This window comes from Acidipropionibacterium thoenii DSM 20276, from assembly GCF_000423445.1.
Classification (GTDB): Bacteria; Actinomycetota; Actinomycetes; order Propionibacteriales; family Propionibacteriaceae; genus Acidipropionibacterium; species Acidipropionibacterium thoenii.
In genome coordinates this window covers 1-57671 of the sequence record NZ_AUHZ01000009.1, presented here as the reverse complement: position 1 = coordinate 57671, position 57671 = coordinate 1, and the positions used below count along the sequence as shown (strand labels likewise).

Here is a 57671-nt window from a genome sequence, read left to right as displayed (position 1 = left end):
TCGACGAACCGGATCATCGAGCACCCCGGGGTGTGGCCGGGGGCGTGCATGAACTCGAGGTCGAATCCGGCCACGTCGTGATGGGAGTCGGGTTCGACGTCGACCACCTCGTCGGGCTCCTCCAGATGCGTGCTGCCGTAGAACTGCTCGAGCAGCGGCGCGGCCTCGGCCATCAGCCCGGCCATCGGATCCGAGAGCAGGTGACGATCGGCAACCGGGCACAGCACCGGCACCTGATACTCACCGCTCACCTCGCGGGCCGAGCCGATGTGGTCGACGTGGCCGTGGGTGGCAGCCACTGCGACCGGCCTCAGATCATGCTCGGTGAGGCCTTGCGAGAGCATCTCCATGGCCCCCATTCCGGGGTCGACGATGACACAGTCGGACCCGGGGCCGGCCGCCAGCAGGTAGCAATTGGCCTGCCACGGGCCGGTTGCGAAGGAGGCGATGAACACAACAGCCACCATATCGGGCAAGATGGCCCTTATGAGTCAGGTAGCAGGTCCGCAGTCATTCGGTCGGGTCGACGAGGACGGGACCGTCTATGTCCGTACCCCTGAGGGGGAACGGGCTGTTGGACAGGTCCCCGATGCCACGGGCGAGGAGGCCCTGGAGTTCTTCGTCAGACGGTTCCAGTCCCTGGAGACGGAGGTGGATCTGCTGGAGTCCCGGCTGAAGTCGGGGCGGCTGTCCCCCCACAATGCCCAGCAGGCCGCCGGGAAGTTGCACTCCTCGATCCTGCAGGCCAATGCGGTCGGCGATCTGGCCGCCCTGGCGGCGCGGTTGGACGCGCTGACTCCCGACATCGAGGCCAAGGCCGCCTCTCAGCGCGAGGAGAAGGCCGATGCCCAGGCCAAGGCCCGCCAGGCCAAGGAGGGCATGGTCTCCGAGGCGGAGAAGATCTCCGCCGGCACCGACTGGCGCGGCGGCGTCACCAAGTTCCGCAACCTGCTCGATGAGTGGAAGAAGCTTCCGCGGATCGACAAGACCACCGACGACGAGCTGTGGCACCGATTCTCCACCGCCCGCACCACCTACACCCGACGCCGCAAGGCCCAGTTCGCCGAGCAGAACGCCAAGCGGGAGGAGGCCCGCAAGGTCAAGGAGGCGATCATCGCCGAGGCCGCCCCGCTGGCCACCTCCACCGAATGGGGCCCCACCGCCCGCGACTTCCGCGATCTGATGGCCCGTTGGAAGGCGGCCGGCCCGGCCCCCCGGGAGGTCGACGACAAACTGTGGAAGCAGTTCCGCAAGATCCAGGACACCTTCTTCGACGCCCGCACCGCGGCCATGAGCGAGCTGGACGAGGAGTTCAAGGGCAACCTGGATGCCAAGGTGAAGCTGCTGGACGAGGCCGAGAAGCAGATCCTGCCGATCAGCGATGTCAGCGCCGCCAAGGAGCAGTTCCGGACCTTCCTCGATCAGTTCAACGAACTCGGCAAGGTGCCGCGCGACGCGATCCGCCGGATCGACTCCCGCCTGCGCTCCCTGGAGGAGAAGGTCCACTCCGCCGAGCAGGCGGAGTGGAAGCGCACCGATCCGCAGGCGCGGGAGCGTGCCGAGGAGACCGTCGCGATGCTCCAGGGTCAGATCGACAAGCTCACCGCCGATGCCCAGAAGGCCGAGGCGGCCGGTAAGACCACCGACGCCGCGAAGGCACGCGAGTCGATCGGCACCTACCAGACCTGGCTCGATCAGGCCCGCAAGACCCTCGACGACTTCAGCGCCTGAGAGCTCGCCGATTCATTTCCCGGCGATCAAGGCCTTCAGCGCCGCCACGTCATCGGCCATCTCGATGACGTGGCGTGGCCGGTCCTCCAACCCGATGAACCTCTCCGGGCGCTCCGGAAGGCGTCCGGTGGCCTCCTGAATGGTGGCTGAGAACTTCACCGGTAGCGCGGTCTCCAGCACGATCATCGGCACCCCGGGCTGCACGTGACGCCTGGCGACGGTCACCGCGTCGGCGGTGTGCGGATCGATCAGGACCCCGTCGCGGCGATCCACATCTGCGATCGCGGCCAGCCGATCGGCATGGCTCGAGGAACCGGAGACGAACCCGAACCGCTGCCTGATGGAGGCGAACTCCGGGGTTCCTGACAGGTCGAACTCGCCGTCATTGGCGAGCCTGTCGCCGAACAGTTCCCGGACCCTCGCGGAGTCCCGGCCGACCAGATCGAAGACGAACCTCTCGAAGTTCGAGGCCTTCGAGATGTCCATGCTGGGCGAGGAGGTCGCCAGCGTCTCAGCTGCCGACCGGATCCGGTAGACCCCGGTGCTGAAGAACTCGTCGAGGACATTGTTCTCATTGGTGGCCAGCACCAGGGTGTCGATCGGCAGCCCCATCATCCGTGCCACATGGCCCGCCATGATGTCGCCGAAGTTGCCGGTGGGCACCGCGAAGGACACCGGCCCGCCGTCACGGGAGACCCGGAGCCAGGAGGCGACGTAGTAGACCACCTGGGCGACCAGTCGGGCCCAGTTGATCGAGTTGACCGCGCCGATCTCGTGGCGGTGCTTGAAGTACAGGTCGGCCGAGACCTCCTTGACCAGATCCTGGCAGTCGTCGAAGACGCCGTCGACGGCGATGTTGACGATCGACGGGTCGTCCAGGCTGAACATCTGGGCCTGCTGGAAGGGAGTCATCCGACCGGCCGGCGTCAGCATGAAGACCCGGATGCCGGTGCGTCCACGCATCGCGTACTCGGCGGCCGATCCGGTGTCCCCGCTGGTGGCGCCGAGGATGGTGAGGCCGCGTTCGCGGCGGGCCAGTTCGAACTCGAAGAGCCGCCCCAGCAGCTGCATGGCGATGTCCTTGAAGGCCGCCGTCGGGCCACCTGACAGGTGGGCGAGCCACAGCCCGCCATCCAGTTCGTCGACCGGGACGACCTGAGGGCTGGAGAACACCTCCGGGCTGTAGGCCGACTCGCAGATCCGCGTCAGGTCGGCGGGGTCGATGTCGTCGATGTAGAGCGACAGCACCGCCTGGGCCAGCGCCGGGTAGCCCTCGTCGTCCAGTATCTCGCGCCAGCTCTGCAGGATCGTCGCGTCGACCTGCGGGTAGCTGTCGGGGAGGTAGAGCCCACCGTCCGGGGCGAGCCCCTCCAGCAGGATGTCCCAGAATCCGGGGTGGGGGTCGTCGGGCAGTCCGCGGGTGGAGAGATAACGCACGGATTCCAGCCTAGTGGCAGTCAGGACTTGACCCGGTAGACGTCGTACACCCCTGAGATGCGCCTGATCGACTCCACCAGGTGGCGCAGATGGGTCGGGTCGGGGGACTCGAAGGTCAGCCGCAGCCGGGCCAGATGGTTCTTCGAGGCGCTGACATTGGCCGACAGGATCGAGACCCCCTGCTCGGCGAGGATCCGGGAGGTGTCGAAGAGCAGTCCGGAGCGGTCCAGCCCCTCCACCTGGACGGTGACCAGGTATCCCTCCTCGGGCTCTCCGGCCCACGAGACCGGCACGATCCGTTCGGGGTACTCCAGCAGATGCTTGGCATTGCTGCAATCGGTGCGGTGCACCGAGACGCCATCGGTGCGGGTCACGAATCCCATGATCTGGTCCCCCGGCAGCGGGGTGCAGCAGCGCGCCAGCTTCACCAGCATGTCGGGCTGGCCGTCCACCTCGACCCCGGACTCGCTGTGCTTGCGCGGCCTGCGGGCCGTCACCTCGACAGCGGTGTCCTCCTGCCCCTCGGCGCGGGTCTCCTCGGTGCCCCCGCCCAGGGCGATGAGCCGTTCCACAACCGCCTGCGGCCCCACGTTGTGCTCCCCCACCGCGGCGTACAGCGAGTTGATGTCTGCGAACTTCAGATCGTCGGCGACCGCCGTGAGATACTCCACGGTCAGCAACGACTGGAGATTCAGCCCGCCGTGGCGGATCTGCCGGGCGATGGCGTCCTTGCCGGCCTCGATGGACTCCTCGCGGCGTTCCCGGGTGAAGTGGGCCTTGATCTTGGATCGGGCCCTGGGGCTGGTGACGAAGGTCAGCCAGTCGCGACTCGGCCCGGCATCCGGCGCATGGGAGGTGAGCACGTCGACCATGTCGCCATTGGTCAGCTGGGTGTCCAGGGGCACCAGTTTGCCGTTGATCCGGGCGCCGATGCAGTGGTGCCCGACCTCGGTGTGCACCGCGTAGGCGAAGTCGACCGGCGTCGCCCCCTGTGGCAGCGACATCACATCGCCCTTGGGAGTGAAGACGTAGACCTCGGTGGAGTTGATCTCGAAGCGCAGCGAGTCGAGGAACTCGCCGGGATCCGACTCCTCCCTGGACCACTGGTTGAGGCTGCGCACCCACGACAGCTCGGTGCCGTCGGCCTGCACCCCCTTGGCCACCGAGTTGGGGTTCTCCTTGTACTTCCAGTGCGCCGCGACGCCGTACTCGGCACGCCGGTGCATCTCGTGGGTGCGGATCTGCAGCTCCACCGGGCGCCCGCCGGGGCCCAGCACGGTGGTGTGCAGGGACTGGTACATGTTGTACTTCGGCATCGCGATGTAGTCCTTGAACCGGCCGGGCAGCGGGTTCCAGCGCACGTGCATCACCCCCAGGGCGGCATAGCAGTCGCGCGAGGTGTCGACCAGGATCCGCAGCCCCACCAGGTCGTAGATGTCGGAGAAGTCGCGGCCCCGCACCACCATCTTCTGGTAGATCGAGTAGTAGTGCTTCGGACGCCCGTAGACGGTGGCCTTGATACCGGCCTCGGCCAGATCCTGGCGGACGATCTCGATGACCTCGGTGAGCTGCTTCTCCCGTTGCGGGGCCTGCTCGGCGACCAGGTGAACGATCTCGTCGTAGACCTTGGGCTGGGTGGTGGAGAAGGCCAGGTCCTCCAGCTCCCACTTGACCGCGTTCATGCCCAGTCGATGGGCCAGCGGCGCGAAGATCTCCAGGGTCTCCTGGGCGATCCGGTTCTGCTTGTCGGGGCGCAGGAAGCCGATGGTGCGCATATTGTGCAGCCGGTCGGCGAGCTTGATCACCAGCACCCGGATGTCGCGGCTCATCGCGATGACCATCTTGCGGATCGTCTCGGCCTTGGCCGAGGAGCCGTACTGCACCTTGTCCAGCTTGGTGACGCCATCGACCAGCAGGGCGACCTCCTGGCCGAAGTCGGCGGTGAGCTGCTCCATCGTGTAGGAGGTGTCCTCCACGGTGTCGTGCAGCAACCCGGCGCACAGCGTCTGGTCGTCCATCCCCAGCTCGGCCAGGATCATCGCGACCGCCAGCGGATGGGTGATGTAGGGATCCCCCGACTTCCGGGTCTGGCCCCGGTGGTAGTGGTCGGCGGTCTCATAGGCCCGTTCCAGCAGTCCGACATCGGCATTGGCGTGGGAGGCCAGCACGGTCGACATCAGCGGGTCGAGGACGGCCTGCACCGGCGGCTTGGGGGCCCGCCAACGCACGATCCTCTCGCGCATCCCCATCCGCGGCTGGGGGGTCGGCTGGACCTGGGCCTGCGGCTTTCCGGGCGCCCCGCTGCGAGCCCCGTAGGGCCCGTAGACGCTCTCCTCAGCCACGATCGACCTCCCTGACCATCCTGCCTGACCTGCTCTCGGGTCCGGGCTGGCCGCCAGTCTAGTGCCACCCTCCTCAGCTGTGCGGCGGCTGAGGGGCGCCGCGCCGCCGGGTCAGCGCTCGGCGAACCACGATCACCGAGTCGCCGGTCTCCAACTTGTCGAGCATCGGGTCGTAGAAGTTCCGCAGCGTGCCATTGCGCACCACCGCCAGCACCCGCTCGTTGACGATATCGGCCGGCCGGGCGCCGACCTCGTTGGCACTGACCATCCGCTGGATGACCTCCATGCCGTGGGCGCTGGAGATGAGGTCGTCGACGACCTCGCCGACATGCGGGTTCACGGTGGTCAACCCGAGCAGCCGGCCGACCGCATCGGCCGAGGTGACCACCGCATTGGCCCCGGACTCGCGCAGCAGCGAGAGATTCTCCTCCTCGCGGCCGGCCACCACGATGTGGCAGCGGGCGTTGAGCTGGCGGACGGTCAGGGTGGTGAGGATGGCGGTGTCATCGCGAGGCAGCGTGATGATGACCTCACGGGCCTTGGCCACCTCGGCCCGACGCAACAGGTCTCGACGGGTGGCGTCTCCCTCGAAGGCCGCCAGGCCGTGCCGGTTGGCCTCGGCGATCGCGGTGGACTTGGCATCGATGACGACGATCCGGTCCAACGGCACGTCGTGAGCCATCAATGTGGCGATCGCGGAGCGACCCTTGGTGCCGTATCCGATGACGACGGTGTGATTGCGCATATGCCTTCTCCAGCTCGCGTCCCGCAGTCCCCGGCGGCCCTCATTGGCGAGCACCTCCAGGGTGGCGCCCACCAACAGCACCAGGAAGCCGATCCTCAACGGTGTGATGACCACGGCACTGATCAGCCGTGCCGAGGGGGTCAGCGGAGTGATGTCCCCGTAGCCGGTGGTGGTCACGGTGACCGTCGAGTAGTACAGCGCGTCGACGAAACCGATCGGGGTGTGGGTGACGTTGTCGATGTAGGAACCACGATCGAAGTAGACGATCGCGGTGCTCACCACCATCAGCATGAACGCCAGCATCGCCCTCCGGCCCAGCAGGACCAGTGGGCTGTGGGCCTTGAAGGGCAGGTTCACCATCGCGGTACGACGGATCACGCGTCCGGTGCTGTCCGCCATCTGCTCCTCGGCCATCGGGTCCCCGTTCAGCCCTGTCAGGACTGGACTGACGCCTTCAGGACTGCGTCAACCTGGTCGACCCCGTGCTCGGCCAGCATCTGCCGGCCACCCAGTCCCTCGAGCTCCATCAGCACAGCGACGCCGGCCAGCTCGACGTCGAGGTCCTGCAGCAGACCTGCGGTGGCGGCCAGAGTGCCGCCGGTGGCCAGGATGTCATCGACGATCATCACCCGGGAACCGGCCGGGATGGCATCGCGGTGGATCGTGAGGGTCTCCGAGCCGTACTCCAGGTCGAAACTCTTGGCGAACACCTCGCAGGGCAGCTTGCCGGGTTTGCGGACGGGCACGAAGCCGATCCCCAGAGCCAGCGCCACCGGGGCGGCGAAGACGAATCCGCGCGCCTCGATGCCGACCACCACGTCCAGATCCCGTGATGCCGAGGCCACCAGGGCCTCGATGGCAGCGGCGAACCCGTTCGGGTTGCCGAGCAGCGGGGTGATGTCCTTGAACTCGACTCCCGGCTTGGGGAAGTCCGGCACCGAACGGATCAGGGAGGCGATCAGGTCGGTTCTGCTGAGACTCATTTCTGCCTCGCTGATCGGGAGTTGCGAACCGGCTGGCTCCGGATGGTGGCCGGAAGATCGGTGAGTTCTGTGGATCCGGTCGCGACCGTCTCGGCGCTGACCCGCAGTCCCTCCTCGGCGGCCCTCTCGCGACGTCGCAGCACGGCCTCGGTGTGCTTGCGCACCTCGGGCTCGCGCTCGCGCATCTGGGCCAGCAGCGGGGTGGCGATGAAGATCGAGGAGTAGGCGCCGATGATCATGCCGACGAACAGCGCCAGGCCGAGATCCTCGAGGGGTCCCGAGCCGAGCAGGAAGGCTCCGCCGAACAGCAGCGCCGCCACCGGGAGGACGCCGATGATGGTGGTGTTGATGGATCTCACCAGGACCTGGTTGACAGCGCGGTTGGCGCCCTCGGAGTAGGTGACGTCGGTGCCCGCCAGGCCCGCGGTGTTCTCACGGACCTTGTCGAAGACCACCACCGTGTCGTACAGCGAGTAGCCCAGGATGGTGAGCACCCCGATCAGGGTCGAGGGGGTGACCGTGAAGCCCACCAGGGCGTACACCCCGACGGTGATGACGATGTCATGCAGCATGGCGACGATCGCCGAGACCGACATCCTCCAGTCACGGAAGTAGACCCAGATGAGGATCATCACCAGAGCCAGGAAGACCGCCAAGGCCTGGAGTCCCTTCTGGGTGATCTGGCGTCCCCACTGGCTCCCGACATTGGTGTAGGTGACGGCGTCGGCCTGGGCCCCGGTGACCCTGGCTATCGCCTGGCGCACCGTGGTGGTCTCCGAGGGGCTCAGCGGGCGGGTCTGCACCCGGACATGGCCGGTACCGACCGTGACCACCTCGGTGCCGTCCAGATCACCGGGCCCCGATGAGACAACGGCCTGGCGCACCGTGTCGATGGTGCTGGAGTTCACTGCCACCGGAGCATTGAAGGCGACACCGCCGCGGAAGTCGATGCCCAGGTTCAGCCCGCGGACCAACAAGCCGCCGACCGAGATGAGGATCATCACTGCCGACAGGATGTACCAGACCTTGCGGCGTCCCACGAAAGAGTAGGAGATCGCGCCGGTGTACAGCGCATGGGCGAAGCCCGTCCTCGCGGGCGTCCTCGGCGTCTCTGGCAGTTCAGCCATCTCAGGCCTCCTCTCGTACGTGGTGGGCCCGGCGTCCCAGCAGCTGGGCCTCGGTGACTCCCATGTGCTGGGGCTCCAGCCCCGAGCCGGTGCGCCCGGTACCCCAGAACCTGGTGCCGCCGAGCAGCAGCACGATCGGATGGGTGAAGAAGAAGCAGATCAACAGGTCGATCACGGTGGTCAGGCCCAGGGTGAAGGCGAAGCCTCGCACCTGGTCGACCGACAGGATGAACAGGATGACGGCCGAGAGCAACTGCACGCCATCGGCCATCGCGATGGTGCCGCGCGCCTTGCGCCAACCGGTCTGAAGGGAGGTGCGCAGGGTGCGGCCCTCCCGGATCTCATCGCGGATCCGTTCGAAGTAGATGATGAAGGAGTCGGCGGTGATGCCGATCGCCACGATGGCACCGGCGATGCCGGCCAGCGAGAGGGTGAATCCCATCGCCTCCCCCAGCAGCACCATGGCGGCGTAGCTGAAGGCACCGGCGATCACCAGCGAGCTGATCACCACCAGCCCCAGACCCCGGTAGTAGAGGATGCAGTAGCCGGCCACCAGGACCAGGCCGATCAGGCCGGCTATCAGGCCGACCCTCAACTGCTCACCTCCCAGAGTGGGGGAGACGGTGTCCACGCTGGAGGCCGTGAAGGACAGCGGAAGGGCACCGTACTTGAGGATATTGGCCAGTTCCTCGGCCGAGGACTGGGTGAAGTTGCCCGAGATCTCCGCCTGGCCGGTGGTGATCGGGCAGGACGAGCCCTTGGTGCCGTCCAGCTGCGGATTGGAGATCACCTTGCCGTCCAGGACCACCGCGAACTGGTTCTGCGGGCTCTGCTGGGAGCACAGGAAGGTGGTGGCGGTACCGAAGCTGGTGGCCCCGATCGAGTTGAAGGTCAGGTTGACGACATAGGCCACGTTGCCCTGCGGGATACCGGAGGTGGCCTTGGTGACCAGGGTTCCGGGCAGCGCCACCGGGGAGAGCAGGAACTTCATGGTGCCCTCACGATTGCAGGTCACCAACGCGTTCTGATCCTGGGCCTTGACGCTCTGGCCGCACTTGTAATCGGTGAAGGCCTGCTGGTCGGCGGTGCTGGGCTGCCACTGCTGGGCGGCCTTGACCTGCGCCGCCTGGGCCTTGGCGTCCTTGTCGGAGTAGCTGGTGGGGGTGGCACTGGGACTGGCCGAGGCGGCCCCCGCCGAGGCCGAGGCACCGGGACTGGCCGAGGCTGCCCCCGCCGAGGCCGAGGCACTGGGTGTCGGGGTCGGGGTGGCAGGAGCGCTCGGCAGACCGGTCGGAGTATAGGGCCCGGCGGCCGCCTGGACGGCCGCCTCGGCGTAGACGAAGCGGAATCCCAGCTGAGCGGTCTGACCGACCATCTGCAGCAGCCGGTCGGAGTTCACATTGGGGGCCGAGACGACGATATTGCGATCCCCGGAGGTCTTGACCGAGGACTCCCCCACGCCCATCGAGTTGACTCGCTGCTGGATGATGTTGCGAGCCTGTTCCAGGTTGGCCGCCGAGGGTGCCTTGCCGTCGGTGGTCTGGGCCGTCAGGGTGATGGTGGTTCCCCCCTTGAGGTCCAGGCCCAACCGTGGGGACCATGAGTGGGTGAATGCCATCAGCCCGTACATCGCGGCGATGACCACCAGGAAGATGATGAGGGTTCTGCCTGGGTGGGGCTTGTGCTGGGTACTAGCCACGTATCGGAGTCCTTGGTCGGTGATCAGGAGACGCCGGCGGTCGCCGACGCCTCCTGTGGTGGGGTGTCAGGGTGCAGACCGGAGCGTTCCGGCCCGGAGACTACTCCGACGTCTTGGTGTGAGTGGCCGGCACATCGGCCTGCGGGTTGACAGCCTCGGGGGCGACTCCCAGCTCGTCCGCCGGGGAGGCAGACTGGTCGGCAGCGGGCTCGACGGTGCCTGCGACAACCGGGGCAGCGGCCTCATCGGCGAAGGAGAACTCCTCCTCGGAGGGCTCGACGACCTTGCTGATGGCCTGCTTGACGACCACGATCTCCGCTCCGGGAGCCAGCTCGACGATGGCCTGCTTGTCACCGATATGGGTGATGGTGCCGTAGATCCCGCTGGTGAGCATCACCCGGGAGCCCTCGCCCATCGAGTTCTCCATCTGCTGGCGGGCCTCCTTCTGCTTCTTCATGTTGCGGCGAGTGGTGAAGGACATCAACCCCAGGAACAGGATGAGGACGATGACCATCGGCATCAGGCCGCCGAGGCTGGCAAGAAGTGGCATGAAAGATCCCTAACTTGTCTTGGGTGAAGACTGTCGTGGAAGAGGACTGACCCGCACACATGCTACCCGCCCGGGCCCCGATCGTCCTCCGTCGGCAGGCTCAGGCCCGAGGACACCGCCGAATGCACAGGCCGCTGCCAGCCCGGAGCCTGCTCAGAACAGGCCCGCCTCGCTGGCGGAGGCAGTCGTGCTGGAACCGGCCGCACCGAGGGTGTCGGCAGGCGGGGTGAGGCCCAGATGGGCCCAGGCTCTCCCGGTGGCGACCCGGCCCCGCGGAGTGCGCATCAGGAAGCCCAGCCTCACCAGGAAGGGTTCGGCGACCTCCTCGACGGTCTGGGGCTCCTCGCCCACGCTGATCGCCAGGGTCGACAGACCCACCGGTCCGCCACCGAACTTGGCGCAGACGGCGTCCAGCACTGCCCGGTCCAGCCGGTCCAGGCCCAGCGGGTCGACCTCGTAGAGATCCAGTGCGGCGGCGGCCACATCGGGTTGCACCGGACCGGCGCCGATATTGACCTCGGCATAGTCGCGAACCCTGCGCAGCAGCCGGTTGGCGATCCGTGGGGTGCCTCGCGAGCGCCCGGCGATGGTGGCAGCGGTGCGATCGGCCAGGCTCACCCCCAGCACTCCGGCCGAGCGGGTGATGATGGCCTCCAGATCGGCCGGGTCGTAGAACTCCAACTGGGCGGTGAAGCCGAATCGGTCGCGCAGCGGGCCGGGCAGCAGACCGGCACGGGTGGTGGCACCGACCAGGGTGAAGGGTGGGATCTCGATCGGGATGGCGGTGGCCCCGGGACCCTTGCCGACCACCACGTCGACCCGGAAGTCCTCCATCGCCAGGTAGAGCATCTCCTCGGCCGGCTTGGACATCCGGTGGATCTCGTCGAGGAAGAACACCTCGCCGGGCACCAGGGAGGACAGGATCGCCGCCAGGTCCCCGGCGTGCTGGATGGCGGGCCCCGAGGAGATCCTGATCGGCGAGCCCATCTCCGCGGCGATGATCATCGCCAGGGTGGTCTTGCCCAGCCCCGGTGGGCCCGACAGCAGCACATGGTCGGGGGTGGTCTGGCGGGCCCTGGCGGCCTCCAGCACCAGGCCGAGCTGGTCGGACACCCTCGGCTGGCCGCGGAACTCCGCCAGTGCGCCGGGGCGTAGCGCCGCCTCCTCGGCCTTCTCAGGCGGTTCGGCCCAGGGATCGACCGGCGAGTTCTCCATTACCCCTCTTCTCGTCAGGTGTCCTGCAGGTCAGCCTAGTCATCGGCACCGACAGGACCGCCCGGTGTCCAGTACCAGCAGCTTCAGGCCAGACTCCGCAGCGCCGCCTTCATCAGGGTCCCGATCGTCACATCGGGATCCTCCTGGCGCATCGGGGCGACCGACTCGGCAGCCCGCTCCGCGTCGCGGGCCGACCAGCCGAGTCCGGTGAGCCCGTCGACCAATTGCTCGCGCCAGGGTTCGGCGCCGCCGATCGCCGCCGGGGCGGCCGCACCGGGCAGCGAGCCGGAGGAGAACAGCAGGGCGCGGTCCTTGAGTTCCAGGATCAGTTTCGCGGCCCCCTTCTTCCCGATTCCAGGCACCCGGCACAGGGTCGCGGCATCCTCTGCGCCGAGGGCTGCGGCCAGCTGGTCGGCGTCCAGCACCGACAGCATCGCCATCGCGAGTTTCGGGCCGACCCCCGAGGCACTCTGGACCAGCTCGAAGGCGTCACGGTCGGCCGCGGTGGTGAATCCGTGCAGGGTGAGGGAGTCCTCCCGGACCACCAAGGAGGTCGACAGCGACATCGGCTGATCGATCCTGGCCGAGGCGGCGGTGGCCGGCGGGCAGTTGACCTTCAGACCGAACCCGGAGATGTCGAGCACCACCCAGGTGGGCCCGGCGGCCGAGACCGTGCCGTGCAGATGCGAGATCACCGTGCCAGATCCTTCCATGAACGGGGACGCCGCCCACCCAGGGCGGCGCGTTGGGCTGCCGCGGCATCGGCCAGTCGCTGGTCTGCGGCACCTCGCCAGATCTGGCAGATCGCCAGGGCCACCGCGTCGGCGGCGTCGGCAGGTCTGGGCGGCGCGGCCAGGTGCAGCACCCGCGCGACCATCAGCCCGACCTGGGCCTTGTCGGCCCGCCCGGAACCGGAGATCGCGGCCTTGACCTCACTGGGGGTGTGCAGTGCCACCGGCAGCCCGTGCCTGGCCCCCACCACCATCGCCAGTCCGCATGCCTGCGCGGTGCCGGTGACCGTCGAGCGGTTGTGCTGGGCGAAGACCCGCTCGATCGCGACCTGGTCGGGGCGGTAGGTCTGACACCACTCCTCCAGCTCGTTGTGGATCCGCAGCAACCGCCTGGAGGTGTCCTGATCGGCCGGGGTTCGGATCACCCCGACGGCCACCAGGGTCAGCGGGCGGCCGTAGCCGCCCTCGACCATCGCCACCCCGCAACGGGTCAGCCCCGGGTCGACCCCCATCACCCTCAGCAGTCGTCGGTCTGATGAGGTGACCTGACTGGGCCGCTGCACCGGCTGTCCGGTCAGTCCTCGTCCTCGAGCGCAGCCGCCACCTCGGGGGAGACGTCGGCATTCGAGAAGACGTTCTGGACGTCGTCCAGATCGTCGAGAGCATCCAGGATCTTGAACAGTTTGCGGGCGTCGTCGACATCGACAGGCTGCTCGAAGTCGGCTCGGAAGGAGACCTCGGCGGAGTCGTAGTCGATTCCGGCGGCCTGGACGGCCTTGCGGACGTCGACCACCACATTGGGATCGGAGATGATCTCGAAGGAGTCGCCCTCATCGACGATGTCCTCCGGCTCGGCCTCCAGGGTGGCCTCCAGCAGATCGTCCTCGGAGACCTGCTTGGTGATCGTCCTGCGACCGTCCTCGACCTCGTAGTTCTTGGGGACCTCGACGACACCCTTGCGCTGGAACAGCCGCTGCACCGACCCGCCGTCGGCCATCGTCCCGCCGTTACGGGTGACGGCCACCCGGACATCGGAGACGGCGCGGTTGCGGTTGTCGGTGAGGCACTCGATGAGGATGGCGATGCCGGCCGGGCCGTAGGCCTCGTACATGATGGTCTCGTAGGTGACGGCGTCGGAGCCCTCCCCGGAGCCACGCTTGACGGCCCGGTTGATGTTGTCATTGGGGACCGAGTTCCTCTTGGCCTTCTGGATGGCATCGAAGAGGGTCGGGTTGCCCGAGGGATCCCCGCCGCCGACCCGGGCCGAGACCTCGATGCTCTTGATGAGCTTGGCGAACAGCTTGCCGCGCTTGGCGTCGATGGCCGCCTTCTTGTGCTTGGTGGTGGCCCACTTGGAGTGACCGCTCATGGACTCTCCTCCCGATCTGAGAACTTGACTGCTGTGTGGATCAGTCTTGGTTGGTCAGTCTTGCTGCCGTAGCACGACAGTCCAGAACTGGGCGCAGGGCGTGCCCGCGCGAACGACCCTTGAGTTTACACCGGTGCGACGCCGGTCCCCCGCTGTGGAAATGGGGCCGGCCCGGGCTCCGGAGCGCTCAGACCTGGGCGGGCTGGTCGTGACAGACCCGCAGGGCATCGGGAAGTGAGAAGTTGCCCAGGTACAGAGCGGTGCCGACGATGGCCCCCTCCACCCCGATCGGCACCAGGCCGCGCAGTTGGCGCAGATCCTCCAGGGTGGAGACCCCGCCGGAGGCCACCACATGACCCTGGGTGCGGGCGCAGACCTTGCCGAGCAGATCGTAATTGGGCCCGGTGAGCATCCCGTCGCTGTTGACATCGGTGACGACGTAACGGCGGCAGCCCGCCTCCTCCAGCCGGGTCAGCACCTCCAGCAGGTCACCGCCCTCCTGGGTCCAGCCGCGGGCCGCCAACCGGTCACCGCGGACGTCCAACCCGATGGCGACCCGATCGCCGAACTCGGCGACCACCTCGTCGCACCACTGCGGGTGCTCCAGTGCGGCGGTGCCGATGTTGACCCGGGTGGCGCCGGCACCCAGGGCGGCCTCCAGGCTGGCCTGGTCGCGGATTCCCCCGGAGACCTCGACGTTGACGTCCATCTCGCCGACCACTCGACGGATCAGCTCGGTGTTGGAGCCGCGTCCGAAGGCGGCGTCCAGGTCCACCAGGTGGATCCAGTGGGCCCCTTGGGACTGCCACCGGCGGGCCGCATCCAGTGGGTCGCCGAAGACCTTCTCAGAGCCGGCCACCCCCTGCTGCAGCTGGACGGCCTGGCCGTCCTGCACATCGACGGCCGGTAACAGAGTCAGTTCCTGGGTCACGTGCCGACCCTATCAAGGCCGATCGGCCTAGTCGGCCTCCAGCAGGCTCAGCCAGTTGCGCAGCAGCCTGGCGCCTGCCGCCCCCGATTTCTCCGGGTGGAACTGCGTGGAGCACACCGGGCCCAGCTCGGTGGCCGCCACGAACTCGGCCTCCTGGTGGGTGCAGGTGGTGATCCCGCTGTGCGGTGAGTCGGCCAGTACGCCATAGGAGTGCACGAAGTAGAACCTCTGGTCCTCGACACCTGCGAACAGTCGGCTTCCCGGGCAGGGCTCGACGCGGTTCCAGCCCATATGGGGAAGTCTCTCGGCCGGCAGCATGGTTACCGACCCCGGCAGCACGCCCAGGCAGCTGACCGCCTCGCCTCGCTCCTCGCCGTCCTCGAAGAGCATCTGGTGACCGACGCAGATCCCCAGCAGCGGGAGCCCCCTCTCGACCCAGCCGGCCACCAGCTCGTCGCCGCCCATCCTCCGTAGCCCGGCCATGCAGGCGCCCAACGCGCCGACCCCGGGCAGCACCAGCGCGTCGGTGCGGTCCAGCTCGTCCGGATCGCTCGACAGCACCACCTGGGCCCCGGCCACCGACAGCGCCCGGCAGGCGGAGTGCAGATTGCCCGAACCGTGGTCGATGACTCCGACCTTCGCCACTGCGGTCATGGGATACCTCCTGTGAAGTCATGTCCCGACGTGTCGACGGGATGCCGGGACACCGTCTCAGACGTTGAGAGTGCCCTTGGTGCTGGGGACCTGGCCGGCCATCCTCGGGTCGGGAGCCACCGCGATCCGCAGCGCCCGCGCCAGAGCCTTGTACTGGGCCTCGCAGATGTGGTGCGGGTCACGTCCGGCCAGCAGCCGCAGGTGCACGCACAGTCCGGCGTTACTGGCCAGGGACTCCACCACGTGGTAGGTCATCGACCCCTGGTAGGCCACGCCGGAACCGCCGATCCGCACCGTGATCTGGGACTCCGGCTCCCCGCTGCACACCACATAGGGCCGGCCGGCGACGTCCACGACGCACTGGGCCAGGGCCTCGTCCAGGGGCACCATGGCGTCCCCGAAGCGAGTGATGCCGGATTTGTCGCCGAGGGCCTGGGCCAGTGCCTGACCCAGCCCGATCGCGGTGTCCTCGACGCTGTGGTGACCGTCGATCTCGAGGTCGCCGGTGGTGTGGATCTCCATGTCGATGCCGGAGTGCTTCGACAGTGCGGTGAGCATGTGATCGTAGAAGCCGACCCCGGTGGAGATGGTGGACTCACCGGTGCCGTCCAGATCGATGGAGACGTCGACCTGGGACTCCGAGGTGTTGCGGATGATGTGTGCGGTACGGCTCATCAGGACTGTCCTTGGGAGGAGATGCGGACCTGCTTCTTGGAACTGATCGCCTCACCGGCGGGGGCGGGCATCATCTCGGCGTGCCGGCAGACCTCCAGGACGGCACCTTCGAAGGCGTCCACCTCGGCTGGGGTCCCCGCGCAGACCCTCAGATAGCCCTCGGGTCCGACCTCGCGGATCAGCACGCCGTGGGCCAGGAAGTCCGCCCACACCGCGTGCCGGTCGGCGAACCGGCCGAAGAGCAGGAAGTTCGACTGGCTGGGCACCACGTCGAAGCCGTGCAGCCGCAGCCACTGTTCCATCTGGGCGCGGGTCTGGCGCAGCTCGTCGACCCGGGCGAGCATCTCCGGGGCGTGCCGCAGAGCCACCTGGGCGACCGTCTGGGTGGTCGCCGAGAGGTGGTAGGGCAGCCGCACGATTCGTAGCGCATCGATCACAGCAGGTGCCGCGACGGCGTATCCGACCCGGCCACCGGCCAGCGCGAAGGCCTTGGACAGCGTCCGCACCACGATCAGCCTGCCGTACTTGGGCAGCAGCGCGATGGCCGAGTCCTCCGGGGTGTCGTTGAACTCCTGGTAGGCCTCATCGACCACTACCAGGGCATCGGTGCCGGCGCACACCTCGTCGATGACGGCGACCGGGGTGGCGGTGCCGGTCGGGTTGTTCGGGGAGGTGATGAGGACCACATCCGCCCCGGACTCGGCGATCGCCGAGAGGACCCGTGCCGAGTCCAGTCCGAAGTACTCGTCGCGGGGGGAGGTGACGTAGTCGGTGTGGGTGTTACGGGCGTACTCGGGGTACATCGAGTAGGTCGGGGTGAAGGTGAGCAGGGTGCGGCCCGGCCCGCCGAAGGCCTGCAGGATCTGGGTCATCACCTCGTTGGAGCCGTTCGCCGGCCAGATCTGGTTGCCGCCGACACCGAAGCCGATGTACTCCGCCAGATCGGCGCGCAGCCCCTCGGCCTCGCGGTCGGGGTAGCGGTTGAGCCCGCCGGCCTGCTTGGCGATCGCATGGGCCATGTCTCGGCGCACCGCCTCGGAGGGCGGGTAGGGGTTCTCGTTGACATTGAGGCAGACCGGCACGTCGAGCTGGGGGGCACCATAGGGCTCCTCCCCCACCAGCTCGGGACGCAGCGGCAGCTCGGCCAGGGTGATCGGGTTGACCCGGGCGATCGGCTGGCCCGGGAGCCGCTCGGAAGTGTCCTGGTTCTGGGAGCTCACAGACCCCTCCTGATGGTGATGGCATTGGCATGTCCCGGCAGGTTCTCGGCCAGCGCGAAGGCCTCCACGGGGGACGACAGCTGGTCCAGGGCGCGCTGGGAGTAGTTGATGACGTGGACGGCCTTCATGAAGCTGCGCACCGAGAGCCCCGAGGAGTAGGCCGCCGATCCGGCGGTGGGCAGCACGTGGGTGGAACCGGCCGAGTAGTCGCCCAGCGAGACCGGGGACCAGGGGCCCACGAAGATCGCCCCGGCGTTGTGCACCCGGGCCGCCACCTGTTCGGGGTCGGCGGTCTGGATCTCCAGGTGCTCGGCACCATAGCCGTCGACCACCTTGAGGCCCTGCTCGATGTCTCGGACGAGCACGATCGCGGACTGGGCCGAACCCAGCGAGGTGCGGATCCGCTCGGAGTGCGTGGTGGCCGCCACCATCGGCTCCAGCTCCGTGCGGACCTGCTCGGCCAAGGCCGGTGAATCGGTGACCAGCACCGCAGCGGCCAGCGGGTCGTGCTCGGCCTGGCTCATCAGATCGGCGGCCACCAGCCTCGGGTCGGCGGTGTCGTCGGCCAGCACCGCGATCTCGGTGGGGCCTGCCTCGGAGTCGATGCCGACCACCCCTCGCAGGTAGCGCTTGGCGGCCACCACGTAGACATTGCCCGGGCCGGTGACCATGTCCACCCTGGGACACAGTCCCGGCACCCCGTAGGCGAACATCGCGATCGCCTGCGCCCCGCCGACGGCGTAGACCTCGTCGATGCCGAGGATGTCGCACAGCGCCAGGATGTTGGGGTGCGGCAGTCCGCCGAGCTCGGCCTGAGGGGGCGAGGCCACCGCGATCGAGGAGACCCCGGCCACCTGAGCCGGCACGACATTCATGATCACACTGGAGGCCAGTGGGGCGAACCCGCCGGGCACGTAGAGACCGACCCGCTGGACCGGGATGATGCGCTGGGCCACGGTGGCCCCGGGGGCCACCTCGACGGGCTCGGCGGAGCTCTCCAACTCCGCCTCCTCGCAGACCGTGCGACGCCGGCGGATCGACTCGGTGAAGGCGGATCGGAGGGTCGGGCTGAGCTGGCTGGAGGCCCGGGCAAGCTCATGGACCGGGACCCGGAGCTCCTCGGGCTCGACATGATCGAACTTGAGGCTGAACTCCCGCAGCGCCTCCTCGCCTCGGCTGCGCACCGCCTGGCAGACCGGCGCGATCGCGGTCATCGCCGAGTCGACGTCGACGTCGGCCCTGGGCACGACGCTGCGGTAGTCATCTGGATCGGAGGAGGTGAGGTCCACGGTTCGAATCACAGCATCAGTTTAGTGATCCGGGCTGAGCCCCGCCGAGCTGTCCGTACCGCCGCGAGCCGACCGGGCGGGCTCGGCGGAGGGCGGACGACGGCGACGCCGTGGCCGGTCCTGCCGTGACCGCTCCGCAGCATCCCACCGGACCATCGAGATCACCAGCACCGGCACCAGTGCCGCGAAGGGCCACACCAGGACCGGGGGCCAGCTGCGAAGGGCCAGGTCGATCGGTACCAGGTCCCCTGCCTTCGCACCCGAGATCCGGATCGCGAACCCTGAGGGGCCCACCAGGATCCCGATCCACCAGCAGGTCAGGCAGGCCATCAGGGCCCCGACCGCGGCGATCGGTACCACCAGCACCCCGCGCCGGGAGAACCACCACCAGGCGAGCAGGCCGAGCAGCAGCCCGGTGACCAGCCCGACCAGACAGAAACTGCTGTCGGAGGAGAAGACCTGGGCCAGACCGCGTTCGGACATGCTGGCCGAGCCGTCGGAGTTGATCCGGTAACTGGGCAGCTCGGCGACCGAGGCCCAGACCAGGCCGGACACTCCACCCACCACCAGGGACAGGATGAGGAATACCGAGATGCCCCGCAGCAGCGGGGCGTGCCGGTTGGTCCGGATCGCCGGCGGTCGGGCAGCGGTGTGGTCGGTGGGTGTCTGAGTCATGGTTGTCATCGTCCCGGGATGCAGGAGGGCCCCAGCAGAGCCTTGAGATCGGCCATCAGCGGCTGGTCGGAGGTCACCTTGAGCTCATCGGCCAGTCTGTACACGGTGGTCGCCGAGGCCTCCTTGAGTTGCAGGCGCACCTCACAGGCTCCCGGATGGGAGCGCAGCACGGTGCGCAGATCCGCCACCACCGAGGGGGTGCAGCGCCCTGCCCGCAGCGCAATGGTCAGCGGTGCATTGCCGGCCTCGGTGAGATCCAGCACGGTGATATCGGAGGCCGACATCTCGGCGGCGTCATCCCGTTCCCGGACCCGGCCGCGGATCTTGAGGATGGTATCGACCGCCAGCAGCGGCTCGACCCGCTGGTAGACCTTCGGGAAGCAGGCGACGGTGATCGCCGAGTCCAGGTCCTCCAGCGTCAGGGAGGCCCAGATGTCGCCGTTCTTGGTGGTTCGACGCAGCACCTGGGTCACCATCCCGGCGATGGTGTACTGACCCTCGCGCGGCCCGTCGGGAGCCATCAGGGTGGCGATCGGGATGTCCCGCTCGGCCTCCAGGGCAGCCTCCAGACCGTGCAGCGGATGGTCCGAGACGTAGAGCCCGAGCATGTCTCGCTCGAAGGCCAGGGTGGTGCGCTTGTCCCAGTCCTCGGTGGGCACCACCCGCTCCACCCCGAGCTGGGCGGGTTCTCCCCCGCCGCCCATCCCGAACAGGTCGTCCTGGCCGTTGGCCTCATTGCGTTTGAGGTCGATCACGGCGTCCACCGCCGGTTCGAAGACACTCATCAGGCCTCGCCGGGAGTGGCCCATCGAGTCGAAGGCGCCGGCCTTGATGAGGGACTCGATGGCCCTCTTGTTGCACACCTCGATGGGCATGTGATCGAGGAACTCGAAGAAGTCGCCCGCCGGGCCGTACTCGTCGCGGGCGGCGATCATCGAGTCGACCAGGTGCTCGCCGACATTGCGGATCGCTCCCAGCCCGAACCGGATGTCGGTGCCCACCGCCGTGAAGGCCAGCGAGGAGGCGTTGACGTCGGGGGGCAGCACGTTGATGTGCTTGGCCCTCATGTCGGACAGGTAGAGGGCCATCTTGTCCTTGTCGTCGCCGACGCTGGTGAGCAGCGCGGCGCCGTACTCCGCCGGGTAGTTGGCCTTGAGGTAGGCCGTCCAGTAGGACACCAGCCCGTAGCCGGCGGCGTGGGACTTGTTGAAGGCGTATCCGGCGAAGGGCACCATGACATCCCACAGCGCCTTGATCGACTCGTCGGAGTAGCCGTTCTTGCGCATCCCGGCCTGGAAGGGCACGAAGTTCTGGTCCAGGATGTACTTCTTCTTCTTGCCCATCGCCCGGCGCAGCAGATCGGCGCCGCCCAGGGTGTAGCCCGCCAGCTTGCGGGCGATCGACATGATCTGCTCCTGGTAGACGATCAGGTGGTAGGTCGGGGCCAGGATCTCGTCGAGGGCGTCCCGCAACTCGGGATGGATCGGGGTGATGGGCTGCCGGCCGTTCTTGCGCTCGGCGTAGTTGATGTGGGCGTTGGCACCCATCGGGCCGGGCCGGTAGAGGGCGATCACGGCAATGATGTCGTCGAAGCTGGTGGGCTTCATCAGCCGCAGCAGCGAGCGCATCGCGGTGCCATCGAGCTGGAAGACGCCGAGCGTGTCGCCGCGCGACAGCAGCTCGTAGGTGTTCCTGTCGTCCAGCGGAAGTTTCTGGAGGTTGACCTCCTCGCCCCGGTTGGCCTTGATGATCTTGAGGCAGTGGTCCATGATGCCGAGGTTGCGCAGGCCGAGGAAGTCCATCTTCATCAGCCCCATCTCCTCCAGCTGGGGGTAGGCGAAGCCGGCGATGATGGTGCCGTCCTTGTCGCGACGGTGCATCGGGACCAGGTCGAGCAGTTTGGCGCTGGACAGGATGAAGGCGCAGGCGTGGACGCCGGTGCCGCGGATCAGCCCCTCGATACCGCGGGCGGTGTCGACGATCTTGTGGACATCGGGGTTCTCCTCGTAGAGGGCCCTGAACTCACCTCCCTCGGCGTAGCGGGGGTCCTTGGGGTCGAAGATCTTCGAGAGCGGGACCCCCTTGCCCATCACATCGGGGGGCATCGCCTTGGTGATCTTGTCGCCCAGCCCGAAGGGGTAGCCGAGGATCCGGTTGGCGTCCTTGACGGCGTTCTTGGCCTTGATCTTGCCGAAGGTGTTGACCTGGCTGGTGTACTCCTTGCCGTACTTGTGGGTGACGTAGTCGATCACCCGGTCGCGCTGGCGGTCGTCGAAGTCCAGGTCGATGTCGGGCGGGTTCACCCGCTCGGGGTTGAGGAAGCGCTCGAACAGCAGATCGTGTTCCAGCGGGTTGATCTGGATGATGTCGGTGAGGTAGGCGACCATCGATCCGGCCGCCGACCCGCGGCCCGGCCCCACCGGCACTCCCATCGACCGGGCCGCCTCGCAGATATCGGAGACCACCAGGAAGTAGGAGGAGAAGCCCAGCGGCTCGATGGTGGCCAGCTCGGTCTGGACCCGTTCGAGCACCTCCTTGGGGGGATGGGGTCCGAACTTCTCGGCCAGCCCCTTCTCGAGCTTCTTGCGCAGCCAGGACTCCTGGGTCTCGCCCTCGGGGACGTCGAACTGTGGCATCCGGTCGACGTAGCTGAAGACCTCGTCATAGGGCTCGATCATCTCGGTGAGGGCCAGCGTGTTGTCGCAGGCCTCGGGATGGTCGGGGAACAGCTCGCGCATCTGCTCGGAGGTCTTGATGTAGTAGCCCGAGCCGTTGAAGCGGAACCGGTTCGGGTCATCCTTGTTGCGCCCCACTCCGACGCACAGCAGCGAGTCGTGGGCGTCGGCCTGGTCCTCGGTGACGTAGTGCGAGTCGTTGGTGGCCAGCAGCGGGATCCTGAGCCTGGCGGCCAGCTTCAGCAGGTCGGCCCGGACCTCCTTCTCGATCGGGACGCCGTGATCCATCAACTCGCAGAAGTAGTTCTCGGCCCCGAAGATCTCCTGGTAGGCGCCGGCGGCGGCGCAGGCCTGGTCGAACTGGCCCAGCCGCAGCCGGGTCTGGACCTCGCCCGAGGGACATCCGGTGGACCCGATGACTCCCTCGCTGTAGGTGGCGATGAGCTCACGGTCCATCCGCGGCTTCATGTAGTAGCCCTCGTAGGAGGCCAACGAGGAGGCCTTGAACAGGTTGTGCAGACCGGTGGCGTTCTTCGCCCACAGGGTCATATGGGTGTAGCGGCCGCCTCCGGAGACGTCCTTGCCGCCCTCGGAGTCCGGGTCCCCGCTGGACCCGCGGCCCCTCCCCCAGAACTCCTGGACCCGCGAGAACCTGGAGCTCGGGGCGACATAGGCCTCCACCCCGATGATCGGCTTGACCGCCGGGTTCTTGTCACCGTCGTACTTCTTGGCCAGCTGGAAGAACTCGTAGGCCCCGAACATGTTGCCGTGGTCGGTCATCGCCACTGCGGGCATCCCCTGACGGGCCACCTCGGCGAACAGCTTGTCGTTGCTGGCAGCACCGTCGAGCATCGAGTACTCGGTGTGGGTGTGCAGATGGACGAAGTCGGACCGTGCCACGGATACACCTCTCGGGTCGGGATCGGGATCACGATAGCCCCCCGAAGCCGACCGAGGGGTTCCGGAACCCTGCTGGGTCGACCACCGCGCTGCCGAGCGGCTCATATGCTGGGCTCATGTCCAGTGAATCACTGACCCGAAGGCTCAGAGCCCTGTGGTGGCTCCCGTTGGTCAAGGGGGTGCTGGCACTGGCGGCCGGGGTGATGGCTCTGGTGTGGCCGGATCCCACGATGGCGGCCCTGGTGGTCGTGCTGGGCATCTATGTGCTGGTCGACGCCGTGCTCAACCTGGTCGACTCCAGGCTGCTGGCCGGCCTTCCCGGGAGGCGGGCCCTGGTGTTCTTCGGGATACTCGGCCTGCTGGCCGGCGGGTTCATGGTCTGGCACCCGGGACCGGCGATGCGGGTCGTGGTGGTCCTGGTGGGCGCATGGGTGCTGCTGCTGGGAATGTTCCTGCTCGGGGTGACCCTGGTGCTGGTGCCCTTCAGCCGACGGGCCTGGATCTCCTCGCTGCTCGCCGGCGTGGTGTGCCTGGGCCTGGGGGTCGCGGCGCTGACCCGTCCGGGGTTCGGGGTGACGGCGATGGGATGGCTGATCGGAATGGGAGTGATCGCCTACGGCGGTGCCCACATCGGCCTGGCGCTGGGGTTGCGTCACCTCACCGCCGTGATCGGCAGGGGCGCTGGCCCGGCCGGGTCCGGCACCGTGATCGAGGGCGAGGTGGTCTCCGACCACGGTGAACCCGAGGCGCCCTCCGATGATCCGCAGATCACCGGAGGGCGCTGATCGGTCCTTGCCCGTCGGCGATCAGACCATCAGCTGACGGGTGGAGGGATCGATCGGGCGAGGCAGCACCGAGCGGCTCCCCGACAGGTAGGCGTCCACCCCGTTGGCCGCCGAACGGCCCTCGGCGATCGCCCACACGATCAGCGACTGGCCGCGACCGGCGTCCCCGCAGGCGAAGACTCCTGGCACCGAGGTGGAGAAGTCCTTGTTGCGGACGATATTGCCGCGACCATCCAGGTCCAGGCCGAGCTCGGAGACCAGACCCTCCTGCTGGGGGCCGGTGAAGCCCATCGCCAGGATCACCAGCTGGGCGGGCAGCTCCCGCTCGGTGCCCGGAACCGGTACGAAGGAACGTCCCTCCCGGCGCACCTCGGTGACCTGGAGGGCACGCACCCTGCCCTGCTCGTCGCCGACGTACTCCATCGTGTTGGTGGCGTAGACCCGCTCGCCGCCCTCCTCATTGGCGCTGGCCACCCGGTAGATCATCGGGTAGGTCGGCCAGGGCTGGCCCTGCGGACGCTCGGCCGGCGGATGGGGCATGATCTCCAGCTGGGTCACTGAACGGGCTCCCTGGCGCAGTGCCGTGCCCAGGCAGTCATTGGAGGTATCGCCGCCGCCGATGATGATGACGTCCTTGTCGGTGGCCACCACCTGGTCGGGGATCTCGGCGCCGTGCACCACCTTGGTGTTCTGCGTGAGGTAGGACACCGCCTGGTGGATCCCCTCCAGCTCGCGGCCCGGTGCTCCCAGGTCGCGGGGGGTGGTCGAGCCGATGGCCAGCACCACGGCATCGAACCGCTCGCGCAGCTCCTCGCCGGTGATGTCGACGCCGATCTCGACGTTGGTCTTGAAGACCGTGCCCTCCAGGTCCATCTGCTTGACCCGGCGGTCCAGGACCGCCTTCTCGAGCTTGAACTCGGGGATGCCGTAGCGCATCAGGCCGCCGATGGCGTCGGCCCGTTCGTAGACGACCACGGTGTGGCCGGCCCGGGTGAGCTGCTGGGCCGCTGCCAGTCCGGCGGGTCCGGAACCCACCACTGCCACCGTCTTCAAGGAGTGCCAGTCGGGAACCTCCGGAATGACCCGGCGGTCCTCCCAGGCCTTGTCGATGATCGAGACCTCGATGTTCTTGATGGTCACCGGGTCCCGGTTGATCCCCTCGACGCAGGCGGTCTCGCAGGGTGCCGGGCACAGCCGCCCGGTGAACTCCGGGAAGTTGTTGGTGGCATGCAGCCGCTCCAGGGCCTCGCGCCACTCGTCACGCCAGATGAGATCGTTCCACTCCGGGATGAGATTGCCCAGTGGACAGCCGCTGTGGCAGAACGGGATGCCGCAGTCCATGCAGCGGGCCGCCTGTTCGGTGATGATCGGCAGCAGGGCCCGTCCGGGCGTTCCCGGGTAGACCTCCTCCCAGTCCTCCAGGCGCTCGGCGACAGGACGGCGTTCCGCCACCTGTCGGGGGTACTTGATGAATCCGCGCGGGTCAGCCATTGGAAGCCTCCATCAGCAGCTCAGTCGTTGCTTCCTCGTCCAGTTTGAGATCCCTGGCCTGGTTGGCCACCTTCAGCAGACGAGCGTAGTCACGGGGCACCACCTTGGTGAAGGCGGCGGCCAGCGCCTCGTCATCGGCGGCCAGCAGGTCGGCTGCCACGGTGGACCCGGTGGCCTCCTGATGAGCTGCCAGCAGCTCGCGGACCCGCACCAGATCGGCAGCCTCCAGGGGCAGACCGTCGACCATCTCCGGGTTGAGACGGGTCGGGTCCAGGTGCAGCACCCAGGCGGTGCCACCCGACATACCCGCGGCGAAGTTGCGCCCGGTGGGTCCCAGCACCAGGGCCTCGCCACCGGTCATGTACTCGCAACCGTGGTCACCGACCCCCTCCACCACCGCGGTGGCCCCGGAGTTGCGCACGCAGAAGCGCTCGCCGACCACTCCGCGCAGGAAGATCTCACCGCTGGTGGCACCGTAGCCGATGACATTGCCGGCGATGATCTGCTCCTCGGGGCGGAACACGACGCCTTCGGGCGGGGTGACGATGATCCGTCCTCCCGACAGTCCCTTGGCCACGTAGTCATTGGCGTCGCCGATCAGCTTGAGGGTGATGCCGGCCGGCAGGAAGGCGCCGAAACTCTGCCCGGCGGTGCCATCGAAGGTGAGGTTGATGGTGCCGTCCGGAAGTCCCCTGCCATCGGTGGCCAGCGTCACCCGGTTGCCGAGCATGGTGCCGACGGTGCGATCGACATTGCGGATCGGGAGCCTCTCGGTCACCGGCTCGCCGCGCTCCAGGGCGGGGGCGGCCAGCTCGATGAGGGAGACGTCGAGGCTCTCGTCGATCTCGTGGTCCTGGTCGATGCGATGGTGCAGGGTCTGGCCGAAGGGCACCTCGACCTGGGCCAGCACCGGGGACAGATCCAGCCCACGGGCCTTCCAGTGGGTGATACCCGAGCGGGCCCTGAGCACCTCGACATGGCCGACCGCCTCCTCCACCGAGTGGAAGCCCAGCTCCGCGAGGTACTCGCGGACCTGGCGGGCCATGAACATGAAGAAGGTGACGACGTGGTCGGGGTCACCTGCGAACTTCTTGCGCAGCTCGGGGTTCTGGGTGGCGATGCCGACCGGGCAGGTGTCGGAGTGGCACTTGCGCATCATGATGCACCCCTCCACCACCAGGGCGGTGGTGGCGCAGCCGTACTCCTCGGCTCCCAGCAGCATCGCGATCATCACGTCGCGGCCGGTCTTGAGCTGACCGTCGCACTGCACCACGATCCTGTCGCGCAGCCCGTTGATCAGCAGGGTCTGCTGGGTCTCGGCCAGACCGAGCTCCCACGGTCCGCCGGCATGCTTGATGGAGGTCAGCGGGGCTGCGCCGGTGCCACCGTCGTGGCCCGAGATCAGCACCACATCCGCCTTGGCCTTGGAGACCCCGGCGGCCACTGTTCCGACCCCGGCCTCGGCGACCAGCTTGACATGCACCCGGGCGCGCGGGTTGGCGCACTTGAGGTCATGGATGAGCTGCTTGATGTCCTCGATCGAGTAGATGTCATGGTGCGGGGGCGGGGAGATCAGCCCGACTCCGGTGGTGGCGTGCCGGGTCCGGGCGATCCACGGGTAGACCTTCGGGCCGGGCAGCTGTCCGCCCTCCCCGGGCTTGGCTCCCTGGGCCATCTTGATCTGCAGGTCATCGGCGTTGACCAGGTAGTCGCTGGTGACCCCGAAGCGCCCGGAGGCGACCTGCTTGATGGCAGAGCGGCGTGATGGATCGTGCAACCGCTCAGGGTCCTCGCCGCCCTCGCCGGTGTTCGACTTGCCACCGATCCGGTTCATCGCGATCGCCAGGGTCTGGTGGGCCTCCATCGAGATCGAGCCGTAGCTCATCGCGCCGGTGGCGAACCTCTTGACGATCTCGGTCTCCGGTTCCACCTCATCGATCGGGATCGAGGGCCGGTCATGGCTGAACTCCAGCAGCGAGCGCAGCGTCATGAGGTGTGAGGAGTTCTCGTCGACCAGGTCGGTGTAGCGCTTGAACTGGTCGTAGTCGGCCGTCCGGGTGGCCTGCTGGAGGCGGAAGACCGTCTCCGGGTTGAGCAGGTGCTCCTCACCCTCGCGACGCCACTGGTACTGACCGCCCACCGGAAGGGTGCGGTGCGGCAGCCTCACCCCCGTCTCGGGGTAGGCGCGGCGGTGACGCAGCGCGATCTCGGCGGCGATCTCGGTCAACCCGATGCCCTGGATCTGGCTGGTGGTGCCGGTGAAGTACTCATCGATGAAGGCCTGGGACAGGCCGGTGGCCTCGAAGATCTGGGCCCCGGTGTAGGAGGAGATGGTGGAGACGCCCATCTTGCTCATCACCTTGAGCACCCCCTTGCCCAGCGCCTTGTAGACGTTGTGGATGGCGGCATCGGGATTGACCTTGACGAAGGTCTCGTGGCGTGCCATGTCCTCGGCCGTCTCGAAGCACAGGTACGGATTGACCGCCGATGCGCCGTAGCCGATCAGCAGGGCGACGTGATGGACCTCGCGGACATCGCCGGCCTCCACCACCAGGCCGACCTGGGTGCGGGTCTTCTGGCGCACCAGGTGATGGTGCACCGCCGAGGTGAGCAGCAGGGAGGGGATCGGGGCCAGCTCGCGGGTGGCGTGCCGGTCGGACAGCACGATGATCCGTGCGCCCTCCTCGATGGCCTCCGAGACCTCGGCGCGGATCTCCTCGAGCCGGGCGGCCAGTCCCTCGCCGCCCAGGTCGATCTGGAACAGCCCGCGGACCACATGGGTCTGATGTCCCGGATGGGTGCCGTCGGCGTTGATGTGGACGATCTTGGCCAGCTGGTCGGAGTCCAGGATCGGATAGTTGATGACCAGCTGGCGACAGGAATCCGGGCCGGGGGCCAGCAGATTGCTCTCAGGCCCGATGGAACCGGTCAGGGAGGTGACCAGTTCCTCGCGGATCGAGTCGAGGGGCGGGTTGGTCACCTGGGCGAAGAGCTGGGTGAAGTAGTCCCACAGCATCCGCGGCTTGTTCGACAGCACCGCCAACGGTGTGTCGTTCCCCATCGAACCGAGCGCCTCGGCGCCGTTGTTGGCCATCGGGGCGATCAGCACCCGCTCGTCCTCGTTGGTGTAGCCGAACAGCTGCTGGCGTCGGGTCACCGAGGAGTGGGAGTGGACGATGTGCGGACGGTCGGGGATCTCGTCGAGGTTCATGGTCCCCTTGAGCCACTCCCCGTAGGGGGCCCCGTCGGCCAACGTCTCCTTGATCTCGGCGTCGTCGACGATCCGGTGGTCCGACAGGTCGACCAGGAACATCCGGCCCGGCTGAAGTCGGCCCTTCTGGACGATGTGCTCGGCGGGAATGTCGAGGACCCCGGACTCGGAGGCGAAGACCACCAGGCCGTCGTCGCTCACCCAGTAGCGCGCCGGCCGCAGACCGTTACGGTCCAGCACCGCGCCGATCTGATTGCCATCGGTGAAGGTGACACAGGCCGGGCCGTCCCAGGGCTCCATCAGGAAGGAGTGGAAGGCGTAGAAATCACGCAGTTTGCGATCCATGTGGACGCTCTTCTGCCAGGCCTCCGGGATCATCATGAGCACGGCGTGGGGCAGGCTTCGGCCGGCCAGGTGGAGCAGCTCGAGGACCTCGTCGAAGGATGCCGAGTCGGACCCGCCGGGAGTGCAGATCGGGTACAGCCGGGACAGCTCGCCGGGAATCAGATCGGATTTCAGCAGCGCCTCGCGGGCACGCATCCAGTTGCGGTTGCCGGCCACCGTGTTGATCTCGCCATTGTGGGCGATCATCCGGAAGGGATGGGCCAGCTCCCAGGTGGGGAAGGTGTTGGTGGAGAACCGGGAGTGCACCAGGGCCAGGGCGCTGGTGAAGTCCTCGTCGCCGAGTTCGGGGAAGACCTCCTCGAGCTGATTGGTGGTGAGCATCCCCTTGTAGACCAGGGTGCGCGCCGACAGCGAGGCGAAGTAGACCCCTGCCTCGTGCTGAGCGCGGCGCCGCAGCACGAAGGCCAGCCTCTCCAGGTCCATCCCGACCCGGCCATCGCGGGCGCTGATCAGCACCTGTTCGAAATGCGGCATGGTCGACAGCGAGATCGGCGACAGGGTCTCGGTGCGCACCGGGACCTCACGCCATCCGAGGACCTGAATGCCCTCGTCGGCGGCGATCAGCTCGATGACGGCGCGGGATCGGGCCCGCTTGGCCTCGTCGGCGGGCATGTAGGCCATCCCGACCGCGTAGGAACCGGGCTCGGGAAGCCTCAGGCCGGTGACCCGCCGGAGGAAGGCGTCGGGGATCTGGACCAGAATTCCTGCACCATCACCGGCAGCCGGGTCGGCGCCGGTGGCGCCACGGTGATCCAGATTGCGCAGCACCTCGAGGGCCTGCTCGATGATCCGATGACTGGCGACACCGGTCATCGTGGCGACGAACGCGACGCCGCAGGCGTCATGCTCGAAGGAGGGGTCGTACAACCCCTGCTTGGGGTGATGGCCAAAGGTCATCTGGGTCTCCTTTCAGACTCCACCCGGCGCGGTGGGCTCGCAGCTCCACAGCTTCGCTGAGGAACTATCTCAGGGTTCAGAACCGCCCGCCCGGAGCAATGCCAGCCCGGGCCAATCCATCAGCACGGCGCGGGTATTCCTCACAGTGCCACAATGTGCCCACTGGATGAAACGCATGTCCGCAATCTGACATAGCGGTTGATCACTCCTGCGCATCGCCGGGCTCATCCGGCCCAGCCTCCGGCGAGTCGTCCGCGACGCCGGCCGAGACCGGTCTGGGATCGGCACCGGGACGGAACCTCAGCAGCCAGCAGAACCAGATCAGCCCGATGACGAAGACGATCACGGCGGTGTACGAGTTGAGTCGCCATCCGCCGTAGTGGTTGGCCGGATCGATGCGCAGCCTCTCCACCCAGAACCTGCCGAAGGTGTACACCACGACGTACAGCGCGAAGATCTTACCGCGCTCCAGACGCCAGCGCCGGTCCACCCACAGCAGGAACAGCGCACCGGCGACATCCCAGATCAACTCGTAGAGGAAGGTCGGGTGGAAGGTCTGGTACTGCAGGTACCCCAGCGGTCGGTGGGCCGGGTCGATCTGCAGCCCCCATGGCGCGGTGGTGGGTCTTCCGAACAGCTCCTGGTTGAACCAGTTGCCCAGCCTCCCGATGCCCTGGGCCATCAGGATGCCGGGGGCCAGCGAGTCGGCCATCGGGGCGAAGGTGAGGCCCCGCCGGTGGCAGGCCCACAGCACCCCGATCGCCCCACCGCTGATCGATCCCCAGATCCCCAGCCCGCCCTGCCAGATGTAGAAGGCGTGGTACCAGGTCCTCCCGGGGCCGAAGTACAGCTCGTGGTCGGTGATGACGTGGTAGATCCGGGCTCCGATGATCCCGCAGATCACAGCCCAGATCGCCACCGACTCGAAATCCTCGTCGGACCCGCCGCGGCCGCGGTAGCGCCGCTGTCCGATCAGGTAGGCCACCACGATCCCGGCCAGCAGGCACAGCGCGTAGATGTGGATCGTCACCGGCCCGATCGAGAACTGGCTGAAGGAGGGGCTGGGGATCGACAGCACAGTTCGCGGCAGGGCCGCAGCCGGCGGGGAGGCAGGGTTCACCGGGCTGCCTCGGTGACCCGGGCGCGCCGCACCCCGGCGGCCAGGTCGTCGACGATGGTGCGCATCCGGGCGATCCCGGCCGCAACCCCCTCGCCCGACTCGTCGGCCTCGACCAGGGTGCGCACCAGGGCCGAGCCGACGATGACGCCGTCCGCGAAGGCACCGATCTCGGCGGCCTGGTCCCCGTTGGAGACTCCCAGACCCACTCCGACCGGGATCTCCGGGTCGACCTGTTTGACCCTGGCCACCAGTTCGGGGGCGGCATTGGAGGTCTTGGTGCGAGCCCCGGTGACCCCCATCACGCTGGTCGCGTAGACCCAGCCGCGGCAGGCCTGCACCGTGCGGGTCAGACGCTGCTGGGTGGAGGAGGGCGCCACCAGGAAGATCCGGTCCAGGCCGTGGGCGTCGGAGGCCTCGAACCACTGCCCGGCCTCGTCAGGGGTCAGATCCGGGGTGATCAGTCCCGATCCGCCGGCGGCCGCGAGGTCGCGGGCGAAGGCCTCGACCCCGTAGTGCTCGATGAGGTTCCAGTACGCCATCACGACGCAGTGGGTCCCGGTGGAGGCCACCGCCTCGGCGGCACGCAGCGCGTCTCGGGTGTGCACCCCGCGGGCCAGCGCGGTGGTGGTGGCGTGCTGGATGACGGTGCCGTCCATCATCGGGTCCGAGTAGGGCAGCCCGATCTCGACCAGGTCGACCCCGACCCCCTGGGTGCCCTCGGTGAGGGCCTTCATGGCCTTCAGGGAGTCGTGCACATTCGGATGGCCGACCGGCAGGTAGCCGACCAGGGCCGGTCGGTTCTCGGCTCGTGCGGCCCGGTAGGCCCCTGCACTGCTGCTCACTTCATGCCTCCTGTCGTGGCGTCGACGCTGCCGTCGAGGCCGAACCACTTCAGTGCGGTGTCGACGTCCTTGTCGCCACGCCCGGAGATGGTGATGATGATCACCGGCGGCCGGCCGTCCTTGCCCTCCAGGTCCTTGCTGATCTGCATGGCCCCGGCCACCGCGTGGGCCGACTCGATGGCCGGCATGATCCCCTCGGTGCGGGTGAGGATCTCCAGAGCCTCCATCGCCTGGTCGTCGTTGATGGGCAGGTACGTGGCCCGGCCGGTGCGCGCCAGCCAGGAGTGCTCGGGGCCGACGCCGGGATAGTCCAGGCCTGCAGAGATGGAATGGGACTCGATGGTCTGGCCGTCCTCATCCTGGAGGATGTAGGTCCGGGTGCCGTGCAGCACCCCGATCGAACCGCCGGTGATCGACGCCGCATGGCGTCCGGTGGCCACTCCCTCGCCGCCGGCCTCGAAGCCGAACAGCTTGACCCCCGAGACGCCGATGTACTCGGCGAAGGAGCCGATGGCATTGGAGCCGCCGCCGACGCAGGCGCAGATGGCATCGGGAAGTTCCCCGGTGATCTCCAGGATCTGGGCGCGCGACTCGGTGGAGATCACCCGCTGGAACTGCTTGACCATCTTCGGGAAGGGATGCGGGCCGGACGCCGTGCCGATCAGGTAGTGGGTGTCGGAGACATTGGTGACCCAGTCGCGCATCGCCTCGTTCATGGCGTCCTTGAGGGTCTTGGAGCCGGCCTCCACGGCGACCACCTCGGCACCCAGCAGCTGCATCCGGGCGACGTTGAGAGCCTGCCTGTCGGTGTCGACCTTGCCCATGTAGACCCGGCACTTCATGCCGAGCATCGCCGCCACCGTGGCGGTGGCCACCCCGTGCTGACCGGCCCCGGTCTCGGCGATCAGCCGGTGCTTGCCCATCCGGCGGGCCAGCAGGGCCTGGCCCAGCACATTGTTGATCTTGTGGGAGCCGGTGTGGTTGAGGTCCTCGCGTTTGAGGAAGACCCGCGCGCCGTGGCAGTACTCGGCGAACCGGTGCGCCTCGGTGAGCGGGCTGGGCCGCCCGGCGTAGTTGCGCCGAAGATCATCGAGCTCGGCATGGAAGTCCGGATCGTCCATCGCCTGGTCGAAGGTCTCCTCGAGCTGGTCGAGGGCGGCCTGCAGCGCCTCGGGGACGAACCGACCGCCGAACTGGTCGAAGTGGCCGGTGGCATCGGGCATCTGGGGTGCGGTGGATCCGGGAGATGTGGAAGGCGTGCTGGAAATCATGTTCTCGCGTTCACTAGACGAATGCCCGCCGTGACGACGGGAGGGGTTGTCGGGGGGGCTGATCAGGAGCCGGTGGCCCGGGAGATCTCGGCGAGGAATGCTCCGGGATCCCCGGAGCGCACCAGCGCCTCACCGACCAGGATCGCGTCGGCACCGGCCTGGCTGGCCGACACGGCGTCCTTCAGGGTGAGGATTCCGGACTCGGCCACCTTCACCGCCTCCTCGGGCAGCAGGCCCAGAAGGGTGCCGAAGTGCGAGGTGTCGACCTGCAGGGTCTTGAGGTCACGGGCGTTGACCCCGATCAGCCGGGCGCCCAGTTCGGCGGCCCGGTGGGCCTCCTGGGGGGTGTGCACCTCGACCAGCGGGGTCATCCCGAGGCTGACGGCCAGCCGGTACAGGCCGGCCAGCTCGCGGTCCTCCAGTGCTGCCACGATGAGCAGCACGAGGTCGGCACCATGGGCGCGGGCCTCCAGGACCTGGTACTCGGTGACGACGAAATCCTTGCGCAACACCGGGATGGAGACGTGTCCGCGCACCTGGTCCAGATCGGCCAGGGTGCCGCCGAACCGTCGTTGCTCGGTGAGCACGCTGATCGCCGCTGCCCCGCCGGCCTGGTAGCGCCGCGCCAGGGCCGCCGGGTCGGGGATCTCGGCCAGTGCCCCCTTGGAGGGGCTGGACCGCTTGACCTCCGATATCACCGACAGCCCCGGGCGTCTCAGTCCCGGCAGCGGGTCCAGTGGAGCGGCGACCAGGTCGATGGCCCCTCGCAGACTGGCCTCGCTGACCAGCAGTTGGCGCTCACGCAGATCGGTGAGCACCCCGGCGATGATGCCGTCCAGGACGGTTCCGGTCGGCCGGGGGGTGCCGGGCGCGGAGATACCGGGCTGTCCGGGTGTGATTGCCGACATCGGCACCTCTCAGTAGCTCTGGCCGTAGCCGAGGGCCTTGAGGACCAGCACTGCCACGATCGCCAGCGCCACCAGGGCACCTCCGATGATGCACAGCACCCAGTTGGGCCCGGCCATCGCACCGACGGTGGCGATGACGAAACCGACGACGGCGATGGCTGTCCCGGTCCAGGCGGCGGGGCTCTTCCCATCGGGGTACGTGCGACCCTTGCTGGCTGTCACCGTGGTGGCGGTCTCGCGGCTCATGGCTCCTCCTGGAAGGCGTGATGTCTGGCGTGCATCGGTCGGATGGCGCGGTGCGCCCCCTACGCTCGGCACTGTAGCGCGCAAGAACGCGGCGCCGGGGGCTGATCGCCGAGTGGTCAGTTGCTGCCCCGGCCCTCGGATGTGGCAGGGGGGTCGTGTGCGGTGGGGTCCTCTCCCCGGTCCATCGCGGCCCACACCTGACGGGGGTCGTCCTCGGCGCTGATCGGTCGCAGGTCATGTGTCCGGCTGAACCGTGATGCCCTGGCCGGCCAGCGGGCCGCCCACACCGCCAGCGCCAGACCGTCCAGGGCCATCACTGCCGCCGCGACCACCGCCAGCCAACCGGCAGCCAGCAGCGGGCTCGCCGACCCCGAACCGGTGGCGACACCATGCCTGGCCCATTCGGCGGCGCTGAACTGGGAGTCCAGCCCGATCCCGACCACCGTCGCCACCCCGACCAGGACCAGCAGTATCCCGACCAGCCGGCGCCCGGTGGTTGCCGTCACCAGCAGCAGGGCGCAGCCGGCCAGCCCCAGCATGCCCAGCCCGTCGACCAGCCCACCGGTGAGCTGGGAACCGCTGGCCGAGACCGCACCCACCCGCCGCCAGGCCTGACGGGAGGCGGCGATCACCAGCACCGCACAGACTGCGGGAAGCCCCATCAGAACCGCCCTCGGACCCCTCGGCAGGGTGTCAGTGCTCACCAGCTGCTCAGCTCTGCTGGTCGCGGTGGCGCACCCAGGCCTCGGCCCCGCGCACCGCGTCGACCACCGCCGCGGCCTTGTTCTCGCACTCGCGGTTCTCATTGGCCCCGACCGAGTCCAGCACGATGCCGGCTCCGGCCTGGATCCTGGCCACCCCGTCGACCAGCACCGCAGTGCGGATGGCGATCGCGCAGTCGGAGTTGCCGTTGAGGTCGAAGTAGCCGACCACTCCCCCGTAGACACCCCGGCGGGTCTTCTCGAGGACCTCGATGATCTGCATGGCGCGGATCTTCGGGGCTCCCGACAGGGTGCCGGCCGGGAAGCAGGACAAGGTGACATCCAGCGCGTCGACCCCCTCCGCGGGGACGCCGGTCACCGCAGCCTCCAGGTGCATCACTCGCGAGTACCGCCCGACATGCATGAACTCAGTGACATTGACCGTCCCCGGTCTCGAGACCCGGCCGATGTCGTTGCGACCCAGGTCGACCAGCATGGTGTGCTCGGAGCGCTCCTTCTCGTCGGCCAGCAGCTCGGCCTCCAGTCGCTGGTCCTCGGCGGCAGTGGCGCCGCGCGGGCGGGTGCCGGCGATCGGATGGGTGGTGGCCACCCCATCGGTCATCGTCACCAGGGCCTCCGGAGAGGATCCGATCACCGAGAACCCGGGCAGCCTCAGCAGATACAGGTAGGGGCTGGGGTTGTAGCGGCGCAGCTGCCGGTAGATGTCCAGGGCGTCGGCGGCGGTCGGGATGTCGAACCGCTGACTGGGCACCACCTGGAAGATCTCGCCGTCCCTGATCTGCTCGATCGCGGTGTCGACCATCCCGGCGAACTGTTCGGGGGTGCGCTGGCGGGTGATGGTGACATCGGCCAGCCCGTGGTCGACCCCGGCCAGGCTCTGGTGGGGCCGGCAGATCTGGTCGGCCATCTCCTCGATGCGTCCGACCGCCCGGTGCCAGGCGGCCTCCACCCCATCGGGGTCGGCGCCGGGCCGGTACTCGTTGGAGATCAGCCACAGCTCACCGCTCCGGTGGTCGACCACTGCCATGTCGCCGACCAGCATGAAGCACAGTTCGGGAAGGTGCAGGTCGTCGACGGTGTCGTCACCGATCTGCTCGATGCGGCGCACGATGTCGTAACCGAGGTAGCCGATGAATCCGGAGGTGAGCGGCGGCATACCGGCCTCGCGCGGTGACTGCAGGCTGGTGAGCGCCCCCTTGAGGGCGGCCAGCGGGTCCTCCTCGGCCTCCAGTCCGGCGACCGGGGTACCGATCCAGCGGGCCGTCCCCTGGTCGGTGGTGAGCGCGGTCTCGCAGCGCACCCCGATGAAGGACCAGCGCGACCAGATCCCGGCGTCGGCCGACTCGAGCAGGAAGGTGAGCTCGCGGCGGTCGCACAGCTGGTGGTAGACGCCGACCGGGGTGACGTCGTCGGCCACCAGCCGGGCGTGCACCGAGATGACCCCGCGATGCGGATCGGCGGCCAGCCGGCGGAACTGCTCGAGGGAGGGCTCGACGATCAGACCGTGGCGCAGTGGCCGGGTCCCGGTGACGGCCGTCATGCCGTGGCCTCAGCGGTGGCGGGGCGCTCGGAGAGCAGCAGGTCGGCGTCGAAACAGCTGTGATCACCGGTGTGGCATGCGCCACCGGTCTGGTCGACGACCAGCAGGATGGTGTCCCCGTCGCAGTCCAACCTGACCTCCCGGACATGCTGGGTGTGTCCCGAGGTCTCCCCCTTGACCCAGTACTCCTGGCGGGAGCGCGACCAGTAGGTGGCCCTGCGGGTGGCCAGCGTGCGGGCCAGTGCCTCGTCGTCCATCCAGGCCAGCATCAGGATGTCGTGGCTGCCGGCCTCCTGGACGACGGCCGGAACGAGTCCGGCATCGTTGCGCTTGAGGCGGGAGGCGATCGAGGGGTCCAGTGGCATGGCTCTCATTATGGTCGCTGACCGGCTGGGGTGAGGAATCAGCCGGCGGCCGGAACACCGTCGGCTCTTCGCAGCTGGGCCGGTGTGCGGCAGGATGGAGGAGTAGATCCACCACCGAGAGGGACGCCGATGTCGCTGGCACGCACCGAGAGGGCCGCACTGGCCGATGATCTGGACAGGCTGGGACCGGCAGCCCCGACGCTGTGCCAGGGATGGCTGGCCGATGACCTGTTGTGTCATCTGTTGATCCGAGAGAACGACCCGATCGGGGCGGTGGGCACCGCGGTGGAGCTGTTCGACCGGATCGGCGCAGCCCGTACCGAGAGGATGGAGCACTCCGGCAGCTTCACCGAACGGGTTGAGCGGTTCCGGACCGGCCCGGACCGGTTCTCGGTCTTCCGGATCCCGGGGCTGGACCGGCTGGCCAACGGTGCGGAGTACTTCATCCACCACGAGGACCTGCTGCGCGCCCAGCCCGGTTTCGGCGGGCCGGGGACCACCCCGCGCAGGCTGGGTCGTCAGACCCAGACCCACCTGGCCACCGCCCTGGCACGCAGCGGCAGGCTGCTGACCCGGCGCAGCCCGGTCGCGGTGCGCGCCGAGCTCACCGACCAGACCGGCAGCCTGCACGAGATCTGGCTGCACCCGGGTGACCGTGTCGTCACCCTGGTGGGCCTTCCCTCGGAGGTGCTGCTCTACTGCTTCGGGCGCAAGGACGCCGCCCAGGTCGAGATCCTCGGGGAACCCGAGACGGTGGAGCGGTTCCGCGGCGCCGAGCTGAGCGTCTGAGCCAGCCTCGATCAGAACCGCGCCGGCCTCACCTCGACCTCGCTGGCCAGCACGTAGCCGATCCGGTGTCCCAGACTGATCATGTAGTACTTGAGCTTTCCGACGATGTCGATGTGATCATCGGGATCATCCAGTGTGTAGGTCCATGCCTTGTAGTAGTCGGCAGGGCTCTTGTCGTCGTAGAGCACATAGGACTGGCCGGCCGGCAGCTTGTACAGCAGCGGCGACAGCTCGGTGACGTCGTCGGGATTGCGGTAGGCCTCCGGTTCCGGGTACGCCACCCCGTAGGTCGCCGCCGGGGCGGTGGCCCGCCTCGGGGTGACGACCTTGGCGAAGGGCACCACGACCGCCGTGGGATTGCGGCGCGGATTGCTGAACCAGACCTTGTCGCCGAGGTACCACACCGCCGTCCAGTCCCCCTTGACCTCGGCCACCACGAAATCGCAACCGGCCGAGATCCGACCTCCCATGTCGGAGACGAAGGAGGATCCGGGCTGGCCCGTCTGGTGCAGCCCGAGGTCGTTGTAGATCGGTGCCTTGGCATCGGGGGCGGTGTACAGGGTGACGAAGTTCATCCCGGTTCCGGCCGGGTAGGACTTGCCGGCGTCCCCGTCGGCACCGGTCAACGGCTGGGTGTTGCGGTCGAAACCCGGCAGGATGCGCACCACCTCGCCCGTCCTGGCGGGCCGGCGCAGAGTGCCCCGACGCAGGTCGGCACCCATCAGCGCGAAGTAGTGCTCCCAGTCCCAGAACGGGCCGGGGTCCCAGTGCTGACTGGGGATGTGGCCGGTGTCGACGCCGGGAACCTGGTCGTGGCCGAGGATGTGGGCCCGGTCCATCCTGATCCGGTACTTGCGGGCCAGGTAGCCGACCAACCGTGCCGAGTTGCGGTACATCGGCTCGGTGTACCAGGTCTCGTCGCCGACCGCGCCGTAGCCCTCATGCTCGACGCCGATCGCGTGGCTGTTGACGTACCAGTTGCCGGCGTGCCAGCCGATGTCCTTGGTCAGCAGATGCTGGGCGACCCGGCCGTCGGCCGACCGGAAGGTGTAGTTCCAGCCCAGGTAAGTGGCCTCCTGGACGAGCTGGAGGGCCACGTCGTAGGAGCACTCGGTGTCGTGGATGACGATCATGCTGAGCGCCGGCGTCCTGGGCCGGGAGGCCAGGTCGTGATTGCCGTAGTCGCCGTACTCGTCGTACTCCTCGTAGGGGGCCTCGACCCATTCGATGTCCATCCCGCGGGGGGCGTCGATGCGGGGATCGGAGGAACCGGGCCTGCACTTGATCGCCATCTGGATCCTGGCGGTGAGCCGGGCGCGCTGAGCGGTGGGAGTGCCCACCGCTCTGGCGGCCAGTTTCAGGGTGCCCCCTTCCACGGTCTTGACCGCTCCGGTGCGCAGGTCCGCCAGGACGCCGTCGGCGAAGGTCCGCTGTGCCGAGGCCGAGCTCAGACCGCTGATGTCGGCGACAGCGGAGTACCAGCTGGCCGGATCGGTCTGGCTGCCGACCGGAAGCCCCAGGTGCTTCTGGGTGCCGGCCAGCAGGGCGGCGGCGCCCATGATGTTGGCGGCGGGATCGGTTCTCAGCTGCTCGGCCGAGTACCCGGTGAGGGCGGCCGCCTGGCCGAGGGTGTCGATGACGCCGGTCTTCTTGTCGGCGACTTCGGTTCGGATCGCCGCGGCCCTGGCGCCGTCGACCAGATGCATCGGACCGTAGCCGCCGGCCGTCGAGGGACGCCCGGCGTGATCGGTCCAGGTGGTCTGCCCGTAGGACACCGAGGCCAGCAGCGCGGCCGGAACCTGGTACCTGGCCGCTGCCCGGGCGAACTCGGCGCTGTGGTCCACCGCCAGCGCCGGTTGCTCGCCGAGAATGGTGCCGGTCGCCGCGGTGGCCGAGACGGCCAGGGTTGCGAACAGAAAATGCCGACGCGTGATGGATGCCATGCCGCTCTTCCCTGTGACTCAGGCCCCCGGGGAGTCTCCGACGGTGGGCGCGGCCCCGGGAGGTGCCCCTCCCCCGGGCCGATGGACTGACTCTCCCACCACGGGGGGCCACTCCTGTTCCAGGAGCATGACAGTTGTGTTGCGACCGGTCAGGACAACTTCTCCAGGATGATCTGGCGGACCCGCTTGGCGTCGGCCTGGCCGTGCATCGCCTTCATGACCTGCCCGATGAGAGCGCCGGCGGCCTGGACCCTGCCGCCGCGGATCTTCTCGGCGACCCCCGGGTTGGCGGCGATCGCCTCATCGACGGCAGCCCCCAGGGCGCCGTCATCGGAGACCACGGCCAGGCCACGGGAGGCGACCACCTGCTGGGGATCCCCCTCCCCGGCGATCACCCCGTCGATCACCTGGCGGGCGAGCTTGTCGGTGAGGCTGCCGTCGTCGACCAGTGCCTGGAGCTCGGCGACCTGGACCGGCGTCATGCCGACCTCCGAGAGCTCGCAGCCGGCCTCGTTGGCCCGCCGCGACAGCTCGCTGAGCCACCACTTGCGGGCCGCCTCGGGAGCGGCCCCGGCGGTCACGGTGGCGTCCAGCAGATCCAGCGCACCGGCGTTGAGCACGGCGGCCATCTCCGTCTCATCGAATGACCACTCGGCCGCCAGCCGGGCCCGTTTGGCGGCAGGCAGCTCCGGCAGTGTGGCGCGAAGCTCCTCGACCCGGCTGGCGCTGCACTCGATCGGCACCAGATCGGGCTCGGGGAAGTAGCGGTAGTCCTCGGCATCGGACTTCTCACGCCCGGCGATGGTGTACTCGCCGGACTCCTGCCACATCCGGGTCTCCTGGCGGACCCTGCCCCCCGAGGCCAGCACCGCCCCCTGGCGGCGGATCTCGTAGCTCAGAGCACCCTCGACCGAGCGCAGCGAGTTGACATTCTTGGTCTCGGTGCGGGTTCCCAGCTCATCGGAGCCCTTGGGCATCAGCGAGACATTGGCATCGCAGCGCAGGTTGCCCTTCTCCATCCTGGCGTGGGAGACCCCCAGCGCGATCATGATGTCGCGCAACTGGGCCATGTAGGCCCGGGCCACCGCAGGTGCCTTGGCGCCCAGCCCCCGCACCGGCTTGGTGACGATCTCGATGAGCGGCACGCCGGCCCGGTTGTAGTCCATCAGTGAGAAGGCGGCACCCTGGATACGACCGTCGGAGCCGCCGACGTGCAGAGACTTCCCGGCGTCCTCCTCCATGTGGGCCCGTTCGATCTCCACCCGGTAGCTCTGCCCGTCGACCTCCAGGTCCAGATGGCCGTCATGGCAGATCGGCTCGTCGTACTGGGAGATCTGGTAGTCCTTGGTCATGTCCGGGTAGAAGTAGTTCTTCCGGGCCATCCGGCACCACGGCGCGATCTGGCAGTTGAGCGCCAGACCGATCCGGATCGCCGACTCGACGGCATGGCCGTTGATCGCCGGAAGTGATCCCGGCAGGCCGAGGCAGACCGGACAGACGTGGGTGTTGGGGTCGGCGTCCGAGTCCGTGGAGCAGCCGCAGAACATCTTCGAGGCGGTCGACAGCTCGACGTGGACCTCCAGGCCCAGTACCGGGTCGAAGCGTTCCATCACCTCGTCGTAGTCCATCAGGTCATCGGTGGTCCAGCTGCTCATCGGACATCCTCCTTCGCGGCAGCGCCCAGCGGCGGGATCGACGCCAGCAGGGGGCCTCCCCAGGCGGCCTCCAGCTGCGCCTCCAGGGCGGCGCCGACACGGTAGACCCGGTCATCGCAGAGCACCGGGGCCATCACCTGCAGTCCGACCGGAAGGCCGTCCTCGGGGGCCAGCCCGGCCGGGAAGGAGCCGGTGGCGATTCCGGCCAGGTTCGCCGGGATGGTGCACAGATCGGCCTGGTACATCGCCAGCGGGTCGTCGGTCCGTTCCCCGATCCTGAAGGCGGTGGTCGGGGTGGTCGGGGAGATCAGTGCGTCGCAGGTCGCCCAGGCGGCCTCGAAGTCCCGGGAGATCAGGGTGCGGACCTTCTGGGCCGAGCCGTAGTAGGCGTCGTAGTAGCCACTGGACAGCGCATAGGTGCCCAGGATGATCCGGCGCTTGGCCTCGGCACCGAAGCCGGCGCCCCGGCTGGCGGCCATCACCTGTTCGGCGGAGTGCTCCCCGTCGTCGTCGAGACGCAGCCCGTAGCGCATCGCGTCATAGCGGGCCAGGTTGCTGGAGACCTCGGCGGGCTGGATGAGGTAGTAGGCACCCAGGGCGTGCTCGAAGTGCGGGCAGGAGACCTCGATGACCTCGGCGCCGGCGCCCCGCAGCGCCGCCACCGCCTCCTCGAAGCGCTGGGTGACGCCCGGGGCGTAGCCCTGGCCGGACAGGCCGGTGACCACTCCCAGCCGCATCCCGGCCAGGTCGATCTGTCGGCAGGCCTCGACCACCGGGGGGACATCGCGCGGGATGGAGGTCTGGTCCATCGGGTCGTAGCCGGCGATCACCTGGTGCAGCAGGGCGGCATCGGCCACCGTGCGGGCACAGGGCCCGGGCTGGTCCAGGGAGCTGGCCATCGCGATGACGCCGTATCGGGAGGTACCGCCGTAGGTGGGCTTGACGCCGACCGTGCCGGTCAGAGCCGCCGGCAGCCGGATCGAGCCGCCGGTGTCGGTGCCCAGTGCCAGCGGGGCCTGGAAGGCCGCCAGCGCCGCGGCGGAGCCGCCGCCCGAACCGCCGGGGATCCGTTCCAGGTCCCAGGGGTTGTGGGTCGGGCCGAAGGCCGAGGTCTCGGTGGAGGAGCCCATCGCGAACTCATCGAGGTTGGTCTTGCCCAGAATCACCATCCCGGCGTCCACGCATCGCTGGACCACCGTGGAGGTGTACGGGGAGACCCATCCGGCCAGCATCCTGGAAGCCGCGGTGGTGACCATCCCCTGGTAGCAGAAGAGATCCTTGACGGCCAGCGGGACACCGGCCAGCGGTCCGAGCCGTTGGCCCGCGGCCCGCCGTGAGTCGACCTCGCGAGCCTGACGGAGGGCCCGTTCGGCGTCGACGGTGAGGAAGGCGTGCACCTGTCGGTCGACGGCCTCGATGCGGTCCAGGCAGGCCTGGGTGATCTCGACCGAGGACACCTGACCGGCCTCCATCGCGGCCACCAGGTCGGTGGCGCTGGAGGTGAGGATCTCGGCGCCGCCGGTGGTCACGGCGTCGGTCATCGAGGTGCGCGGGGATTGCGGCTCAGACATCACTGTGCTCCCTCGTCGAGGATCCTGGGCACCCGGAACCGGCTCTGCTCGGCCCGTGGGGCCATCGCCAGCGCCTCGGCGGCGGGCATCGAGGGCCGCACCCGGTCGGCACGGAAGGCGTTGACCAGGGGCAGCGCATGAGAGGTGGGTGGCACATCGTCGGTGGCGACCTCCGACACGGTGGCCACCGCGTCGAGGATGACATCGAGCTGGGGCGCCAGCATCGCGGTCTCCTCTGCGGTGAGCTCGATTCGTGCCAGACCGGCCAGGCGGACGACCTCATCCGGCGTCAGAGCCACGATGATCCTCCTGAGTGACGGAAACAGAGTGGGCCGGTGAGTCCCACGGCCCTTCGGCCACATCCTAGGGCCTGTCGCCGAGCCCCCCGGACACGGCCGGTGCTGCCGATATTTGGGAGCAGTGCCCGGCGGGGGGAGAATCGACCCGTGCTCATGCTTCGGATCCAGCTGCCCGACACCCCAGGTTCGCTGGGACTCGTCGCCACCGCGATGGGAACGGTCAACGCTGACATCTCCGCCGTCGAGATCGTCGAGAAGGGTCCCGGCTACGCCATCGACGACTTCATCCTCACCCTTCCGCCGAGCACCCTTCCCGACACCCTGGTGTCGGCCTGCGACATGCTCGACGGGGTGAACGTGCTGTGGCTGTCGCGCTACCCGGAGAACTGGGGCATCGAGTCCGACATCGCCACTCTCAACCGGATGGCCGACGATCCGGCCCACGGGGCCGAGATCCTCACCGAGGCGACCCCGGTGGTCTTCCACTGCCAGTGGGCGGCGCTGTTCGCCGCCGATCGGTCCGTGATCACCTCCACCGCGCTGGCCCCCGAGTTCACCCCCGAGGCCGTTCAGCTGCTCGACCCGCTCGACGCCACCCACTCGGTCGAACTGTCCGACGGTTGGATGCCGGGCTGGGGGGACACCGTGGTGGCGGTCGCCCCGTTGGCTGCCGGCCGGGGCCTGGTGCTGGGACGCCAGGGGGGCCCGGAGTTCCTGGCCTCCGAGCTCAACCGCCTGCAGCACCTGGCCGCTCTGGCGAACTGAGCGGAACACGTCGGTGGTGCTCCTGGAGACATCCGTGTGGCTGACGGCGAGGTTCTGGTACGAGATCGCCTCGGCCTTCGGCTTCGGCATCGCCTCCAGCCTGATTCCGGTACTCAACTCGGAGATCTTCATCGTGGGCTCGCTGGCCAGCGGCCTGCTGGGGCCCCTCGAGGTCTCGATCGGCCTGGCTCTGGGCCACGGGCTGGGCAAGCAGATCATGTTCCTTGCGATCCGCAAGGGCCGCCAGCTCTCCGTCTTCTCGCACCGACAGAAGAAGCCGGCACAGCCTGGTTCCTGGCGCTGCAGATGGCAGCGCTGGAACACCCGCACGGCCAAGCTGGTCGAGAATCCGCGATGGGGGATGCCGATCCTGCTGATCTCAGCGATCAGCGGGATCCCGCCGGTCTACCTGGTGGTGATCTACGCCGCCACCACGAGGATGAACTTCTGGTGGTTCTCGGTGTGGGTCACGGTCGGATTCTTCATCCGCTGCCTGCTGCTGGCGCTGGCCACCCGGTGGGGTGTCCACCTGGTGATCTAGCGGTGCCGGCATCGGGGACTCAGCCCTGGGGGATGAGGATCCGGTAGAAGTAGTAGAACAGCGCACCCAGCGCGGCCATCACCAGCACGAAGGCGATCGGTGCGATGATCCGCTGGATCCTCTTGGCCCGGGTGGAGGGGACGCCGGCCGGGCCCCACTCCCCGATCTTCGGCTGGACGCGCACCGGTGTGCGGCCGTTGAGGTTGAGGTCGGTGAAGATGCCCACCTCTGCCATGCTAGCCGCCGGCCGGCCGGACCACCGACCCCGTCAGTCCTGGAGGGCCTCCTCGGCCAGTCCGGCCGCCCGCGACAGCTCGCGGCACTGCCGCCAGGCCACCGGCTGGGACCAGCCGGCCAGCCCGCAGGCGGGGGTCAGCAGACCATCGGTCCGGACCAGATCGGGGCCGACGCCGACCTTGTGGGTGAACTCCTTCAACCCGCCGATGATCCGGTCGGCGTCCGCCACCCGGTCGGGGACGGCGGTCGGCACCACCCCCAGACCCACCCGCCTTCCCGACTCCAGCCACTGCGCACAGTGACCGATCCCGGCGGTGTCCAGCAGCGAGAGGTCGACCAGCACGTCGTCGACGTCGATCCGGTCGAGCAGATCCCAGGGGACCTCACCGGCGCAGCAGTGCCAGCCGGTCTCCTCGGCTCCGGCGGTCCGAACCGCCGCCACCACCTCGCGACAGAGCCCGACAGCGATCTGCAGATCCATCGGCCGGTGGCGGTGCAGTCCCGACTGGGTCGGGATCCGACCGGCGAGCACCGCCGGTGCGGCGGGTTCGTCGAGCTGCCACAGCCAGCGCACCCGGGGCATCCGACGTCCGAGTTCGACCTGCAGGGCGCCGATCCCGGCCGCCAGGGACTGGCCGGCATCGCGCAGCGCGCCCGGGTCGCCCAGCAGCACCTCGCCGTGGCGCAGATGCAGACCCGCGGCCAGCGTCAGAGGGCCGCAGACCGCGACCTTGACGGTGGCGGCCTCACCGGCCAGGGTCTCCTCCAGGTCGTCGAGGTCGCGACGCCACCAGGACCTGGCCGCGCGAGCCGCCGCATCATCGCCGTCGGCCAGCCGCCAGCCGCCCGGTCCCAGGTCGACCGGCAGCTCATCGAGCAGGGCGGTGGCACGGCCGAGGATCCCGGCCGGCAGTCCGCGGTCGGGAAGCTCCGGAAGGGGCACCGACTCCGGGAAGCACTCGGCCATCGCCGCCACTGCGCCACGGAAATCAGTGCCCGGCAGGGAGCCGATTCCAGTCGCCCTCATCGGAGGGCACCGTCCACTCCGGGCTGCCCGGCATGGGCGATGTCGGTGCCGGCCCGATCGGTGCCGCAGATGGTGGCCGAGCCGATCACCAGATCACCGTCGTAGAGCACCGCGGCCTGGCCGGGAGCGACCCCCCGCAACGACGTCTCCAGGTCGATCCGCACCCCACCCGGTGCGATCTGGACCCGGCAGCCGACGGGGGTGCCGTGAGCACGGACCTGCACCTGACCACGCCAGCTGGCGCCAGGGGCGGCTGAGCACCAGACCGGACGGATCGCCTCCAGGTGGTGCACCTCCAGGTCCTCGCCGGGCCCCACCGTCACGGTGTTGGAGACCGGCTCGATGTCCAGCACGTAGCGGGGCCTGCCGTCGGCCGCGGGGGTCCCCAGGTGCAGTCCGCGCCGTTGACCGATCGTGAAATGGTGGTAGCCGTCATGGTGGCCGACCACCGTGCCGGTCTCGTCGCGGAACTCCCCGGTCTGCTCCCCCAGCTGGTCGGTGAGCCATCCCGGGGTGTCCCCGTCGGGGATGAAGCAGATGTCGTAGGAGTCCGGCTTGTCGGCCACGCTCAACCCCAGCCGTGCCGCCTCGGCGCGGACATCGGTCTTCAGCGAGTCGCCGAGAGGGAACAGGCAGTGGGACAGCTGGTCCTGGTTGAGCACCGCCAGCACATAGGACTGGTCCTTGCCCGGATCGATCGCCCGGTACATCCGGGTGAGATCCCCGGTGGCATCCAGTCGGGCGTAGTGGCCGGTGGCCACCGCGTCGAAGCCCAGGTCCATGCCACGTTCCAGGACGGCGGCGAACTTGATCCGCTCATTGCAGCGAAGGCAGGGGTTCGGGGTGCGTCCGGCCCGGTACTCGTCGATGAAGGGATGGATCACCTCCTCGGCGAACCGCTGCGAGAAGTCCCAGACGTAGAACGGGATGCCGAGCCGGTCGGCGGCCCGGCGGGCATCGAAGGAGTCCTCCAGCGAGCAGCAGCCGCGTGACCCCTCGCGGTAGGCCAGCGGGGTGCGCGACAGCGCCAGATGCACCCCGGTGACGTCGTGGCCGGCGGCCACCAACCGGGCAGCGGCCACCGCCGAGTCGACGCCACCTGACATTGCGGCAAGCACCCTCACGGCGATCTCCCTCCAGTCGGCCGCCCATCGTACCTGCCGCCGTCCGGTTCGGCCCGGCGCCGGTGATCAGCGAACGGCCCGGGCCCGGTCGACCACCCCGGGCAGGATCGCCGTCAGTCGGTCGATCTCGGCCATCGAGGTGGCGGGCCCGAAGGAGAATCGCAGGCAGCTCGAGGCCTCGGTCGGCGTCCTGCCCATTGCCAGCATCACCTGGCTGGGGGCGCTCACTCCGGCGTGGCAGGCCGAACCCGTCGAGCAGTCGATCCCCCGGGCGTCCAGCAGCAGCTGCATGTCATCGCCGCGGGCCCCTGCCACGCTGAGGTGGCAGATCGCCTCACTGACGTGATCCCCGCCGTCGACGGCGACTGCCTCGATGCGCCGCGCTGCTGTCACCAGCCGCTCCCGCAACCGGTGCCACCGCTCCAGCCGGTCCGCCAGCTCTCCCTGGGCCTGCGCCAGCGCGGCGGCGAATCCACGTGCCAGGGCCACCTGCTGGGTTCCCGAGCGCACCCCGGCCTCCTGGCCGCCTCCGGCGGCGACCGCCTCGACCCGCACCCCGCGCCGGACCCACAGCGCCCCGATCCCCACCGGTCCGCCGATCTTGTGCGCCGAGAAGGAGGCGAGATCGACACCGCGATCGGCCAGATCCAGCGACAGATGACCCAGCCCCTGGACGGCGTCGGTGTGGAGCAGCGCACCGGCGCGGTGGGCGGCCTGCGCGCACTCGGCCACCGGTTCGACGACGCCGGTCTCGTTGTTGACCGTCATGACAGAGACCAGACTCGGATGGTCCAGGGTCGCGATCGCCGAGGGGTCGACCACCCCGTCGGAGTCGACCGGCAGCAGCCGCACCCGCGACCCGAGCAGATGAGGCGCCCCCAGCCCGGCGATGGCGGCGTGCTCGACCGCCGAGATGCCGACCTGCCCGGTGCCGCCGGCACCCATCAGGGCCAATGTGTCGGCCTCGGTTCCGCCACTGGTGAGGATGATCTCCAGCGGCCGGACGCCGAGCAGTGCTGCGATCTGTTCGCGGGCATCGTCGAGCAGCGCCCGGGCATGCCGGCCCGCGGTGTGCACCGAGGCGGGATTGGCCACCGGCCCGGTGTCCACCATCGCCGCCAGGGCGGCCCCGCTCAGCGGGCTGGTGGCCGCGTGGTCCAGATAGCTCCTGGCCCCCTCGCCCTCTGCCGGGCGGGAGGACTCACCGGGGACCGCGGCTCGACTCACCGCGGCAGACTATCCCCGCACCGGCCGGTCGCTGAATCCGATGCGCGGGTCCTACGCTTGACGGGCAAGATCGGCGCACATCTGTCTCACAAGGGATGCCGGGCGCTATGATCGGCTGTCGCCTCAATGGCGTCAACGCCAGCAGGAGGTTTTCACGCCCATGGTTCAGGCTCTCGCTGAGACGACATCGGTCTCCTCGCCCACCGATTCCAGCGTGCTGGGCGCACAGCTGATGGACGGCGGCTGCCGATTCGGTCTGTGGGCCCCGCGTGCCAGCCAGGTCGAACTGGCCCTGGTCGATCCGGACCGGACTCAGCGCAATGTGCAGATGTCCAAGGGCCCCGATGGCGTGTGGGTGATGTTCGTCCCCGATATCCAGGCCGGCCAGCGGTACGGCTTCCGGGTGCACGGACGATGGAATCCCGACCAGGGCGCCCGGTTCAATCCGGCGAAGCTGCTCATCGACCCGTATGCCAGGGCCATCACCGCAGGGGTCGACTACTCCGGCCCGATCCTCGACCACACCGAGGGAGCCAACTACACCCCCGACACCCGCGACTCGGCCGGTGCCGTCCCGCTGTCGGTGGTCGTGGAGAGCACGCCGCCGCCCGAACCCATCGCCCGGCGTCGCCCCATCGAGGAGTGCGTCATCTACGAGACCCACGTCAAGGGCTACACCCGGCTCCATCCGCTGGTTCCCGAGCATCTGCGCGGCTCCTATGCCGGGCTGGCCTATCCGGCGGTGATCGAGCACCTCACCCGGGTCGGCATCAACACCATCGAGCTGCTGCCGGTCCACTACTTCGTCTCCGAGCCCTTCGTGGTCGGCAAGGGGCTGCGCAACTACTGGGGCTACAACACCCTGGGCTTCTTCGCCCCCAACGGCGCCTACTGTTCGGTCGGCACCACCGGCGAGCAGGTCCGCGAGTTCAAGGACATGGTGACCGCCTTCCACCGGGCCGGCATCGAGGTGATCCTCGATGTCGTCTACAACCACACCGGCGAGGGCGGCCACGAGGGCCCCACGCTGTCCTTCCGTGGCATCGACCACAGCACCTACTACCGGCTCACCAATGACCACCGCAACGACTATGACGTCACCGGCTGCGGCAACTCGGTCAACACCGCGAATCCCGGGGTGCTGGCGCTGATCGCGGACTCGCTGCGCTACTGGGTCACCGAGATGGGGGTCGACGGGTTCCGCTACGACCTGGCCACCACCCTGATCCGCGACGCCGATCACGGTGTCGACCAGAACCACCCCTTCAAGACCCTGATCCGCGAGGACCCGGTGCTCAACCAGGTCAAGCACATCGCCGAGCCCTGGGACCTGGGGCCCTACGGCTACCAGGTGGGGCGCTGGGGGGACCAGTGGAGCGGCTGGAACGACCAGTACCGCAACTACGTGCGCGATTTCTGGCGGGGCGCGGTCGGCGGGGTCCAGGAGCTGGCCACCCGGGTCTCAGGCTCCGATGACCTCTACGACTTCCCCGGTGCCTCGGTGAACTTCGTGGACGCCCACGACGGCTTCACGATGCGCGACCTGGTCACCTACAACATGAAGCAGAACTTCGACAACCGCGAGGACAACCACGACGGTTCCAACGACAACCGCTCCTGGAACTGCGGGTGGGAGGGTGATACCGACGATCCCGCGGTGGTCGGTCTGAGGCACCGCCAGATCCGCAACTTCCTCGCCACCCTGATGACCTCGGCCGGGGTGCCGATGATCGTCGCGGGCGACGAGTTCGGCCGCACCCAGCACGGCAACAACAACGCCTACTGCCAGGACTCCCCGATCTCCTGGGTGGACTGGGAGGAGGCCAAGGCCTGGACCGACCTCACCGAGCTGATGGCCACCCTGGCCCGGCTGCGTGCCGAGCACCCGACCCTGCGCCCCGAGTCCTACCGACATGATGACGCCCAGGTGCTCGATGACGACGGCAGGTCCACCGGACGGGTGGAACTGGCCTGGCTGTCCGGCAACGGCGGCGAGATGACCCCCGAGGACTGGGGTGACCAGGGCCGCACCGTGCTGGGCAAGTACACCTCGGATCTCGACGAGGCGCTGCTGGTCTGGTACAACCGTGGCGCCGATCCGATCGACGTCGTGCTGCCGCAGGCCGGCTGGTCCACCTCCTGGTCGGTGGCCGCCCACACCGCCGAGCCCGATGAGGTGCCCGAGGGTCCGCTGGGAGCGGGAAGCGCTCTCACCCTGCCCGGGCGAAGCGTCATCATCCTGGAAGGCGATCTCACCGCGGCACCGGAGCCCGAGGCTGCCTCCACCGATGCGGCCGGCCTGCAGAATGCCGTGGTCGAGGACTACCTCACCTCCGCCGAGATGGGCCCGGACTGGGCTGCGATCCCCCCCTCCACCGCTGAGTGACCGGTTCCGCCCCACTGCGGGCGGAACCGGTCACCCCGAGTGGTCACTCCCCCGGAGCCACCGCCGCCAGGCCCATCTCCACATCGCCGGCCAGCAACGGGTTCTTGGGAACCGCGCGCACAGTCCAGCCGAAGGAGCCGGGATCGGTGATCTGCACGGTCGCCGAGAAGTGCGAGATGCCGTTCTCGTTGGTGCCGTCCAAGGTCATCGGCACGATCTTCAGATCATGCAGCCAGTCGTCGGCATCCACCTGTCCGAGCACCACCTGGACACCGATGTCGTCGGGCGCCAGCCCGTCCAGATCCACCCAGGCCGCGAATGGCACCTCGGAGCCCATCGCGACCCGCTCCGAGAGGCTGGACTCGACCCGGCGCACCTGGACCTTCGGCCAGGACGCACGCACCTTGCTCTTCCACCGGGCCAGCTCCTCGGCCGCCTTGCCCTCCACCTGGCGGGAGGCCACCGCAGCAGGGGTGTACATGTTCTCGGTGTAGTCGGTGACCATCCGGGCCGCCAGGATCTTCGGGCCGAGGATCTGGATGGTGTCCCGCATCATCCTCAGCCAGCTGGTCGGCAGGCCGTGGGAGTCGCGGGTGTAGAACTTCGGGACGATCTCGTTCTCGATGATGTCGTAGAGCGAGTCGGCCTCGCGGGCGTCACGGACGGCCGGATCCGAGATCCCCTCGGCCGAGGGGATCTCCCAGCCGAACCTCGGGTCATACCACTCATCCCACCAGCCGTCGCGCACCGACAGGTTCGCAGCACCGTTGAGGGCCGCCTTCATCCCCGAGGTGCCGCAGGCCTCCAGGGGACGCAGCGGGTTGTTCATCCAGACGTCGCAGCCGGGGTACAGCGGGCGGGCCAGCGAGATGTCGTAGTCGGGCAGGAAGACGATCTTGCCGCGGACATCCTCCTGGTCTGCGAACTGCACCATCTGCTGGATGAGACTCTTGCCGATGTTGTCCGCCGGGTGGGCCTTTCCGGCGATCACGATCTGGATCGGGGTGCTCGGGTTGTTGAGCAGCCTCTTGAGCCGCTCGGGATCCGAGAGCATCAGGGTGAGCCGCTTGTAGGAGGCGCCACGACGGGCGAATCCGAAGGTGAGCACGTTGGGGTCCAGGGCGTCGTCCACCCAGTCCGAGGACATCCCCCGCGACCGGCAGCTGGCGTGCAGTCTCTCGCGCGCCATCTCGATCATCGCGGTGCGCATGTGGCGCTTGGCGCTCCACAGGGTCTGGTCGTCGACCCGGTTGAGGGCCGTCCAGTCGCAGCCGTCGTGGATCTGGGGGCCGGAGTCCCCGACCACCGGCTGCAGCAGGTTGAGCAGCTCGGGATGGATCCAGGTGAGGTGATGGACACCATTGGTCACCGATCCGATCGGCACCTCGGCGGAGGCGAACCCCGGCCACAGGCCGCGGAACATCTCCCGGGAGACCTCGCCATGCAGTTCGGAGACGCCGTTCGCGCGCTGGCCGGCTCGGAATCCGAGGATCGCCATGTTGTAGACGCCGGGATCACCGCCCTGATAGGTCTCGCGTCCCAGATCCAGGATCCGGTCGATCGGCAGGCTGCCGAATCCCTCGAACTGGGCGCGGATCTTGTCCAGTCCGAAGCGGTCGATGCCGGCCGGCACCGGGGTGTGGGTGGTGAAGACGTTTCCGGCGCGGGTGCGTTCCAGAGCGGTGTCGAAGTCATCACCGGCATCCATGTACTCGCGGATCCGCTCCAGGCCGAGGAACCCGGCATGGCCCTCATTGGCGTGGTAGACCTCGGGCACCGGGTGCCCGGAGATCCGGCAGAACTCCCGCAGGGCGCGCACGCCGCCGACCCCCAGCAGCACCTCCTGGGCCAGCCGGTGATCGGCGTCGCCGCCGTAGAGCTGGTCGGTGACCCCACGCAGCGCGCCGGGGTTGGCGTCGATATCGGTGTCCAGCATCAGCAACGGCACCCGGCCGACCTGGACCACCCAGATCTGGGCCTTGACCTCGTTGCCGGCGATCCGCACCGAGATGAGCACCGGATCGGTACCCTCGCGCAGCACCGTCACCGGCATCTCATTGGCGTCCAGCACCGGGTAGCGCTCCTGCTGCCAGCCGGCCGCGTTGAGGTACTGGCGGAAGTAGCCATGGCGGTAGAACAGTCCGACGCCGATGATGGGCACGCCATTGTCGGAGGCCGCCTTGAGGTGATCCCCGGCCAGGATGCCCAGCCCCCCGGAGTACTGCGGCAGCACCTTGGTGATGCCGAACTCGGCGGAGAAGTAGCCGATGGCACGTGGTGCCTCGGGATGGTCCTTGGCCCAGTTCTGGAACCACAGGTCCCCGGTGAGGTACTCATCGAGATCGGCGACGGTCAGCTCCAGGCGTCGCACGAACCGCTTGTCATTGGCCAGGATGTCGAGGCGGTCGCTGGGTACCCGGGCCAGCAGCTTGAAGGGGTCGTGGTGGACCTCCTCCCACAGCTGGGGGTCGATGTCGCCGAACAGGGCTCTGGTGTCCAGGTTCCAGCTCCACCGAAGATTGGTGGCCAGCTTGCTCAATGGCTTGAGCGATTCAGGAAGCACTGGTTGGACGATGAAACGTCTGATTGCACGCACGACCGGCACACTATATGACCGCGCGCGTGGACCGCTGCCCGGCTCAGGAACAGGACACCATTTCTCTGCGGATTGTCCGCCGGCCGGGACTGACATTGTTCCGATCGACCGGTAGCGTGGCCCCCGTGCGGAGGAAAGTCAATGTCGATTCCAGTCAGGACAGTGCCATGACCAAGAAGCGTCCTCCTCGTCATTCCGGTTCAGTGGGAACAGCCGTCCCGATTCAGCCGAGAGCCGAGGCCACTCCCCCGACTCCTCCGGATCGCCGGGAGCCCAGTGCCGAGGACATCGCAGCCCTGATGAGACTGGCCGCCGGCCATCAGCAGCCCCACGACCCGCACGCCATCGACACCCCCGGAGCACTACCGCTGAGGGGCTTCGGCAGACTGCCGATCCGCAACGTCTCGCCGGTCGTCGAGGGGGGCCGGCTACCGGCCTATGCGGTGGTCGACGAGGAATTCCCCGTCACCGCCAATATCTTCCGCGAGGGCCACGACATGGTGGGCGCCTCGGTGGTGCTGACCAGCCCGCGCGGCAAGCGGGTGGTCACCGACATGCACCAGGTCGAGCCGGCGGGCCTGGACATCTGGCAGGCCCGGGTGCACGCCTTCTGCGAGGGCGACTGGCTGATGCACATCGAGGCCTGGTCCGACACCTGGGGCACCTGGCATCACAATGCCCAGGCCCGACTGGCCGCCGGGGTCGACATCGAGCTGGTCTGCGCGGAGGGCCGGGCGCTGCTCGATGACGCCGCCGACCGCGCCGCCGAGGCCGGCCGGCCGCAGGCGGTGGAGACGATCGGCAGGGCCACCGAGGCACTGGACCCCTCGCGGCCCGCCGCCGATCTGCTCGCCGAGGTCGTCCACGACCCGCAACTGGCCGCAGTGATGGCCCGCGACGGCCGACGCGAGCTGGTCACCGCGAGCCAGCCGACCCCCCTCCAGGTGGAGGGTCGTCGCGCCCTCTACGGATCCTGGTACGAGTTCTTCCCGCGCTCCCAGGGAGCCCGCCAACGCGAGGACGGCTCGTGGATATCGGGCACCTTCAGGTCCAGCTACGACCGGCTGGAGGCCGCGGCCGCGATGGGCTTCGACGTGGTCTACCTGCCGCCGATCCATCCGATCGGCAGGGCTTTCCGGAAGGGTCCCAACAACACCCTCACCCCCGGACCCTTCGACCCGGGCTCCCCCTGGGCGATCGGCTCCGCCGAGGGCGGTCATGACGCCATCCACCCCGACCTGGGCAGCTTCGAGGACTTCGACGCATTCGTGGCCCACGCCCACCAGCTCGGTCTGGAGGTGGCCCTGGACCTCGCCCTGCAGGTCTCCCCGGATCATCCCTGGGTGAGGAGCCATCCGGAATGGTTCACCACCCGCATCGACGGCACCATCGCCTATGCCGAGAACCCGCCGAAGAAATACCAGGACATCTACCCGGTCAACTTCGACAATGATCCCGAGGGGATCTACCAGGAGGTCCTCAGGCTGCTGGAGTTCTGGATCTCCCACGGGGTGCACATCTTCCGGGTCGACAACCCGCACACCAAGCCGGTGAACTTCTGGGCCTGGTTGATGGAGCAGATGCACCGGCGTCATCCCGAGGTCATCTTCCTGGCCGAGGCCTTCACCCGCCCGGAGATGATGCAGGCGCTCGCCAAGGTCGGCTTCCAGCAGGGCTACTCCTACTTCGTGTGGCGCACCGAGAAGTGGGAGCTGGAGGAGTACCTCACCGAGGTCTCCCAGCAGACCAGCGCCTGGTACCGGCCGAACTTCTTCACCAACACCCCCGACATCAACCCCTACTACCTCCAGGACGGCAACCCCGCCGGGTTCGCGATCCGGGCGGTGCTGGCATCGATGATGAGCCCGAACTGGGGAATGTACTCGGGCTTCGAGCTGTGCGAGCACGAGGCCCTGCCGGGTCGCGAGGAGTACCTGGACTCCGAGCGGTTCCAGTACCGTCCACGCGACTGGAAAGCCCAGCCCAACATCATCGAGCTCATCACCCGGCTCAACTGGATCCGCCGGGACCACCCCGCACTCCAGCAGCTGCGCGATGTCACCATCCACCCGACCGACCACGACAAGGTGATGTGCTTCTCCAAGAAGGCCGGCGACGACGTCGTCATCGTGGTGGTCTCGCTCGACCCGATCAGTGGGGCCGACGCCCACCTGGATCTGGATCTGTCGGCGCTGGGCCTGGAACCCGGCTCGACATTCGAGCTGCACGACGAGCTCACCGGCGAGGACACCACCTGGGGACCCAACGACTGGGTCCAGCTGTGGCCGGCGCAGCCCGCCCGGATCCTCACCCTGAGACGCTGAACCCGACCCGGCCCCGAACATCCAGGGCCAATCACCCCCGCAGCCCCACCCCGGGGCATAGGTTGGAGACCAACCAGCACGACCCGTACCTGATCGGCAATGGCGACGATCTCGATTGGCAGCACGGAAGGATCACGCAGATGGCTCACGACACCGCTGGAGGACTCACCGGATGGGACCTGGAGGGATTTCACTCCGGTGGCGACACCGAGGCCTGGAAGCGGCTGGGGTCCCACCTCGTCACCGTCGAGGACGATGAGCGCGGCCCGATCACCGGCGTCCGGTTCGCGGTCTGGGCCCCCAACGCCCAGGCGGTCCAGGTCATCGCCGACTTCAACTGGTGGACCGGCGACGACATGCACATCATCCCGGGCTCGGGGGTGTGGGGCACCTTCATCGAAGGAGTCGGGCCCGGCGCCCGGTACAAGTACCGGATCCTCGACCAGTGGGGCAACTGGCACGAGAAGGTCGACCCGATGGCCCGTTTCTCGGAGCAGGCCCCCGGTAACGCCACCATCGTCTGGGAGTCGGACTACTCCTGGGATGACGCCGAGTGGATCGACCGGCGCACCGCGTCCAAGGCCTACCAGGAGCCGATGAGCATCTACGAGATCCACCTGGGTGGCTGGCGCAAGGGGCTGGGCTACCGGGACCTGGCCGACGAGCTGATCCCCTACCTGCAGTGGCAGGGCTACACCCATGTCGAGATCCTGCCGCTGGCCGAGCACCCCTTCCTGCCGTCCTGGGGTTACCAGGTGACCGGCTACTACTCCCCCACCAGCCGCTACGGGAACCCCGACGACCTGCGCTACCTCATCGACAAGCTCCACCAGGCCGGTATCGGCGTCATCATGGACTGGGTGCCGGGCCACTTCCCCAAGGACGACTGGGCGCTGGGCCGATTCGACGGCACCGCCCTCTACGAGCACGCCGACCCCCGCCAGGGGGAGCACCTGGAATGGGGCACCTACGTCTTCAACTACGGCCGCAACGAGGTGAAGTCCTTCCTGGTCTCCAATGCGCTGTACTGGATCAGCGAGTTCCATGTCGACGGGCTGCGGGTCGATGCGGTGGCCTCGATGCTCTACCTGGACTACTCGCGCCCCGAGGGTCAGTGGGTGCCCAACAAGTTCGGCGGCCGGGAGAACCTGGACGCCATCGACTTCCTGCGCTATGTCAACGCCCATCTGTACCGGCGTCACCCCGGCATCCTGATGATCGCCGAGGAGTCCACCAGCTTCGCCGGGGTCACCAAGCCGGTGGACGCCGGCGGGCTCGGCTTCGGTTTCAAGTGGAACATGGGCTGGATGAACGACTCGTTGAGATACCTGGCCCTCAACCCGTTCCACCGGCAGTACCACCACAACGAGATGACCTTTGCGATGGTCTACCAGTACTCGGAGAACTTCGTGCTGCCGATCAGTCATGACGAGGTCGTGCACGGCAAGGGTTCGATGATCAGCAAGGTCGACGGCGACGACTGGCAGCAGTTCGCCACCCTGCGGGCCTTCTACTCCTACATGTGGGCCTTCCCCGGCAAGCAGCTGATCTTCATGGGCCAGGAGTTCGGCCAGCGCCACGAGTTCGACGAGTCGGCCAGCCTGGAGTGGTTCGTCGCCGACCTGTGGGGTCACGGCGGGCTCAAGAGGCTGTTCCGTGATCTCAACCACATCTACCGGGCCCACTCGGCGATGTGGCAGCTGGACACCGATCCGGCCGGGTTCCAGTGGCTGGACGCCGACGATGCCGGGGAGAACATGTTCTCCTGGCTGCGTCGTGACGCCGATGGCCAGGTGATCGCCTGCTTCACGAACTTCTCCCCCAATCCCCAGGAGCACCACCTCACCGGACTGCCCCACCCCGGGGTGTGGAAGGAGATCCTCAACACCGACTCGGCGAGCTACGACGGCACCGGCCGATACGGCAACCTCGGCCAGATCGTGGCCACCGACGAGCCGTACCGGGACTTCCCTGCCAGTGGTCACCTCGTCGTGCCGCCGATGGGCTCGGTGTGGCTGGAGTACCAGGGCACCGACGAGGCCCCACAGGCCGGAGATCCGGACGACGGCCAGCAGGCCTAGCTGTACTTCCCCGGGAGGTTGTGAACGGGTGAGGTAGCGAAGACCTCCGGGCAGGATATGGGTTACCACACTCACTCTCCTGACCACGGAGGTCTTCGTGACTCACGCTAACGCACCCTTGACACCGGAAGGGCGTCGTCGTCTTGCTGTTCTCGTCGTGGAACAGGGCTGGTCGTTGCGGCGGGCGGCGGAACGGTTCCAGTGCTCGCCCGCGACGGTGAAGCGGTGGGCCGACAGGTACCGGGCAGGGCTGCCGTTGATCGACCGTAGTTCGAGGCCCACCTCGTCACCGAACCGGCTTTCGCGTAAGACGGAGCATCGGATCGTCGCGTTGCGGTTCACTCGCCGGTGGGGT

47 protein-coding genes (1 of these 47 running past the window's edge) are annotated in these 57671 nt (G+C 68.4%); 9 read left to right on the top strand and 38 right to left on the bottom strand.

From position 1 onward, the window contains the following. Window positions 1–455: the 5' portion of an MBL fold metallo-hydrolase gene (locus G554_RS0103920; protein ID WP_027586888.1), read on the bottom strand. Its footprint begins 220 nt before the window's first position; only the first 455 of its 675 coding nucleotides appear in the window; its start codon is at window positions 453–455; its stop codon lies off the left edge, out of view. Between G554_RS0103920 and G554_RS0103915 the strand changes: the two genes are divergently transcribed. After that, a complete protein-coding gene (locus G554_RS0103915; RefSeq protein WP_027586887.1) occupies window positions 448–1731 on the top strand; it encodes a DUF349 domain-containing protein in 1284 nt (427 codons plus the stop codon). The two genes, G554_RS0103920 and G554_RS0103915, sit on opposite strands and share 8 nt — an antisense overlap. 12 nt (window positions 1732–1743) lie before the next feature. On the opposite strand, the gene thrC is transcribed toward G554_RS0103915, so the two are convergent. From thrC to dnaE, 18 genes are all read right to left on the bottom strand, one after another. After that, window positions 1744–3168 (bottom strand): threonine synthase, encoded by a 1425-nt coding sequence (thrC, locus tag G554_RS0103910; protein ID WP_027586886.1) that lies wholly within the window; start codon window positions 3166–3168, stop codon window positions 1744–1746. Between the two features lie 20 nt (window positions 3169–3188). Next, entirely contained in the window at window positions 3189–5510 is a 2322-nt protein-coding gene (locus G554_RS0103905; RefSeq protein ID WP_027586885.1) for a RelA/SpoT family protein, read from the bottom strand. 73 nt (window positions 5511–5583) lie between these two features. Continuing rightward, entirely contained in the window at window positions 5584–6669 is a 1086-nt protein-coding gene (locus G554_RS0103900) for a potassium channel family protein (protein WP_027586884.1), read from the bottom strand. A gap of 20 nt (window positions 6670–6689) precedes the next feature. Beyond that, window positions 6690–7238, bottom strand: a complete 549-nt coding sequence (locus tag G554_RS0103895) for an adenine phosphoribosyltransferase (protein WP_027586883.1) — start codon at window positions 7236–7238, stop codon at window positions 6690–6692. Further along, window positions 7235–8365 (bottom strand): protein translocase subunit SecF, encoded by a 1131-nt coding sequence (gene secF / locus G554_RS0103890; RefSeq protein ID WP_051232389.1) that lies wholly within the window; start codon window positions 8363–8365, stop codon window positions 7235–7237. The genes G554_RS0103895 and secF overlap by 4 nt, the downstream gene beginning before the upstream one ends. 1 nt (window position 8366) lies before the next feature. Then, the gene (secD, locus tag G554_RS0103885; RefSeq protein ID WP_027586881.1) at window positions 8367–10022 is read right to left on the bottom strand and encodes a protein translocase subunit SecD; all 1656 of its coding nucleotides are present in this window, start codon (window positions 10020–10022) and stop codon (window positions 8367–8369) included. A 142-nt stretch (window positions 10023–10164) separates the two neighbouring features. Next, window positions 10165–10614, bottom strand: coding sequence for a preprotein translocase subunit YajC (gene yajC, locus G554_RS0103880; RefSeq protein WP_027586880.1), 450 nt, complete (start codon window positions 10612–10614; stop codon window positions 10165–10167). A gap of 153 nt (window positions 10615–10767) precedes the next feature. Further along, window positions 10768–11829: a Holliday junction branch migration DNA helicase RuvB gene (gene ruvB, locus G554_RS14535; protein ID WP_051232387.1), complete on the bottom strand. Its 1062-nt coding sequence runs from the start codon at window positions 11827–11829 to the stop codon at window positions 10768–10770. Between the two features lie 83 nt (window positions 11830–11912). Further along, the gene (ruvA, locus tag G554_RS0103870) at window positions 11913–12524 is read right to left on the bottom strand and encodes a Holliday junction branch migration protein RuvA (protein WP_027586879.1); all 612 of its coding nucleotides are present in this window, start codon (window positions 12522–12524) and stop codon (window positions 11913–11915) included. Further along, window positions 12521–13072: a crossover junction endodeoxyribonuclease RuvC gene (gene ruvC, locus G554_RS0103865; RefSeq protein ID WP_027586878.1), complete on the bottom strand. Its 552-nt coding sequence runs from the start codon at window positions 13070–13072 to the stop codon at window positions 12521–12523. Before ruvC ends, ruvA begins: the two co-directional genes overlap by 4 nt. 62 nt (window positions 13073–13134) lie before the next feature. Next, window positions 13135–13929, bottom strand: a complete 795-nt coding sequence (locus G554_RS0103860) for a YebC/PmpR family DNA-binding transcriptional regulator (protein WP_027586877.1) — start codon at window positions 13927–13929, stop codon at window positions 13135–13137. Between the two features lie 187 nt (window positions 13930–14116). Continuing rightward, the gene (priA, locus tag G554_RS0103855) at window positions 14117–14860 is read right to left on the bottom strand and encodes a bifunctional 1-(5-phosphoribosyl)-5-((5-phosphoribosylamino)methylideneamino)imidazole-4-carboxamide isomerase/phosphoribosylanthranilate isomerase PriA (protein WP_027586876.1); all 744 of its coding nucleotides are present in this window, start codon (window positions 14858–14860) and stop codon (window positions 14117–14119) included. A 27-nt stretch (window positions 14861–14887) separates the two neighbouring features. Beyond that, window positions 14888–15514 (bottom strand): imidazole glycerol phosphate synthase subunit HisH, encoded by a 627-nt coding sequence (hisH, locus tag G554_RS0103850; RefSeq protein ID WP_036924496.1) that lies wholly within the window; start codon window positions 15512–15514, stop codon window positions 14888–14890. Between the two features lie 57 nt (window positions 15515–15571). Further along, a complete protein-coding gene (gene hisB, locus G554_RS0103845) occupies window positions 15572–16192 on the bottom strand; it encodes an imidazoleglycerol-phosphate dehydratase HisB (RefSeq protein WP_154654165.1) in 621 nt (206 codons plus the stop codon). Continuing rightward, window positions 16189–17361, bottom strand: coding sequence for a histidinol-phosphate transaminase (locus G554_RS14530; protein ID WP_036924530.1), 1173 nt, complete (start codon window positions 17359–17361; stop codon window positions 16189–16191). Before G554_RS14530 ends, hisB begins: the two co-directional genes overlap by 4 nt. A gap of 44 nt (window positions 17362–17405) precedes the next feature. Continuing rightward, window positions 17406–18710 carry a histidinol dehydrogenase gene (gene hisD / locus G554_RS0103835; RefSeq protein ID WP_027586873.1) on the bottom strand — a complete coding sequence of 435 codons (1305 nt, stop codon included), beginning with the start codon at window positions 18708–18710 and terminating at the stop codon, window positions 17406–17408. 9 nt (window positions 18711–18719) lie between these two features. Then, the gene (locus G554_RS14525) at window positions 18720–19373 is read right to left on the bottom strand and encodes a hypothetical protein (RefSeq protein WP_071162146.1); all 654 of its coding nucleotides are present in this window, start codon (window positions 19371–19373) and stop codon (window positions 18720–18722) included. A 5-nt stretch (window positions 19374–19378) separates the two neighbouring features. Next, a complete protein-coding gene (gene dnaE / locus G554_RS0103825) occupies window positions 19379–22948 on the bottom strand; it encodes a DNA polymerase III subunit alpha (RefSeq protein WP_027586872.1) in 3570 nt (1189 codons plus the stop codon). A 116-nt stretch (window positions 22949–23064) separates the two neighbouring features. Here dnaE and G554_RS0103820 point away from each other — a divergent pair, with 116 nt between their 5' ends. Then, entirely contained in the window at window positions 23065–23733 is a 669-nt protein-coding gene (locus G554_RS0103820; protein WP_084648293.1) for an HdeD family acid-resistance protein, read from the top strand. Between the two features lie 21 nt (window positions 23734–23754). Here the strand turns inward: G554_RS0103820 and G554_RS0103815 are convergent, their stop codons facing one another. The 10 genes from G554_RS0103815 to hisI all read right to left on the bottom strand — a co-directional run bounded on the left by G554_RS0103815 (window position 23755) and on the right by hisI (window position 36751). Further along, window positions 23755–25224, bottom strand: coding sequence for a glutamate synthase subunit beta (locus G554_RS0103815; RefSeq protein ID WP_027586870.1), 1470 nt, complete (start codon window positions 25222–25224; stop codon window positions 23755–23757). After that, window positions 25217–29737, bottom strand: a complete 4521-nt coding sequence (gltB, locus tag G554_RS0103810) for a glutamate synthase large subunit (protein WP_027586869.1) — start codon at window positions 29735–29737, stop codon at window positions 25217–25219. The genes G554_RS0103815 and gltB overlap by 8 nt, the downstream gene beginning before the upstream one ends. Before the next feature lie 202 nt (window positions 29738–29939). Beyond that, window positions 29940–30815 carry a prolipoprotein diacylglyceryl transferase gene (gene lgt / locus G554_RS14520; protein WP_425393335.1) on the bottom strand — a complete coding sequence of 292 codons (876 nt, stop codon included), beginning with the start codon at window positions 30813–30815 and terminating at the stop codon, window positions 29940–29942. A 38-nt stretch (window positions 30816–30853) separates the two neighbouring features. Then, window positions 30854–31699 (bottom strand): tryptophan synthase subunit alpha, encoded by an 846-nt coding sequence (gene trpA / locus G554_RS0103800; RefSeq protein WP_027586868.1) that lies wholly within the window; start codon window positions 31697–31699, stop codon window positions 30854–30856. Next, window positions 31696–32970, bottom strand: a complete 1275-nt coding sequence (gene trpB, locus G554_RS0103795; protein WP_051232385.1) for a tryptophan synthase subunit beta — start codon at window positions 32968–32970, stop codon at window positions 31696–31698. Before trpB ends, trpA begins: the two co-directional genes overlap by 4 nt. A 62-nt stretch (window positions 32971–33032) precedes the next feature. Continuing rightward, the gene (gene trpC / locus G554_RS0103790) at window positions 33033–33878 is read right to left on the bottom strand and encodes an indole-3-glycerol phosphate synthase TrpC (protein WP_051232383.1); all 846 of its coding nucleotides are present in this window, start codon (window positions 33876–33878) and stop codon (window positions 33033–33035) included. A 9-nt stretch (window positions 33879–33887) separates the two neighbouring features. Further along, window positions 33888–34124, bottom strand: coding sequence for an HGxxPAAW family protein (locus tag G554_RS0103785; protein WP_027586865.1), 237 nt, complete (start codon window positions 34122–34124; stop codon window positions 33888–33890). 116 nt (window positions 34125–34240) lie between these two features. Continuing rightward, window positions 34241–34828 (bottom strand): Trp biosynthesis-associated membrane protein, encoded by a 588-nt coding sequence (locus G554_RS0103780; protein WP_027586864.1) that lies wholly within the window; start codon window positions 34826–34828, stop codon window positions 34241–34243. A gap of 7 nt (window positions 34829–34835) precedes the next feature. Beyond that, window positions 34836–36386 carry a chorismate-binding protein gene (locus tag G554_RS14515; protein ID WP_051232381.1) on the bottom strand — a complete coding sequence of 517 codons (1551 nt, stop codon included), beginning with the start codon at window positions 36384–36386 and terminating at the stop codon, window positions 34836–34838. After that, complete coding sequence (hisI, locus tag G554_RS0103770; protein WP_036924491.1) at window positions 36383–36751, bottom strand: phosphoribosyl-AMP cyclohydrolase; 369 nt, start codon at window positions 36749–36751, stop codon at window positions 36383–36385. The genes G554_RS14515 and hisI overlap by 4 nt, the downstream gene beginning before the upstream one ends. Window positions 36752–36880: 129 nt before the next feature. Between hisI and G554_RS0103765 the strand changes: the two genes are divergently transcribed. Next, complete coding sequence (locus tag G554_RS0103765) at window positions 36881–37540, top strand: TIGR03085 family metal-binding protein (RefSeq protein ID WP_027586862.1); 660 nt, start codon at window positions 36881–36883, stop codon at window positions 37538–37540. Window positions 37541–37551: 11 nt separating this feature from the next. Here G554_RS0103765 and G554_RS0103760 read toward each other — a convergent pair whose 3' ends face one another. From G554_RS0103760 to gatC, 4 genes are all read right to left on the bottom strand, one after another. Beyond that, complete coding sequence (locus G554_RS0103760; RefSeq protein ID WP_036924489.1) at window positions 37552–39483, bottom strand: N-acetylmuramoyl-L-alanine amidase; 1932 nt, start codon at window positions 39481–39483, stop codon at window positions 37552–37554. A 149-nt stretch (window positions 39484–39632) separates the two neighbouring features. Further along, window positions 39633–41138: an Asp-tRNA(Asn)/Glu-tRNA(Gln) amidotransferase subunit GatB gene (gene gatB, locus G554_RS0103755; protein ID WP_027586860.1), complete on the bottom strand. Its 1506-nt coding sequence runs from the start codon at window positions 41136–41138 to the stop codon at window positions 39633–39635. Beyond that, on the bottom strand, window positions 41135–42679 hold the full coding sequence (gene gatA, locus G554_RS0103750) for an Asp-tRNA(Asn)/Glu-tRNA(Gln) amidotransferase subunit GatA (protein WP_027586859.1): 1545 nt from the start codon (window positions 42677–42679) through the stop codon (window positions 41135–41137). The genes gatB and gatA overlap by 4 nt, the downstream gene beginning before the upstream one ends. Before the next feature lie 29 nt (window positions 42680–42708). Then, window positions 42709–43008 carry an Asp-tRNA(Asn)/Glu-tRNA(Gln) amidotransferase subunit GatC gene (gene gatC / locus G554_RS0103745; RefSeq protein WP_027586858.1) on the bottom strand — a complete coding sequence of 100 codons (300 nt, stop codon included), beginning with the start codon at window positions 43006–43008 and terminating at the stop codon, window positions 42709–42711. A 153-nt stretch (window positions 43009–43161) separates the two neighbouring features. Between gatC and G554_RS0103740 the strand changes: the two genes are divergently transcribed. Beyond that, entirely contained in the window at window positions 43162–43773 is a 612-nt protein-coding gene (locus G554_RS0103740; RefSeq protein WP_027586857.1) for an ACT domain-containing protein, read from the top strand. A gap of 34 nt (window positions 43774–43807) precedes the next feature. After that, on the top strand, window positions 43808–44314 hold the full coding sequence (locus G554_RS0103735; protein ID WP_036924486.1) for a VTT domain-containing protein: 507 nt from the start codon (window positions 43808–43810) through the stop codon (window positions 44312–44314). 19 nt (window positions 44315–44333) lie between these two features. On the opposite strand, the gene G554_RS0103730 is transcribed toward G554_RS0103735, so the two are convergent. The 4 genes from G554_RS0103730 to G554_RS0103715 all read right to left on the bottom strand — a co-directional run bounded on the left by G554_RS0103730 (window position 44334) and on the right by G554_RS0103715 (window position 47929). Continuing rightward, entirely contained in the window at window positions 44334–44540 is a 207-nt protein-coding gene (locus G554_RS0103730) for a hypothetical protein (protein ID WP_027586855.1), read from the bottom strand. Window positions 44541–44582: 42 nt separating this feature from the next. Continuing rightward, window positions 44583–45578 (bottom strand): uroporphyrinogen decarboxylase/cobalamine-independent methonine synthase family protein, encoded by a 996-nt coding sequence (locus G554_RS0103725; protein ID WP_036924484.1) that lies wholly within the window; start codon window positions 45576–45578, stop codon window positions 44583–44585. Then, a complete protein-coding gene (gene mnmA / locus G554_RS14510; protein WP_281167939.1) occupies window positions 45575–46702 on the bottom strand; it encodes a tRNA 2-thiouridine(34) synthase MnmA in 1128 nt (375 codons plus the stop codon). Before mnmA ends, G554_RS0103725 begins: the two co-directional genes overlap by 4 nt. A gap of 66 nt (window positions 46703–46768) precedes the next feature. After that, window positions 46769–47929, bottom strand: a complete 1161-nt coding sequence (locus tag G554_RS0103715; RefSeq protein WP_084648291.1) for a cysteine desulfurase family protein — start codon at window positions 47927–47929, stop codon at window positions 46769–46771. Between the two features lie 160 nt (window positions 47930–48089). On the opposite strand from G554_RS0103715, the gene glgX reads away from it, so the two are divergent. After that, the gene (glgX, locus tag G554_RS0103710) at window positions 48090–50315 is read left to right on the top strand and encodes a glycogen debranching protein GlgX (RefSeq protein WP_027586852.1); all 2226 of its coding nucleotides are present in this window, start codon (window positions 48090–48092) and stop codon (window positions 50313–50315) included. 43 nt (window positions 50316–50358) lie between these two features. Here glgX and glgP read toward each other — a convergent pair whose 3' ends face one another. Further along, entirely contained in the window at window positions 50359–52911 is a 2553-nt protein-coding gene (gene glgP / locus G554_RS0103705; RefSeq protein ID WP_027586851.1) for an alpha-glucan family phosphorylase, read from the bottom strand. Between the two features lie 299 nt (window positions 52912–53210). Between glgP and G554_RS0103700 the strand changes: the two genes are divergently transcribed. From G554_RS0103700 to G554_RS17105, 3 genes are all read left to right on the top strand, one after another. Then, complete coding sequence (locus tag G554_RS0103700) at window positions 53211–55235, top strand: alpha-1,4-glucan--maltose-1-phosphate maltosyltransferase (protein ID WP_245569936.1); 2025 nt, start codon at window positions 53211–53213, stop codon at window positions 55233–55235. A 140-nt stretch (window positions 55236–55375) separates the two neighbouring features. Then, window positions 55376–57316 carry a 1,4-alpha-glucan branching protein GlgB gene (gene glgB, locus G554_RS0103695; protein WP_027586849.1) on the top strand — a complete coding sequence of 647 codons (1941 nt, stop codon included), beginning with the start codon at window positions 55376–55378 and terminating at the stop codon, window positions 57314–57316. Between the two features lie 97 nt (window positions 57317–57413). Continuing rightward, window positions 57414–57671: helix-turn-helix domain-containing protein (locus tag G554_RS17105; protein ID WP_154654164.1), on the top strand; the 258-nt coding region annotated here is incomplete at its 3' end.

Excerpts from the sequence above, each read along its gene's own strand:
- G554_RS0103915 (WP_027586887.1), top strand. The coding sequence starts at position 448 with ATGAACACAACAGCCACCATATCGGGCAAGATGGCCCTTATGAGTCAG.
- G554_RS0103900 (WP_027586884.1), bottom strand. The coding sequence starts at position 6,669 with ATGGCCGAGGAGCAGATGGCGGACAGCACCGGACGCGTGATCCGTCGT.
- G554_RS0103895 (WP_027586883.1), bottom strand. The coding sequence starts at position 7,238 with ATGAGTCTCAGCAGAACCGACCTGATCGCCTCCCTGATCCGTTCGGTG.
- secF (WP_051232389.1), bottom strand. The coding sequence starts at position 8,365 with ATGGCTGAACTGCCAGAGACGCCGAGGACGCCCGCGAGGACGGGCTTC.
- yajC (WP_027586880.1), bottom strand. The coding sequence starts at position 10,614 with ATGCCACTTCTTGCCAGCCTCGGCGGCCTGATGCCGATGGTCATCGTC.
- ruvB (WP_051232387.1), bottom strand. The coding sequence starts at position 11,829 with ATGGAGAACTCGCCGGTCGATCCCTGGGCCGAACCGCCTGAGAAGGCC.
- ruvC (WP_027586878.1), bottom strand. The coding sequence starts at position 13,072 with ATGGGGGTCGACCCGGGGCTGACCCGTTGCGGGGTGGCGATGGTCGAG.
- G554_RS0103860 (WP_027586877.1), bottom strand. The coding sequence starts at position 13,929 with ATGAGCGGTCACTCCAAGTGGGCCACCACCAAGCACAAGAAGGCGGCC.
- hisH (WP_036924496.1), bottom strand. The coding sequence starts at position 15,514 with ATGACCGCAGTGGCGAAGGTCGGAGTCATCGACCACGGTTCGGGCAAT.
- G554_RS14525 (WP_071162146.1), bottom strand. The coding sequence starts at position 19,373 with ATGACTCAGACACCCACCGACCACACCGCTGCCCGACCGCCGGCGATC.
- G554_RS0103820 (WP_084648293.1), top strand. The coding sequence starts at position 23,065 with ATGTCCAGTGAATCACTGACCCGAAGGCTCAGAGCCCTGTGGTGGCTC.
- G554_RS0103815 (WP_027586870.1), bottom strand. The coding sequence starts at position 25,224 with ATGGCTGACCCGCGCGGATTCATCAAGTACCCCCGACAGGTGGCGGAA.
- gltB (WP_027586869.1), bottom strand. The coding sequence starts at position 29,737 with ATGACCTTTGGCCATCACCCCAAGCAGGGGTTGTACGACCCCTCCTTC.
- trpB (WP_051232385.1), bottom strand. The coding sequence starts at position 32,970 with ATGATTTCCAGCACGCCTTCCACATCTCCCGGATCCACCGCACCCCAG.
- trpC (WP_051232383.1), bottom strand. The coding sequence starts at position 33,878 with ATGTCGGCAATCACACCCGGACAGCCCGGTATCTCCGCGCCCGGCACC.
- G554_RS0103785 (WP_027586865.1), bottom strand. The coding sequence starts at position 34,124 with ATGAGCCGCGAGACCGCCACCACGGTGACAGCCAGCAAGGGTCGCACG.
- G554_RS14515 (WP_051232381.1), bottom strand. The coding sequence starts at position 36,386 with ATGACGGCCGTCACCGGGACCCGGCCACTGCGCCACGGTCTGATCGTC.
- hisI (WP_036924491.1), bottom strand. The coding sequence starts at position 36,751 with ATGCCACTGGACCCCTCGATCGCCTCCCGCCTCAAGCGCAACGATGCC.
- G554_RS0103765 (WP_027586862.1), top strand. The coding sequence starts at position 36,881 with ATGTCGCTGGCACGCACCGAGAGGGCCGCACTGGCCGATGATCTGGAC.
- G554_RS0103760 (WP_036924489.1), bottom strand. The coding sequence starts at position 39,483 with ATGGCATCCATCACGCGTCGGCATTTTCTGTTCGCAACCCTGGCCGTC.
- gatB (WP_027586860.1), bottom strand. The coding sequence starts at position 41,138 with ATGAGCAGCTGGACCACCGATGACCTGATGGACTACGACGAGGTGATG.
- gatA (WP_027586859.1), bottom strand. The coding sequence starts at position 42,679 with ATGACCGACGCCGTGACCACCGGCGGCGCCGAGATCCTCACCTCCAGC.
- G554_RS0103740 (WP_027586857.1), top strand. The coding sequence starts at position 43,162 with ATGCTTCGGATCCAGCTGCCCGACACCCCAGGTTCGCTGGGACTCGTC.
- G554_RS0103725 (WP_036924484.1), bottom strand. The coding sequence starts at position 45,578 with ATGAGGGCGACTGGAATCGGCTCCCTGCCGGGCACTGATTTCCGTGGC.
- glgX (WP_027586852.1), top strand. The coding sequence starts at position 48,090 with ATGGTTCAGGCTCTCGCTGAGACGACATCGGTCTCCTCGCCCACCGAT.
- G554_RS0103700 (WP_245569936.1), top strand. The coding sequence starts at position 53,211 with ATGAGACTGGCCGCCGGCCATCAGCAGCCCCACGACCCGCACGCCATC.
- glgB (WP_027586849.1), top strand. The coding sequence starts at position 55,376 with ATGGCTCACGACACCGCTGGAGGACTCACCGGATGGGACCTGGAGGGA.